Origin of the sequence: Mitsuokella apri (assembly GCF_047974105.1) — a bacterium.
GTDB lineage: Bacteria > Bacillota > Negativicutes > Selenomonadales > Selenomonadaceae > Mitsuokella.
The window spans coordinates 56,092-113,762 of the sequence record NZ_JBHYRS010000006.1 but is presented as its reverse complement, the minus strand read 5'-3'; the positions used below and the strand labels follow the sequence as shown (position 1 = coordinate 113,762).

The window sequence follows — 57,671 nt, the reverse complement described above, 5'->3', positions numbered from 1 at the left end:
GCTGTCACTCTTGAAGGAGGAAGTTTTCATGTTAAATGATGAAGTCAAAAAACTTTTGAATAGTTCTCTCTGGGACCTCGCTACGGTCAGCCCCGAAGGCGAGCCAAATGTTGTACCGGTTGCCTTTAAAGACATCACGGATGAAGGCCATCTGCTCATCGGCGACGTTTTCCTCGAGACGACGCTGAAGAACATCAAGGCCAACGGCCGCATCGCCGTCTCCGCTTTTGACGGTCCACATCTCACGGGTTATCAGATCAAGGGCCATGCCAAATACATCGAGAGCGGTGCTGTCGTAGACAACTTCAAGAAAGTCGTCGAAGAGATGTTCAAAGGCGCGGTTACGGCCAAAGGTGCTGTTGAGATCATTCCGGAAAAAGTCATCGTCACGACGCCGGGTCCGGACAACAAGAAGGAACTCTGATTCCCCTTCTCTCTCCTGAATATCCTGTCTAAGATACATCCTCATGATTATGCTGTCCAATGCATTCTGGGCAGCATTTTTTGTTGCTCAAAATATAATTAAAAAGGCCGCGAAACAGGATGCCCCTGTCCCGCGGCCTTTTGGCCGATTATAAATCATACGTCAGAATTGCCGGGAAGCACGTTTTATTGCGGCGGCTGCAGCCGGTGCAGTTGCGGGCGATATTTGGCGAACTATCCCAATCCTCAAGATGCCAACCGATTTTCTCGTAGTACTTCGGCACCTTGCCGCTGCACCAGAGCTTTTTGACGCCATGGCGGCGCGCCTCGTCAAAGACAATCTGCTGCAGGCGGCGTCCGTAGCCCGAACGGCGATGGTCCTCACGCACGCCGAGGTCACCGAGCGTATAAACGCCGTCGCGAATCTCCAAGGTTGCGGCAGCCAGAAGATTGCCCTCTTCATCATCCACGCGCCACATCCTGACCATCTGGATATCCGCGGGCACTTCGGCACTCGGCTCGACCTCCATGCCGCAGTCATGGAAAAACTTCGTCAGGGTCAAATAATCCTTCGTCTCGTAAACTCTCTCTGTCATAAAGCAGCCTTCTTTCCTTTGCTCAAATCCATGTAACGTCTATCATGATAAGAGAAAAACTGCGGAATATCAATTTACTAATAAATTATTGAGTAACTAATTCTTTCCAATTTAATTGGAAAAATCACTCCATAGAAATCGAAAAAGTCCAGTACTGGACTTTTTGCCATATTCACGACACAAAAAGGCGGCTGCATGAGAAAAAACTCATACAGCCGCCTTTTTAACGGGATGCTTCGGCCTGTCCAGTGAGGACTGCGAAGCCTATATTTTACGGATTACTGATTATCCTTCGGTGCTTCTTTCAGCGTGACGTCGACGGTCTTTTCGCGGCCGTTGCGTTCAATCGTCAGGGTCGTGGTGTCGCCGACTTTATGCTCGGCAATCTTGGCGCGCATGTCGTTGACGCTGTTGACTTCAGCGCCGTCGACTTTGAGGACGACATCGCCCTTCTGCAGGCCGGCTTTGTCAGCTGGGCTGCCTGCAACGACCTGGAAGATATAGATGCCCTGTTTGATATTGAGCTGATAGCCGTAGCGGGCTGCCGTCTGCTGGTCGAAGATCGAAACGCCGAGGTACGGACGGGCGACATAGCCTTTGGCCATAATGGCATCGACGATGTTCTGGACCGTATTCGACGGGATGGCGAAGCCGATGCCCTCGACGCCGTTCGCAACGATTTTCGCGCTGTTGATGCCGATGACCTTGCCGTCCATGTTGACGAGCGCGCCGCCGGAGTTGCCCGGGTTGATGGCGGCATCCGTCTGCAGGAGCTTGACGCGTTCATCGCCATCGCCGAGCGTGCGGTTCTGGGCACTGATGACGCCGTGCGTTACCGTGCCCTGGAACTCAAGGCCCATCGGGTTGCCGATGGCAATGACGGACTCACCGACGACAATCTGGTCCGAATCGCCAAAGTCAGCCGTCGTCAGATTGCCGTCGTCGACGCTGACGACCGCGAGGTCCGTGAGTTCATCCGTGCCGACGAGCGTGCCCTTGAGGCTGCGGCCGTCGGCGAGCGAGACGATGAGCTCGCTGGCGCCCTTGACGACATGGTTGTTCGTCACGATGTAGCTCTTGCCGCCGTCATTCTTGAAGATGACGCCCGAGCCGACGCCCTCGCTCTGTACCGGATTGTTGAACCAGTCGCGCGCCACGGCCTTATTCGTGATGCCGACGACAGCCGGACCGACGGCCTTTGCGGCGCGGACAGTCGGCGTGTTGCGGGCATCCGAGAGATTATCATAATTGGCTGCCTGCTGCTGTGCGGCGGACGAACTGCCCGAGGAACTGCTGCTTGAGCTTGAAGACGAGCCTAAAGAGCAGCCCGCAAATGTCGCGGCCGACAGGGCCACGGCCAGTGCTACAGCCAATTTTTTATTTTTTTTGCTTTGGAGCAAATTAAAGAACGATTTCATAAAGAACCCCTCCATCCATTTTCATCAGTCTCTTCATCCTGCCCTGCCGGCAGCCGAAGAAGGGGCTGTTTTCTGCCACATGTATAGTATAGCTTATTTTGACTGTGATTTCTGTCATCATGGTGACAAAAATAGAATTGACATTCCCTTAAAGAAAAGGATACGATTTCTTTAGGGAAACAAAATGAAAAAGGGTGAATTTTGCATGGAAGAAACGAAGATTATCAAAAAATACGAGAAAGTTCTCGCGGCCTGCCCGCTGCTCATGGGGATTCCGGCCAGCCAGTACGAAGAAGCCCTGACTTTTCTGCACGCCAAAGCCGTGCATCTAAAAAAGCACGAAATTCTGCAGCAACTCGACGAGCCGTTCCGCTATGCCGGCATCGTCCTTTCCGGCAGCATCGAGGGCTCCTTCATCAACGAAAACGACGCGAAAATCAGCATCAACCGCTTTGACGCAGGCAAACTCTACGGCGAGGCCCTTGGCTGCGTGCAGCCGCCGCACAGCCCGATTCAGCTCGAAGCCCTGCGTGACAGCATCGTCCTACTCGTCGACCTTTCGGCCATGCATCAGGAAAAAGCAGCACTCACGGGCATCCAGTACCACCTCGCAATGAACCTCATCCACGGCCTCGCCCGTCAGAATATCTACCAGAATTACAAGGTCCGCATCCTGAGCCAGAAAAAGCTGCGCGACCGCATCGGCATCTTCCTCGGCGGTCTGCCGCACGCAAAAGACGGCTCCGTCCTCGTCAAGCTCACGACGACGGCCATGGCCGAATTCCTCGGCGTCAACCGCAGCGCCCTGTCGCGCGAACTCGGCCTCATGCAGGATGAAGGCCTGCTGCGCATCGAGGGACGGCGCTTCTTCCTGAAACACGATTAACCAGAAGAGATAAAAAAGGCGGGAACCGCTTGGGGATTGCGGTTCCCGCCTTTCTATTGGAGAGAGAGAAAATTGAGGGAAGTTTATTATGGAATCAAATGGCTATTAGCCATTGATTGCAATGGTATGACCAGCTGGGCGCGTCTCGGTCAGCTTCGGCATATGGACGGTCAGAACACCGTCTTTGTAGTCGGCCGTGCATTTCGTCTCATCAATATCATCGATGTAGAACGAACGGCTCATGCTGCTCTGGCTGCGCTCGCGGCGGACATAATTGCCCTTTTCATCTTTTTCATCATCGGACTGCTCATTCTTCGTGGCAATCGTCAGGTAGTTATTATCATAAGTCAGGGAGATATTTTCCTTCTTCAGGCCCGGCAGCTCAGCCATGAGGTCGTAGCTGTCCTTATTATCCTTGACATCGACTTTGAAATCCGGCGTATGGAAATCCTGCATGAACGGCTCATCAAAGGCATTCATGAGGCGGTCAAATACATTGTCCTCTTTCTGAAGATCGTTATTGGAAACAAATGGAACCAAACCAAACATAATCAAAAACCCCTTTCAGCGTCTCGATGCTGCCTGAGCGTTTGCTCAGGGGTGAATCAAAACCATTTGTTCATCGTGCTGAGGACTTTGGACCTTGCTTTTTCTTTTCTCAGGCCCTTCATCCTCGCTACAATTCTTATTATACTCATATTGGTCAAAAAGTCAATAAGTCAAAAAGAAAAAATAAAAAAGAGAAGCCGCCGCGGACTTCTCTTTTTTTATCTGGTATGCTATTTTCTTGCCCTTACGACTTGCGCGGATGTTTCTTGTCCTTATACATCTCGCCATCGGCTTCCGTGATGATGGTATCGACATTCTGGACTGGCGTAGTCTGGACAGCCGCGCCAAAAGCCATGCTGAGATGACAATTCTTAAACCGGTTCTTCATATGACGGATGAGTTCTTCAGCCTGTTCTTTGTCCATATCGCTGATGACCATGAGAAATTCATCCCCACCCATGCGGAAAACATTGCCCGTGCCGACCATTTCCTTCATGAGATTGGCCGCCATGCGGATGGCTTTATCCCCGGCCTTATGGCCATAGTGGTCGTTGATGTACTTGAGTCCGTTCATGTCGCCGAAAATAAAGGCCGTCTGCCTGCCGGCAGGCAGGTTCATCGCGTATTTCAAGAAGCCTCTGCGGTTCTGTGTGCCCGTCATAACGTCAACGTAGCTCATCTGACTCAGGCGATGTACGTTGTCGCGGTTGCGGATCAGGATGGACAGGAAGCGTGTCAGCGTCGCCAGCAGCGGACTTGCTTCCTTCAGGATTTTCTCGGAAGGATTGACGATTTCCGTATAGCCGATGGACTGACCGGCAAAAATCAAATGACCGGAAATGAAACTCTTGAGTCCTTTCATATGCGGTTTTGCCCTGCCGTATTTATGAAGAAACTTATCCACGTCTTCAATGATGGCGATTTGGTCCGTGTTGAAATTGTCATAAATGAACTGTACATCCTCACGCGGGATATGCTGCAGCTCCGCTTTCGTTGAAGGAATGCCTTCACGGCACCATTCATACGTATTGCTGACGGTGTCATCCGGCATTTCCTCAATAATATCGGCTTTTTCACATTCGAGGATTTCGCCGACACGGGCCAGCATATTCTGGATGCCAAGCGAAGGATCTTCCTCGCGCAGGCCGATTTCAATGGCATCGTTGACGGCCATTTCCTTGAAGAGAATCTCGTTCTTCTCAATTTCATTTTTCATATACTGATGGAGATTCGTCGCCATTTCAAGATGACAGTTCCTGCCGCGCCACGGAACGAGGATGTGCTGGATGAGATAGTCTCTCCCGAGTTTCCGATTATGATATGTGCGCGTATAGAAGCGGTCGCGTCGCAGCATGGACTGCGGGCAGTCCGGGCAGGGATAATCAAGGCCGCAGAGTAGTTTATGGCAGGTCATGCCGCGATAGTCAAAGTCTTCCGGCAGGCCAAGGTCACGCAGACCTGCTTTGTTGACATAAAGCAATTCATTATTGTCAAGACGGCTCATCATGACATTCTGGTCGCTCGTATCAAAGGCTTCACGGTCAAAGGCAATGCGGTCGCCCACGTAAATGGACTGACCGTACCGCTGCTGTTCTGCCTCGTCCAGACGTTCATAAAGGAGCTGCAGGAGTCCATTGAGATTGCCCGCTTCCGAGCCATAAGCCGCAGACCACTGCAAATACAGCGTGATGGAATGCCCACGGACTTCACGGATACCATGAATCTTATTCGCCAGGCGCAGCAGACGGTCATCAAGCCTTGCTTCTTTTTTATACTTCATGAACAGCAGGTATTTCCCATTGCCAAGATAACCGATGACATCGTCAAGCGTGCAAAGCCGCTCCATCATGCGGCTGATCCTGGCCAGCAGGGCTTCATATGTCTCATGACCGTAAATCTGCGCGGTTTCATTGAGTTTCGGAACATGAAACAAAATACAGATAAAGTCTTCCTGCTTCCGTTCGTAATTGCCATAATACTCTAAGCCAGCCAAAATTATGCCGCGGAAACCGGCAAGACCTGTTTCCCGATTAATCAAACCGAGCTTCATGTCATTTTCGTAGGCACGTTCCTCCTGATCGAGGTCCTCGAAATAGCCCATGAGGCCAATGATCCGATTGCCTCGATAAAGTGGTACCTTTGTCGCGCGAATGGTATGCAGACGGCCGCGGATGATGCATCTGCCCAAGGCCCCATAGGAAGAAATGCCATTCTGCAGGACTTTTTCTTCGATGTTTTTATAGGGTTCAATATCCACGTGCCAGCCAATGTCTTCATCCGTCTTGCCCAGGATAGACGCCTCATCGTGAATATCGTAATAATCGAGAAAGGCGCGGCTGGCCCCCACAAATCTCCTTTCAGTGTCCTTCCAAAAGAACTTGATCTCCCGTGAATTCTTAATAGTATGAAAGACCGTAGACGGGTCAATTCTACTGCCGCCTGCGACAGGAAGTGCTGCTGCAATGCCAAAGCTCTTGAGAAAATGGGGCAGCACGTTTTCCCGATCCTTAATGCGTTCCATAGGCGCATCCTTGATGCAAAACAGGATATTCCCTTCGGCAGTCTGGCCAAGAGCCAGTGCATCAAATTCCTGCCAGTAATAATTCCCATCATCGCGGCGGACGCGGAACATGCCGACGGCAAGAGAGCGGCCCGACTTTTGTGCCTGCCTGTAGAGAATCCGCGGCGCGACCCAGGAGAGGAACCGCTGTCTGTCATCCGGATGGATGTACTCCTCAAGCGTCATCCACTGCCGGCGGGAAATCCTTTTTCCCGTCAAGCCGACAGCATGAAGCGAGCTGATGACCTCAACTTCATCCTTGCTGCCGCGGTACAAATAAAAGCCGTCATAGACCTGCAGCAGATAATGAGAGATTTTATCGAGCCTGTGTGTATTGCGGAACGAGCTGTCAAATGTAATATTATAGAGCTCCGCCTTGCCCGTATGCATGCCGGGACCGCCGGCAAGCATCTGCACCTTGATTTTCATGTACTGGCCGTTATACACATACGTCAGGACTTCTTCTTTCCCCGTTTGGATGGACGTATCCAGAAGCTCTTTGAACTGACGCAGGACCGGTGTTTTGGTGAGCTCCATGACCCGCCTGTTCCCATGGATCTTTAAGTTTACCGTAGAATACAGAACTTTTCTGAAGGCGCGGTTTTCCCAAAGGCTTTGTGCCTTATCTTTGCCATCGTACCAGAATACAGCGACCGGAAGATCGGTCATCACATTGATAAGACCGGCCTTTTCCATGACCATTGCTTCCGTCGGTTTTTCTGAAATCAATTTCTGTTCATAGCAGAAACGGTGGCAGGCTTCATAAGGCAGCGGTTTGGCATAGTAATACCCCTGAATCTTCTCGCAGCCAATCGAAGCGAGGAAGTCTGCCTGCTCCTTCGTCTCCACACCCTCAGCCAGCGTATGGATGCCGAGATTTTTGGCCATGAGCACGAGCGAACGAAGGATTTTTCTGCTTTCCTCATTGAAGTGCTTCTGAAAAGACATATCGAGCTTGATTTCGTCAAACTGAAAATGCTGCAGCACATTGAGTGAGGAATAACCGCTGCCAAAATCATCGAGCCAGCATTCATAGCCAGCCTTGCGGAAGCGCTGGATTTCCATCCGGAGCTTTTTCCCGTTCATGGCCAATGTCGTTTCTGTAATCTCGATGCGCAGAAGGCTGCGCGGCAGCTGGTAGCGCTCGACGATTTTCTCGACTTCAGCCACGGGGTCAAGGCTGTCAAAATCCACGCGCGACAGATTGACCGAGATGGGCAGGAGCGGGCGCTGATTCTCAATCTGGAAACGGATTAGTTTCGCTACCTGCTCGATGACATAGAAGTCAAGCTTTGGTATCAGACGGGATTTTTCGAGCACAGGGATGAACTGTCCGGGACTCAGAAGCCCTTTCTCAGGGTCTACCCAACGGGCCAGAGCCTCCACGCTGCAGAGCCTTCCCGTCAGCGTACGCACGACGGGCTGGTAAAAGACCTTGATATAGCCTTTTTGCAAGGCCTGCTCAAAATTACGCAGAATGTAAGCGGCTTCAGCAAGATGCTGCCCCATATCCTCCGTGTAGATGGCATAGACGCGGCTGGCATCCTGCTTGATGGAATCGGCCGCAATCTTGGCCGCATCAAAGCTCTGACGCGGATTGACCTGTTTTTTCAGCGCCAGATTTTCATACAAAGTAATTCCTGCTTTAAGAGCAACCGAAGGATCATCATTTTGGGCACGAAAATCATCAGACAGTGCCAATAATTTCTCTTCAAGATCTGCCCGTTCCGCCAGCATGGCAAAATTATCCGCCGAAAGATGCGCCATGAGCGTCTCAGGAAATTGCTTCCGCAGGCATTTGGCCAGCTTGCGCAGGAGCTCGTCGCCTGCCTCCAGACCATGATTGGCATTATACAGTTTAAAATTCGTCAGATTGATATAAACCGGTACATGACGTCCGAGTATCCCTTTTTCCTTATCCACGGCTGCAACGGCCAAAGCCCTCTTGTAAAAAGCATACCGTCCGATCAGGCCTGTGATATGGTCCGTTTCCAAGGCCTCTTCGCGTATGCGGTTTGGCATGATATGCAGCGACCACACCGGGCCATACTGCGGATCCTCGATTGGGGATAACAGCACTTCGAGCCGGCGGAAATGACCTTCCTTGGACCGCACTAAAAAATGATACAGTTTCGGGTCGTCCTCAACATCTTTGGCCCGCCTTGCGTACATTTCTGCCAGCGGCACGTATGCATCCGCTTTCATCATACCGCGGTAAGTCCCGCCAGTCAGGGCAAGGAACTCCTCTTTTGATGCACACTGGTACATAGTACAGACTTTGTCATTTACGGCTAATATCTTTTCTTCTGCATCCTTGGAGATCAAAACCACGCCGCCGGGGAAAAGATTCATGACCTCTTCTCTCGATGCCTCGTTCTTCCTGTTCATGCCAACCAACCATCCTATTGTCAAAACACCATCGTGATCATCTTTCTTACGTCTATCTGCCTTGCTTATTTGACAGTTTCAGTTTATTACAATTTGTTTTGCTTGTAAACGGTCAATAGCGGCAGCTGCCAAACACCACAAACTGAAAAAGTCCAGCGCTGGACTTTTTCATCTTTTTACATCGGTCAGTCCTTCTCATTCTGTACGGTTTCAAGGAATTTCTGCAGGGATTTCGTGTCACTGTGCAGCATCTTTTCCGTCAGCCGCTGCAGCGATTCAAACTCCCCGCGCTTGAGTTTCGTTTCGACAAGTGTTTCGGTCATGGCCGCGAGGTAGCGCGTGACGATGCCCTTTTGCTTACATTTCTTGAGTGACTCCTCATATTCGTGCATGAGGATATCGTAGTCGTGGCTCGTCACATGGCGGTATTCATACGTGGCCGACTGCTTCGAGTCCTCAGCGATGGTATTCATGGCCTTAATCGCGTTGTTGAAGTCCTTGTTGTAAAGCTTTTGGCTCAGGCTGTCAACGCGCTGGTTGAAGGCCTTCATGGCATCTTCAAAATGGCGTACATTATAATTGAATTTGCTGATGACACGCGATTCCGAGAAAATTCCGCGCTCGCCGTCGCGCAGGCTTTCTGTGAGCTCTTTGACTTTCTCCGCATTCTCCTGTAATTCTGCCAGAGACTGGCCGTACGCGGCAAACTTTCCCGCAGCATCCGTCTCCTTGAGCTCCTTATCAAGATTTGCGACATACTCATTGAGACGGCCGATGTATTTTTCGATTTCCTCGAGCCCCTTCTGGTAGTTGATGACCGACTCGCAGACATGGGCGAGGTCTTCTTTTGTATCAAATGACATAGTGCTTTCCTACTTTCTTCTATCTTCTGTGCTTGCATGAATTCCTGCATGGATTGATGCATATATTTGTGCTTTTTTGCGCTCTTGTCTAATTGTCAGGTCAGCGGCCATAAGTCAGCGGCTGCCGCGATGGCTTCGCCGGCCTTTTCGATGGCGGCTTCTTTCTGCCACGTCCATTTGGCAAAGGCTCTTGTAAGGAACGGATAATTTTGCAACGCTTCATACAAAGCTGTATAGAAATGACTGCTCCTCACTTCGCCGTATTTGTACTGCCAGGCTTTCTTCGCCTGAAGGACAAAATCCTGCATGCCCCTGCCCGTCAGGCAGAAGGCCGCCAAAAACTCGGGGCCTTCTACATCCGGCCGCGTCAGCATGGTCTCGGCAGCATTTTGGCGCGTGCGGCCGCGGTTCGACCAGTCGGGGGCGAGGCCCGCATACGACTGCAGGGCCGCCTTGTAGTCGCCGTGACTTTCTTTGACGCGTCCGCGGCAGTAGGCAATCATATTCTCGTCCTTGCCTTCGGCCGCGTAAATGCTCAGGGCCAGCTCGTACTGGCCAAAGTTCAGGGCATTTTCGGCCGTCTCCATGCGATTTTCATCGGTATTTTCATGGATGCTCTGATAAAGATAGCCGAGCCACGTCATCTCGCCGTAGTCGGCCTTGCCTAAAAGGTCGTCCGTATAATCGATTAGGCCTTCAATCGCGGCATCTTCGAGGAATTCATAGAGCTTCGTGCCCGGCTTTGCTGCCTCTTCGTAGATGATCAGACAGGCATTGCCGCGCGTCGCGCCGACGTAAAAATACTTCCACGCGAGAGCCGGATTGTCGCGCGTCTCCGATAGGATGTTGTAGAGCAGCACCGAAGGATACTCCATGCCCTTGCAGTGAATGATGTCCGTCACGGCATCCTCGGCTGTCAGCGGGAAGTCCTGTTTCGACGGCGAGCCGGCAAAGGCAAAAATCGTCTGCAAGTCACTCGCGGGCACTTTGCGCCAAAGGTCATGAATGAGGTGTTCGCGGTTTTTGTCACTCGCCATGACCCAGACAGGCTTCATGCCGCTCGCCGTCATTGGCGGCACGGCAATTTCCTTCAGCTCATCCTGACGCAGCGTCAAAAGGCCCCCTCTGCGGAAATACTGCACGAGATAATTCTGAAACTCGATGATGCTGCGGCTCGAACGGTAATTGTAATGAAGGAAGCGCGGCCTCAGGCCCATCTCTTCAATTTTGCGGCCCTGTGCGCGGTCGTAGTCGTTCGACGCCGTGCGCATCCAGCCCTCATCGAAGTACGTCGGCTGCACCATCTGGCAGCGGTCCGAGGCCATGCGCTTGCGGCGCGTGCCGTCGAGCAGATGAAAAATCGCCAAAAGCTCCATCTGCGTGAGGTCCTGACATTCGTCGACAAAGACTGCACCGTATTTCTTGACATGTCTGCGCTTTTTCCGCAGCAGCAGCCTTGCCATATCATTGTCATCAAAAAGCCCGTGACGGTGCAGATAAGCCTGATACTTCTCATAAACGCGGTAAAGCGTCGTCTCCCAGAGCACCGTACTGCGGCTGGCCTTCTTTTCCTGCTGCAGCCGCTTCTGATACTCGTTCTCCGAAAGATTCGGCCGAATTTTATCAAGTCGGTGATAATCGACATCCTCGGGCACGGCTCCCTTGATAATGCCGTGAATCTCGCGCCAGGCCGAAAGCCGCGTCATTTCCTCCGTCTGGCTCGCAAAGGCCTTGTCCTTATGATTCCAGAACTGCGTCCAGTCGACCTCGGCCTGCCAGAAATTGACGAATTCAGCAAAGCTCTGCGCGGCGTTTAAAAGCTTCTGTTCCGGAATCTGCGGATAGGCTTCCTTGACTTCTGCGCGTAAAAAGTCAAATGTCGTGCGGATTTCGGCTTTTGAGGGCAGGGAACTGCCCTGCTCCATCTGCTCTTTGTCAAAGGTGAAGGCAAGCGTATAGGCGAGGTTTTCCGACATTGTCAGATAGAGGGCATCGTGATGCGGCTCTTTGAGTTCCTCGCGCAGCCATTTGAGGCCGACGACCGACTTTCCCGCACCGGCATTGCCGATAACCGAGAGATTCTCGGCTTTCTCCGTGCTCTCGATGATGGCCTTCTGGTCCTCATCAAAGACAAAATGCGTCGGCGTCGCGAGGTAATCGCCGAGCGAAATATGCTTGCGTTCGCCCTTTTCCTGCCACGCATCGAGCTGATGCAGAAAGTCAGCCGTATCGTAGTAGACATAGCCAATGCTCTTGCCGCGGATTTTGCGAATATCGGCCATCTGCCGGTCGTGGCTGCTGAGTGCCAAAAGCGTCAAAATGCCGTCCTTGTAGACCATGCTCAGGCGGTGATCGCCGATGCGCCGTTTAAACACGCGTTTTCCATGTGCGCCTGCGACCATCTTGAAGTCGTTGCCCGCAGCCCTGTGCTCGCCATTGAAAATGGACTGCATCTTTTCAAGACGCTTGGCAAACGTCCGCCGAAACCGCTCCTGATACGCGGCCGGCACATGACGGAAAATATGCTTGTCAAACTGAATGCCGCGGAACAGCTCGACATGTTCCTTATGCTTTTTCGGCACGCGCAGTTTGCCCGCTGACTTTTCGGCCGTTTTTGCAGATGCTGATTTTTCCCTGGGTTCTGAACTTTCTTTCCTGCTTTTCCCTATGTCACTTGCCTCAGAAAAAGCGGCCTCTTCTGCCTCTTTTCCATTTTGCAGACCCTGTTTTTCTTCCTGCTCGCCCTTTTCTTCTGCTTTTTCTGCGGCAGAGCCGGTCCTTGCCGCAAGACTGTCCTGCTCGTCTTGAGAAACTTCGTGACTTTCGTCGGACTTGTCGGACTCTGTCGGCTGTTCCTTCGTTTCGGACTCTTCTGCAGGGCCGAGCTCTGCTGCTTCCTCACCGCGGAAAACCTTCATCGCATATTCCTGCCACTTCGGCTCTGTCAGAATCCTGCTGGCATCTTCCTGGACGGCATACTCCGCCTCATAGCGGACGCGCTTGAAGATATGGAACATAAAGGAGCGGATTTCACCGCGCACATTCTTCCTGCATTTCACAGGGAACAGTGCGTAGTACTTTTCAAACAGCGCCTTCATGTAGACAGCCGAACCGTCCTCCATGAGAAAGTCATAGATTTCTTCATAAAGGGTCTTTTGCGGGTCGATAAAGCCCGTCAGATGAAGAATCGCCTCGGGCACAACGCCATGATACGCCGCGATTTCCGACTCGCGTTCCTGACTCACGGGCACGGCTTTATACATGCGGTTCTTGTATTGATGAAAGAGAGCCGCAATCTGCTCCGCCATTTCCTGCGTGCGGGCCGTGGCCAGCAGAAAATGCATTTTTTTGCTGACATCGTAGACACCGTAAGCCGGCCATGTCTCATTGAAAGCAGCCAGCGTCTTCTCTGGTACATTCTCTCTGTCCAAAATGACAAACGGCCGGTCCGGAAAAGCACGCTGCAGAAAAGCGCGGATGATTGCCGCTTCTTCGGGATTGCGGAAACGCGCGCACTCTTTCCCTGCGGCCTCTTCCTTTAAAAGATAAGCAAGCGGCCTGTTCGCGCGGACCTCGGCCTCAAGGTCCGGCCCCCAGTGATAGACAACGCCCTCTTCGGTCATGGAGGCCTGTCCCCGCTCCATAGCGTCTGCCAGCCGTTTCAGGTCCGCTTCGATTTTTTCCGTCACTTCGGCCTGTCCGCATTCACGCTGACAATGAAGTGCCCGTTGCCAAGCGACAAACGGCTCTTTACAGGCATCGACCTCATCATCCTGACGCAAAAGAGTCACAAGCGGCGAAGCCGCAGCCTCCGGTGGGGCCTCGCCAATCTGAAACCGCAGTCCGTAAACCACGAGATAAAAGAAATCCTTCGCGTAGGTGCAGATATTGGGATTGGCCTCAATGACTTTCGCCTGCTTCAGACGGCCGAGCGGCTGCGACAGATATGCAGGAGAAACCTGCTGCTGCTGACGGCTGTACGCAAAGAGCAGAGCTGCCGAAGCCGCAAAAAGATACGCATCCGCAGGAGTCTGCAGGGGGCAGTGAATCAGCGCCGTATAAGCCTGCATGGCCTCAGGCTCCGTCAAAGGCAGTTCTTTCTTCCTGCCTTCTGCATGGTCACCGGCAAAATACGCACGCTCCCCGGCCAGTACCTCCTCAAACAGCTGACTTTTATCGACAGCAGTAGCATCCTGACTGTCTGGCTGCGATGCTGACAAATCCGACTTTTCCTTGCCGCTTTCGTTTACCTCCTGCTTATTTTTGCCGCCGTTTGCCTGATTGATATAATTGAGACGTTTGAGGTAATGGCTGTTCTTGGCCTTCGGTTCGGATTTTTTAGGCATATGCGCAAAAATATCGTGCAGCAGCAGCTTGTAGCTCGAAGGAATCATCTCCTGATGAAGCAGGGCATTCGTCAGCTGCTTATGCGTACGAATTTTTTTGCTCTGCTGCTCCGTAAAGAACTGCAGACGGCTGATGATATCGACTTTCTGCGCATTCGCATACGCGAGAAAGTCAGCCGTCTCCCTGCGCACGCCGGCAAGTTTTGCCTCTGTAAAATTCTCCGCTGCCTGCTTTTCCTGACTGAGCTGACTTCCAAGCGGCATGCCCTTTAAAATCTGCAGCAGATAAGCGCGGCTGTCCTTAATGAGACTTTCCGGACGTGCGGCATGATTTCCCTGAACGGATTTTTCCGTGCTGTCTGCCTTTTTTGCCGGCACGGCCGCTTTTACCAGCTTCTTAAGTTCCGCCATATCATCCTTGATATGAAAGTCACTCTTATCCTTTTTGTCCGCCGCCTTTTTCTTCTGTTCCGCTTCTTCCCTCTGTTTGCGCAGCCATTTTTTCGCGGCCGCCTGACGGGCTCCTTCTTTCAGCTCGACACCGCCATGAATATCCATATGAAAATAATCTTCCAGCATGCCTTGCAGATTGGAACTGCGCAGATGATTGACCGCAATCTCCTGCTTCTTCATTTCCCTGCAAACGACATAGCGCTTCCAGATCATCGCGGCGACTTTGGCCAGATTTGATGACAGCTTCATTTCTTCCACATGATAAGCAAAGGCGTTCTCAAGGTCAGAAGGATTTTGATAATGATTCCGATAGCGGTTGAGCCAACGCGATAAAGAATCATAGAGTTCGTTTTCTTTTTCATCCTGCCCCTTGGCCGGCAAAATGTGTTTTACGAGTTCCTTCTCTGCGTCCGATGAATTGACGCCCTTGCAGTCAAGCCAGCAAAAATCGTGCTCCGGCAGTTCTGCGCGCACAGCCTGTTCCACGAGAAGATGCGTCTCCTCATCGTAGCAGCGGCAGATACGCAGACACTTCCCCTCCGTCAAATCATAAAAATCCTGCATGAACTCCTTGGCAATGACGTCAGGATTCATCCGGCTGCAGATATAACGATACGTCGTCAGCACGAGCTCCTCAAAATACGGCCAGACCCTCTTCGGAAAAAACGGCTGATAGCGTTTGACGACTTCATCCTCATCCTGCAGCCCGCCGGCCGCAATCCATTTTTCCAGATTATCGCGCACAGAACGGCTCCAGCCGGCATGTCTCGCCAGCTGCTCCCGTTGAAAAAATGTTTTTGCCCCCTCGCTTAAACCGCGCAGAGAAAGGTCATTCGTCACATCAAGCGACTTGCCGATTTCCGCCTCAATTCCCTGCTCCAACAGTTTCCGTTTAATGACTTCGGCATAGTGAGGATTCACGACCTTCGCGACCATCTTGACGCCGTCCGTCGGAAATCGAAAAACCTCCATCTGCAATTTTGCCAGCCACATAAACCCACTTCCCCTCATATTCTTGTTCGCCGTTTTTTCCAGAGGCGGCACCTCTTTTGCGCATCTTCCTGCAGGACCATTTACTTGTTTCGTCCGCACGTTTATCCTCCTGCAAGAAGACACACTAATTTCTTTTTTAAGTCTTATAAAACAATTTCGACTCAAGATACCGTTTTCCCTGCCAACACAAAAAAGCCCCGCAAAAATGCGGAGCTGTAAGGATATAAATAAGTTTCGTCAAGCAATCCAACTCAGAACGCCAGACCATTATCCTTGGCCAATTCATTTACTTTTATCTTCCGGCAGGTACTTCTCTCGGAACGCCGAGAGCGTCAGCTGATGCATCTGCAGGAGTTTTTCTGCTTTCTCATCCATGCCATCCGACAAATATTTTTTCACCTGCAGAATCGTGTATGTGCCCAGCTCATTCGATTCTTTGACGGCGTTGTCGAGGATCTCGTATGTCGTTTCCACGCGTTTCGCGGCTTCATCCGGCTCCGCAAAAATGCCATGCTTGAGATCCGCTGCTTCCGCTGCTTTCTCATGCTGCCGCTTTTCCTCCGCCTTCTTCGCCGCGACGCGCGCCTGCTCCCTTCCGGCCTCATCGTTGCGGATGCAGGAAATCAGCCATCCGCCTAAGGACGTTTTGTTCTTGCGGTACTTATAAGCATAGCGAAGATTCGCGTCCAGCAAAGAAAGCGGATAATCCTTGATGAGCTGCCGCGCCATCTTCTCCGTGACATTCCAGCGGTCAGGATTCATCAAACGAGCCAGCATCTTCTGCGCTTCGTCATCAAGTTCCTCAGACTGAGCAGGACGTTCTGAAATAGGCACTGCCTTTTGCTTCGACTTTTCATAGAAGGTAAAGTCAACACCGACATGAGCCCGCCCCCCTTGCTTGTAATAAGCATATTCTACCGTGATGTCTGCTTTCTCATTGATTTCCTCAACAGCGACTTTGATGACCCGACTTTTCAGATCCGTCGTCTTCTTCTGATAAGACTGTGGCAGCTCCAGTATCTTACATAACTCCTGAAATGTAAATCGTGCATGTCCTATCTTGATCCGATTTTTGAAAATCATATAGAAGCGAGTACTATAGACATGCGAAAATGCGATTAAGCTTTTTAAGTCGGACTTTAAGAATCGTTCCCGAAGCTGCAGAAAATGAGGACAAAGCCGTTCATCGAGTTTAAACTCGACATAGGCACAGTCGCTATCTCCATCTTTTCCCGTGACATACTCACACGACTGAACCCAATGGGAGCCATACCACCCCGAGCCATCGCGATGCTGCAGGATAATAGAACGCGTCAAAAGCTTCTTTATGACATCCTGCAATTGCCAATATCCGGACTTGGCATTGAAGCCGCACGCATCTGACAGGGACTTTGCATTGATACGGTTCACCGTAAAATTTTCTCTTGTGGTATCGATTTGGGCAATAAAATTCAGGATTACCTTTTGTTCTGCCAATGTGAGCTTGTAATTTGCTTCGACTAGCTCATTTGATTGACGAACTAAGGCACGTTCGTCAACTTTCTTAATCACTGTATCAGCCATCGCTTTCACCTCTTAAAGATATTCTACCTGAAGCTATGAAACTTTTCAAGGCTTTCATAGTTTCATGGCAATATCCTGAAGATCTTTATCTGCGACACTGATACCGCAAATTTTTCATAGGTTCAAAGAGGCACCGAATATTTTTTATGGGCTGACGCATTTTTTTCATAGGTTATCACATCTTTTTTTTTATTTCACAGTCGGACAATAGTCAGATAATAGTCGGATTATCTTAGATTTCAAAGCTCATCCGGACAACCGCAAATTTTTCATAGCTTCGAGGATAGAACCGCAAATCTTTCATAGGTTCGACCGCAATTTTTTCATAACTTTACCGCAAATTTTTCATAGGATGACCGCAATTTTTTCATAAGTTAGGTCCTGAAACCCGCGCCATTACTAGCTTCCAGCGCTCCGACATATATATACATATGTTACATATAATAACAACAACAGGGGAGAGCCCCCTCGCTTCGCTTCCCCCTGTTATTGTTCAATCTTCAATTTCTCTTATTTTTGAGTCCGACTAGTCATCACCCTCCGAAACATCATGCGAAGAGTCGCTAAGCTGGCACATCTTTTTTAGACGGCAGCAACCTGAAGTTTCAAGTTAATTGCCTGCATGAGCTTGACGAGCGTATCCAGCTTTGGCGTCGTCTTAAGGGTCTCAATGCGGGCAACCGACGACTGCGGCAGTCCGCAGCGTTCAGCCAGCATGCGCTGACTGATGCCGAGCTCTTGACGCCGGCGAATGATAGAAGAGACGATATCGGCTACTTCTTCAATTTCTTCCATATTACGGCGTTCTTCCTCGCTGACTGATTTGACATGCGTTTTATAATCATCCCACGTTCTCATGGTTGTGCCTCCTACAAACTACAAAGATAGCAGTTCAAAATAGAAAAATAGCCAGCTCCATGGTATACTATTGTATGCCGGCGGAGCTGGCTGCCCTTTCTCTGCGAAAGGGGGCGTGCGTATGAGCCTTTACGAAGAACTATCCCTGCTGATAGCTTTCGCAACGCTGATCGTAACGATCCTTAAGTAAGAGTCAAGTACAGTCACCTAGAGAAAAGTCGTGTCCTCAACTCAAAATTGAAGGGACACCGGCGATTCCACCCGCCGGTTTTCCTATGTCTATATTTTAGCACAGGCCAAAATTGCCTGCAATAGCAATAATTCGGTTCAGCGAGTACTCTTTTTTAGCTTTTCGCAGGATGCCGCTTTGTTATAATGAAGACTATAAACTACGCTGCATAGGAAAGCGAGGTGACGTTGACGGGACGTTGGCTGTCCCGCCTGCATCCAGATGAAATATCCTTCTTTTCTTCCTTTAGGGCTTTTTGCGGCAGGGCTGGTGCTCTGCCTGTTTTTTCATGTTTCGGTCCTGTACGCTCTGGCCTTTGGCTATGTGGTCTTTTTCTCGTATGGACGATATCGCCGTTTGTCGGTCAGGGAACTTCTGTCCTTGTCGTGGCAGGGGATCCGTACAATCCGCATGGTGCTCATCGGCATTCTCGCGAGATTTCAGCAGGATTTCGTCCTCACTTGGCCTGTTCTGCTGCCGGCTTTGGCCGTCATCGTCATGTCCGTGCTGCGCATTGCCGTCTGGAAAACAATGCTCGTCAGCATTGCGGCGGCCATCGGGCTCTGCCTTTTCGTACAGGGCATGGACATGATGACGCTGCTGCCCATGCTGCTCACGGGCTACGAAACCACGGACCCCGAGCTCGCGGCGATGCTCAACGGCGGCGGCCTGCTCTCCATGGCACAGCCTGCCGTGCTCGTCGCGCTTTCGTGCTCTTACGCAGGAATTTTCGAAAAAACGGACCTGCTCGACGGCGTCAAATCTGGCATCCACCGTCTTGCCCGCCTGCTCACGACGTTTGGCTGCACGATTGCCGTCTCGCTTGCATCCGTCGCCATTGCCTGCAACCAGACGCTTTCGTCCATCATGGTGCATGAGCTCTGCCGCGACCTTTACGATAACGAACAGGAAATGGCCTTGGCCCTTGAAGATACGACCATCGTACTCGCAGCCCTGCTGCCTTGGAGCGTGGCTTCCGCCGTACCGTTAGCAGCCCTCGGCGCCTCATCATGGGGCATCGCTGCTGCCGTCTACCTCTACCTGCAGCCCCTTTGGAGCTGGCTGTACACGCAGATAAAAACAAAACATGCCCAATAAAAAAACTATCATCTCATCAATTCATGAGGTGATCGTTTTTTGCCGTCAAGCATCAGCATTGCCCGTAAGAAGTTTTTATAGTATACTTTAAAAACTTCTATTTTTGTATAGTTTTTAAAGTGTACTATAAAAACTCATTCCCATTACACGACAAAAAGGCATGTACATCGTCGCTCGATGCACATGCCTTTCGTTCTCTAAAAATCAAACTTCGTCGAAGTAGCTGCTGTCCATATGACAGAGCGGGCACTCGGCCGGCGGTTCTACGCCTTCGCATTCGTAACCGCAGACACGACACTTCCATTTCTTAATTTCGTCGAAGTAGCTGCTGTCCTTGTGGCAGAGCGGGCATTCTGCTGGCGGCTCTTCGCCTTCAAAGATGTAGCCGCAGACGCGGCATTTCCATTTCCGGACTTTTGCCCCAGGCTTAGTCACTTCTTCGTAGTCGCTGGCTGCGGCTTTTTCCCTTGGCTTCTGGTATTTGGCCACGGGTTCGCCAAGTGTTTCGCTGCGGTCGGTATATTTCGTATGCAGGATTTCTTCGGCGAGCGGGCTCAGCGGTTTGCCGTAGAACTCCCTGTACAAAGTCAAAAGTTCCTGATTCTCGTGGCTGTTGCGGTTCGGCAGGGACGCATCGCGCTTATAAAGGCCCTCAATGCGTTTGGCGAGCAGGGCTTTGCCCTTCTGCTGCGTGCCTTTTGGCTGTCCGCCGCCGCCGATGCAGCCGCCGGGGCAGGTCATGACTTCGATGAAGGTGTATTCTTTCATCTTATCCGCATGGTTTGTCAGGAACTCCCTGACATGCTCCGTTCCAAACAAAACAGCGACTTTGAGCGAAAGGTTCCCCATCTGTACCGTGGCTTCCCTGAGGCCGTCGAGGCCGCGCACTGGCTCCAACTCGTAAAAATCTTTCGGTGCATTGTGGCCCGTGACGAGGTAATACGCCGTGCGCAGGGCCGCTTCCATGACGCCGCCTGTATTGCCGAAAATGACGCCGGCGCCGGAAGCCTCACCCATCAGGGAGTCGTAGGGCTGGTCCTCAAGGGCCGACAAATCAAGACCGGCCGACTTTGCCCAAGCGGCGACTTCCCTCGTCGTGATAACGTGGTCCATGTCCCGAAGCTCCGGAATGCCCAGATACTTGCCGGCCGCCGCCATTTCCGTCCGGCGAATCTCAAACTTCTTGGCCGTGCACGGCGTAAACGCCACATTGACGATTTTGCGCGGGTCAAGGCCCATTTTTTTCGCAAAGTACGTCTTGACCGTCGGCCCCTGCATGCCGATCGGGCTCTTCGCCGAAGAAATGTGCGGCAGCATCTCCGGATAATACGTCTCCGCGAACTTCACCCACGCAGGGCAGCAGGACGTGAACTGTGGCAGCGGCCCCGTCTTTTTGGTGACGCGCTCCACGAGCTCGCTGGCCTCTTCCATGATCGTCATATCGGCCGCAAAGTTCGTGTCGAGCACGTAGTCCACGCCCAGGGCCTTCAGCAGCGCGACCATCTTCCCCTGCACGAAACTGCCGTCCGGCAGGCCGAATTCTTCGCCCAAAGAAACGCGCACGGATGGCGAGGTATTGACCACGACGATTTTATCAGGGTCAGCCACGGCCTGCCGCACCGCCTCCCACTCCGGCGTCTCGATGATGGAATCCACGGGGCAGACGTTCGCGCACTGCCCGCAGTGGATGCAGATGGGGACATCCCCCGTCTTCTCCAAATCATAATAACCGAGCACGCCGATCTGGTCCCGGCAGGCGTCGCGGCACTGCCCGCAGCGGATGCAGAGATCCTCCCTGCGCAGGATCGCCGGGTTCCCCGGCTCAATCGGCACACGGATTTCTGGTGATAAATGTTTGCTCATGACACTCTCCTCCATGGCTTCCGTTAGATAAATATTTTCCGAAAAGACTGATAGCTTATATTTACCGTATTCTGCAAGGAAAAGCGTTTTCCTGCCGTTTTATAGCACATAGACAGAATTTGCCTGCACGTCAGCGATTCCTATGACTCATTAACCAGTTTGCCAGTCATCCTGTCTATGGTCATCACGAGCATGTTTACCCGGCTTCCAGCAGCAGCGATTTCATGCTCAATGGATTCCTCCGTAGGGTAAAACTTTCTGGCCAGTTTCCGACACTGTTCAAGTATCTTGTCGTGATCTTCCAGAATTTCAATTCTGCCAAAGCACAGAACACTTCGTATGTTAAGAGCCCAATCTCCCTCTTTGACAAAGCCTTTATCCATGATGGCGAAGCATACTTTCGGATTCTTCGCAATGAGATCCAGCTTCAATCCCTGCTTAGCGCAGTGAAAATACAACTTTCCGTCATCCTCATCATAGAACTGATCCAGCGGGATCGCATAAGGATAGTCCTGCTCTCCCTGCATGGACAAAATACCACGCGGTTCAGTTTTAAGAATCTCAATGCACTCTTCTGGATTGAGCTGCTGTTTGAACCTTCTCATCGTACGAAATTCATCCATATGAATCAATACCTCCCTTAATCCGTATTACCTGTTTGTCCGCCTGTGTAGGCATTATCGGCATGGTTGGGAAAATCATGTTTTTCCAGCCACGCTTGATTGTGTTCTTTGTTATTTCTCCCGCAGCGGCCGGATTTTTTTGATGAGGTCGATGACGGCCTCTTTGGCGCGGCGTTTGTATTTGAGTTTGCTGACGCCCTCGTGATTTTTCTTGTAGTCGTCGTAGTCCATGCTCATGGTGACGGTGTCGCCGTCGTGATAGGTGTGCAGGATGGCGATGATGTCGTTGACTTTCGTGGACCATTCGCGTGCGAAGTCCTCAATGCGCTTTTTGATGATGGACTCGATCTGCGTCTCGATGACGGTCATGGCGTCCTGCCCGCGGTATTTGGCCGGCTGGGCCTTCATGTCGGACCAGAAATTCCCAATGACGCCGGCGAGCTGCGGATTCGTCCGACTAAGTGCCTCGATGTGTTCGTCAATGCGCTGATCCTCGACCGGCGCAGCCACGAGCACATCGTCGTCGGGCACGTATTTCTGAATCAGCGCAACGATGTAGCGGTAGTCGATGGTCACGCTCGTAACCGTCTCAAGCTCGTATTCGACATCGACGTCGATGTCCTCCGTCTCCGTCTTGTGGCGCAATTCCTCAAGGACATTCTGGTATTTTCCCGTATAGTCGTTGAGTTCATTTTCCGAAATGCCGTAGTCGGACAGGTCCTTTTCCTCAAATTCGTCGTAAACCTGAATCTCGCCGCGCAGTTTGTCGACTTTCTGGAAGGCCTTGGCAAATTTTTTCTTGAGCTCAATGTCGCCAAGGGTATCGACTTTCTGCGGCTCGGCTGCGATTTTGCGCAGCTTCGCGAGGGCCTCCTTGAAAGCCTTTTCAATCACGGCAAACGGCGGCGCGCTGACGTCGCTCGTGCCGCCGTTGGAATAAAGCAGCAGGGCATCGTCGACAGCCTTGCGGTACTCAGCAGCACGCTGGAAAATGACGATCATGCCAAAGCGTTTGCTCTTGTCGTAGATGCGGTTCGTGCGCGAAAAGGCCTGAATGAGGTTCTGCGGTGCCATTGGCGGCCGATCAACAAAGAGCAGCGCACACGGCGGTGCATCAAAGCCCGTCAGCAGTCTGTCCACAACGATGACAAGGTCGAGCTGCTCTTTCCGGAGCTTGTACTGCCCTTTCTTGCGTGCGAGCCGGTCATTGAGGTTCGCATTGTAGGCACTGAGGTCATCAATGTGGAAATTCGTTCCAAACATCGCGTTGTAGTCGCGCAGCGATTCCTTCATGGCCTGCTGACTCTCGATGGAGCCCTCGTCATTTTCCGTCACGGTGTAGGTGATGGCCACGCGCGGAAAGTCGACGGCCTTGGCCTTGATTTTGTCGGACACATGCCCCTCTTTGACAAAATCCTTGATGAGCCTATAATATCTCTGCGCAATCGGGATCGACGGCACGGTCAAAATGGCCTCGTAGGCATCGCCCTTCGAAGCGGCCTGCAGCCGGAATTTGCCGGCGGCCTTGTTGACAATATAGTTGATCACGCCAAGCCTGTGCTCGTCCGTATCGTAAATATCCTCGCTCTTGACCTTGTAATACGCCCCGAGCACCTTTTCCTCGGCCACGATGAAATCCTTGCCAGCAAGTTCATCCGTCGTGCCGACATGGAGCTGTGCGCCAATATCAAAAATCTGGTCGTGGGAAAGAGAATCTTTATACTCGATCTGGAAGCCCAGCACGGCATGATTCGCGAGGGCTTCTTTAATCGTGTAATTGTGCAGGCACGGCCCGAAAAGTCCCTCGGTCGTGCGCGCGAGGTCGCCCTTGCGGGCGCGTTTGTTCTCTTCAAAAATCGGCGTGCCCGTGAAGCCGTACCAGAGCGACTTGGCAAAAAACTTCTTGAGATCGCGCTGTGTCTCGGGCGTGACGGTCCTGTGACATTCGTCGACGACGAACGCGAGACGCAGGCTCCGGAGCTTTTTGGCTTTGGGACTGTCCTTCTTGGCCTCATTCGTATAGCGTTTTCGGACAATCTCCATTTTCTGGATGGTCGTGACGATGACGATTCTATCGTTGCTGTAGAGCTTCTTGACGAGCTCGCCGGCGTTCGCCGTGTCGTCGACGTCGATGATGTCGTTTTCGGCATAGGCCTTGAAGGAAAGCGAAGTCTGCTGGTCGAGGTCGCGGCGGTCGATGAGAAAAATCGTCTTGTCGATGCCAGGAATGAGCAGCAGATTTTTTGCGACGGTGTAGGAAGTCAGCGTCTTGCCGCTGCCCGTCGTATGCCAGACAAAGCCCGACTGCCCCTGCGCCGACGCCGCCTTGACGGCCTCGATGGCATGGACCTGATATGGCCGCAGCAAAATGACTTTGCGGCGTTCGGCGTCGAGCACGGCGTACTGTCCGACCATCTGATGAGCCATCGGGATGCGCAGGACCTCGCGCGCAAAGTCAAGGTAGTGTTCGACGGGCTCATTTTTCGCATTGACCCAAGGCGTCAAAAACGTCTCGTTGAGCTTTTCGCCCTGCGCGGCCGCAATATAGCGCGTGTCAGAGCCATTCGTCACGACGTACATCTGCACCATGCCGAAAAGTCCGCAGTACTTGTCCTCGATGCTGTATTTTTTGATCTGACGAAACGCATCCATATAAGGATGGTCCTGATTCTTGAGCTCAATCTGGATCATCGGGATGCCGTTAATTAAGAGCGTCACGTCAAAACGGCGCTTGCGGTCCTCTGCGTCCGACTTGTTCGCGATAAATTGGTTGATGACTTCATAGCTCGACCTCGCCCCCGCGATTTCGCGCGAGCTCACGGCCATCAGGTGTACGGAGCCTAAAGAAGCATCCTCACGTTCGAGGGGAATCACGGCCTCGCCATTTTCGCCAGCCAGCCAAAGTGCCGCACGGTACGGCGTCTGCGCCTGATCAAGCACGAACTGCTGCACGCGGCCAAACTCGACATCCGTCAGCTTCGCGCCGTCGAGCACGGCCATATTATTCGCATCGAGCTTCGCGCGGAAATTCGCCCAAAGCTCCTCCTCCGTATGAATGTCGGGCCGATACACCCACTGCGAGACATCCTGCGTGAGCTGCCGGATCAGGGCTTCTTCCATCGCCGCTTCTTTTTCTGCCATTAGTCGTCCCCACCAAATCCAAAGTCAAAATCGTCCTCGATATCCTTATCCTCAGGGTCCGTCAGCGTAAACATATAACTCTCGACCAAAGCCGGCACTTCGCCCATCTCTCTGAGGTCAAATACACGCTTCTGGCCGTCAGCATAACGAAGAGTCACGGCAATGCCAAACAGCCCTTCGACAACATTTTCTTCCTCAACCTCGAACATCAAGCTGAACGTATTGACCGGCATGCCATCGGTATTGTTCATCTCGTCAAGGCTGCTGTCCGGATACAGTTCAAAATACCCCATTTCCGAAAGCAAATGATTCGCCGTAACCGGTCTCTTTCTGGCATCTTCCAACGTGCGTTGTGCATCGCAAATATCCGCTAATCTCATTTTTATGCCCCCTCATATTTGGTCAAACGAACATCTTCTGCAAAAAGCCCTTTTTCATCTGCTGCAGGGAAGAAAGCTTCTCCTGCTCGGCGGTGATTAAGGCATCTAAATGCGTGAAATAGTCGGCAATCTTTTTCTGTTCGGGTAAAGAAGGACATGAAAATTTAAATGACTTATATTCTTTACTGTTAATCCCCGGTTGTCCTGTACGCATTGATGTAATCTTTACCCAGTGAAAATAGCTTTCTGATACGGTCTGCAAGAATATAAAATATGGACTATATTCTTTTTTTACTGATCCTCTAATCAAAAATCCTGCAAAGTAAAGTTCGCCATCATTCTTGTCATAAATATACGATTTTCCGACGCTTGCTCCAGTTCTCGCAAAAAGAATATCTCCTTCTTTAACTGCATAATGTTCCTGAATTTCGCCGCTTGGTGATACCGGTGCATCATCAATATATTTATGCGTAGCATCATCTATATCTGTAATTCGTATATATTTATGTTTTCCATCATAATCAACGGCCGATGCATTCATTCCGTATTCCATAGAATCGAATACATCACCAAAAGTCTTCTCTTCCCAGTCTGGAAAGTCTTGGCCATTGTCGCCTTTGAAGCGGAGTTCCTGCGAGAAAATCTTCTGCAGCATGCCTTTCTTGAGTTCTTTTAGAAGATTTTCCTTACGTTGATAATGAGTCATGAACTTGTCAAAGAGCGAAAAAAACATACCAATTTTATAAGATTCATCTTCAGACACAGGCATCCAAATATTAAAATATTTAATTTCAGACTCCGTGAGTGTTGGGACTGCCCCACCAATTTTGACTGCAGTAATCTGCCTTTGTACGTTATCCGAAATTAGCTCATAAGCCAAAAAACTTCTAAATTTTTGTGAAGTTCGCATAACTACAACCTGAGGATTTATTGATGCAGGTTCTGAAATCCCTGTCACTAAAGCACTTTTTCCTAAAGTCGATCCCGTTTTAACGAACAAAATATCACCATTTGAAATTTTTATTTCTGGAGATTCTTCATATTTTTCGCATGTAATGTAAGTGTTTCGGACATTCAAATTAATTTTGTTGTTAACAATATTGGTTGGACTAAAAGCTAATATTCCACCTTCTTCCTTAGTGATTATATCTTTCGCAGTGTAACCTCGAAATCCAATTCGACCGTTTAATTTAACAATATCCCCCAGTTTACACTGTTCCCAAGCACTGGTAAACTCCGGAAACCGCAGCTCCGGCACGTTTTTCTTTTCTTTCATCGCTCTGCCCTCACAATCTCCATTTAAGGCCCAGCTCGGCAAAGGTGTCGTTGAGCTTTTGATTGAGGTCGGCTTCTTTTTTGTCGAGGTCCGCGAGTTCCTTGAATACGGTGTCAAGGTCGACCGGCGGCTCGGGCTCGAAGGTGTCGACGTAGCGCGGGATGTTGAGGTTGTAGTCGTTTTCTTTGATTTCGTCGAAGCTCGCGAGGTGGGCGAATTTGTCGATGTCCTGACGTTTGTCGTAGGCCTGCACGATTTTGTCGATGTGCTCGGGGTCCATGAAGTTGCGGGCTTTATCCTTGCGGAATTCCTTGCTCGCGTCGATAAAGAGCACGTCGCGGTCCTCGCGTTCTTTTTTGAGGATGATGACGCAGGTCGGGATGCCCGTGTTGAAGAAAATGCCGGCCGGCAGGCCGATGACGGCGTAGATGCTGCCGTCTTCCAAAAGGTGCTGGCGGATCGTGCCCTCGGCAGCCCCGCGGAACAGGACGCCGTGAGGCAGGACGATGCCCATCGTGCCGTCCGTGCGCAGATGGTAAAAGCCATGCAGCAGAAAGGCAAAGTCGGCGGCCGACTTCGGCGCGAGTCGCTCATAGTGCTGGAAGCGCGGGTCCGTCAGGAAGCCCTTGTCGGCGCTCCATTTTTGGCTGTACGGCGGATTCATGCAGACGGCGTCATAATTCGTGAGTTCCTCAGTCGGCCAGTCGGGGCCGAGTGTGTCGCCGTTGCGGAAGTGTTGATACTGGAACGGCACATTGTGCAGGATCATGTTCATGCGCGCGAGGTTGTAGGTCGTATGCGAAAGCTCCTGCCCGAAAAACTGGATATTTTTGCGCACGTCCTCGTCCATGAAATTGCGGGCCTGCAGCAAAAGCGACCCCGACCCCATGCAGGGATCGTAGATGGAAAAGGCGGGCTTGCTGCGGCGGCCTTCGGTGACGATGCGCGTGATCAGCGTCGAAACGGCCTGCGGCGTGTAAAATTCGCCGGCTTTCTTGCCCGAACCTGCGGCAAACTGGCCAATGAGATACTCGTAAGCATCGCCGAGAGCATCGGAGCCGTATTTCGTAAAGTCGAGATGCGCAAGCTCCTTCATGACGCTTGAGAGCATGTCGTTGCGCTTCGCCGGCGTCGTGCCAAGGCTCTTGCTGTCGATGTCAAAGTCCTCAAAGAGATCCTCGTAAGGCTTGTGCCCGTTGATGGCCTCGCCCCCCTGCTCGATGTCGCGCATGGCCTGACGCAGATGGTCCGTCGTAAAGGCATGGTCGTTGATCTCGCGGTAAAGTGCCGTGAACGTATACTCCGGCGCAATCGCAAAGCCATAGCTCTCCGTCAGCTCCCCGACAAGATCCTCCCAGTCCTCGCCGCTTTTAGCAGCTGCGTAGATATCCTGCGCTTCGTCAAGGCTCGCGGGCTTCCGATCCTCGAGATTGTCGACCACAGCATAAAGCTGCCGGTCCGACAGATACTTGTAAAAGACCAGCCCCAATAGATAGTTCTTGTATTCATCCGCACTCATGCTGCCGCGCATCACGTCCGCCGCGTTCCACAGTGCCTGATTCAGTTCCTGTGATGCCATGCCATTTCCCCCTGCTTCGTATTATTATAGCCTTATTATACCATGTAAAAGGAGGGAGCGGGCGAGTCAGGGAGATCACGTGAGGGAAACAACCGGACTAAGCAAGTTCCTTCGTGGAGCTTCTCTTTTTGCTTCGCCTGCTGAAGAAGCGGAGCAGAGCTCGCCCCAAGGGGCACGTATAGACGGAATGAATGAAGCAGGCAGTTTGCGGGCCGACTGCAGGAGCGTTGAAGCCGTCTCTTTTTCAAGTTCCTCTTCCCTGAGATTGACGGCTTCGCGGACAGCGGCGGCGGCTTCTGCGGCAATCTGCTGCCATTTTTCGTGCACGTATTTGGCGACGGTGTTGCGGCCCATGCGAAGTTTGCGTGCGATGCCGGCAATCGAGGCCTGCGGGTCGGACTGCAGGTACTGCCAAACGCGGCTGCGGCTGATGGCCGTGCGGACTTCGGCAACCCATGCTAGGTGCTCCTGACGCGTGCGGCCGTTGCGTTTTTTCGCGCGCGCGAATTTCCAGCCGAGCCATGATTCAAGCGTCACGGCCCGCACCGTGAGGGCTTTCTTTTCGTCGCAGGCTTCAAGGGCGTGTTCGGCCTCGTAAAGCGGCAGATGCAGGCGGTTTGCTAAGTACAGGACATCCTGACGGACTTTTTTCATGGAGACGTGGCACTTGTAGCCGGCACAGGTCAGCGCGAAAAGCGACGTGTAGCGATGCCCCTCGACGGTCTTTTCCTCGATGCCGCGCAGCATGCAGTCGTACAGGGCATGGGGATTTTGACGGCACCGTGCCGATTCCTGATTTTGCTGACTTTTGCGGACCGCATTTTTTTCATAGGTTTGCTCGCTTTTATAATAGGAAGGATTCGTATCGTTCCAGACCATGCCAACGGACGCAGCCAAGTCGGCAATATCATGCGTACCGCCGATGCGGTAGGCTGTACAGCGCTGACCGAGCTTCGTTTTGCTGCTGACGACGCGGTAGGCATGCGAAAGCCCCGTGTTCATGTCGGCCTTGAATCTGTGTTTGGCGAAAGCCTGCAGGAGCTTTCTGTGAATCGTGCTGAGCTGCTCCTTCGTCTCGCGGCAGGTCGTCAGGGAATCGGACAAAACGTAGACGAGGTGTACGCCGTTGCCGGAGTTGACGAGAAAAGTTGGACGATGGCCGTAGAAATCATGTTCGCAGAGCCGGCGCAGACTGGCAGCCGTGACGTAGTCGAGGTCGAGATAGAGACAGCGGAGCGAATGCAGCAGAATTTCCTTCGGATACGAATTGAGGTAAAACGCCGGATAGACGTAGGCATCATCGCGGCCGTACGAGTCGGCCAGCATGTCGATGATGTCGCAGTATTTTTTCAGGCGCTGCCCTGCAGGGGCCTTGGCGTTCATCGTGCAGAGCGAAAATTCGTCGGAAACATCGGCAAAGCCCAGCGACACGTAAAAAGTCAGGGGCGAGACCCCGATATAATGATTGCTTAGATAGTCCGACTTTTGCTGCCAGTCCCTAAGCTGACGGTCCCGCGTGTTCATCTTTCTGGCCTTCGAACGGCGTACTTTGGTGAAATTCATATATTTCCCTCCGCTTCGTGTTTTTTGACTTCGTGCATCAAAAAAGCCTGTCCTCATCGGACAGGCTCCACTTGGCGGATAAGAATCTGCAGGCCGTGACATCTGACTTTTCGCGGACCTGCTAAAAACAGCTGGTCCGGACGAGGGATGCTTTTTGGCATCCTCTGGTCACGAGCTCTTCCCCTGCTGCAAAAGCCTTCCTGGCGTATCGAATCGCGTCAAATCGTGTCTTTTCGTAGCTTTTTGCAGCATTTTTTGGGATTTCACACCTCAGCCGACTTGTTATTTTAGTCGGCTTTTGCTAAAATAGAGGCATGAAAGTTGCAGTCATCTTATCGGAACCCTTTCTTCCGATGAGAGCGTCGCACCGAGATTGGTAGTCAAGATGCGAGCTGTGCTCATAGAAGGGCGCCCCGACATTGGTAGTGAAGGGGTGCCCTTTTCTATGGCACGGACATGACGTTGTGTCTGCTATTAATATAACATTTTGACGTGTTGTCAGTCAAGGTCGAAACAAAAACGACATATAACGAAATGAGGACGGATTGTGACCAGATCCACCCGCAAAAGGTGGAAATGGCCGCCAATCACGTCCTCATTTCTTGGTAAAACAAGCGATTTTCAGCAAAATCGCCGGTGCATGCCCCTATTTTTCATGAGAAAAGAAAAAGTTTGATCACAATCCGTCCCTATAAACTTCTGCTTGCCAAAATACTTTATTTGCCTTATCATAAAACTATAAGGCTGTGGGATATCCCACGAAAAGGAGGAATCACTATGGACGCTTCTGTTGTTGTCGATTACACTGCTCATCTTGACGCCAAGCATCGTTTAACGCTTCGCAAAGCTAAGTACGAGTATTATCAGGTGAAAGAATATGAAAACGGCTGCATTGTTTTAGAACCTCGTGAACTGGTAGTTCCCAAGGAAATCTCCAAAAAATCTCTTGCCATGATGGATGAGTCCATCCGGAATTACAAGGCAGGCAGCGTTTCTGCACCGATTGATCTGACGGAGTTCTAATGTATGCATTTTGCTATTCGTTTCCTATCTTGAAAATAAAACGAACCGCGCCATGCGTATGTACTGGGTGTACGGACCAGATAAGCAAGATACAAACAATGCCCAACGCACATGATCATGCGTTGGGCATTGTTTGCTTACTGTAATAGGGCTCAATCGTTTAGGTCCCTCATTACCTCATCTGCTGAATCATAAGTCCGACTGAGATTTTTTCCATGCAGGACGTCCTGCATGGCCTGCAGCGTCTCCTTATTGGGAAGCTCTGTTAGATTTTGTCCGGTTCGAGCATCTACCAGTGCCCGGATAAAATTCATCTCTGGTTCAATGTCTCTATATGCTTTCGCAAATTCTGGATCCTTCATCTGTTCCTTTTTAAAGTTCTTTAAACTTTTCATGATAGCCCTCCCATTCTGCGAAGGATATAAAATTTTTAGGCATGGCCATCAGACCGTCAATTCAATCTGATTCCCTTCAATGCCGAGGACGCAACTTTCGTAGTAGCCGTCGCCTGTGGTGCGCGGGCCGCTGATGACTTCGTAGCCGTCGTTGGCTCTGCCCCCGAGGTAGTCGACGAAGAACTTCTTCGCGGCTTCGAGGTCTTTTACATACATGGCTGCGTGTTCGATTTTCATGATAAGCACCTTCCCCTGCGATGAATGTTTCATATTCATACAAATTTTACTAAAATATTTTTCTCTTGTACAGCGCCAATACGCAAGCATTTCATACTAAGGAAAGTCAAATTGCGTTCTTGTTGGCTGTATGTCATTTTTATATAATATACCTGTAAGGTAAGTATTAACGAATTTGACATACACGAGGAGGAATTCCCATGAAAATCGCAGTTGTTGCCGCTAATGGCCGTGTAGCCCGCAAGATCATCGCCGAGGCCGTGAACCACGGCATCGAAGTCACGGCGTTTGGCCGCCATGATGAAAATAATACCGAAGCCAAGGATTACCGCAAGAAAGGCATCCTTGAGCTGACGAAGGAAGACCTGCAGAGCTTTGACGCTGTGGTCGATGCGTTTGGCACGTGGGCACCGGAATCGATGGGCCTGCATACGACGACGTCGCAGCATCTTGCCGACCTCCTCACAGGCACTAATACGCGCCTGCTCATCGTCGGCGGTGCCGGCTCCCTTTATCTCGACAAAGAGCACAAAGTCCAGCTCGTCGATGCGCCGGATTTCCCGGATGCCTATAAGCCCGTCGCCAACGGCATGGCCGCAGCCCTTGCCGAGCTGCGCAAGCGCACGGATGTCAAATGGACGTATGTGAGCCCCGCTGCTGACTTTCAGGCAGATGGCGCACGCACGGGCAAATACATCCTCGGCGGCGAGGAGTTCCATACGAACGGCAAGGGCGAATCCGTCATCTCCTATGCCGACTACGCCATCGCCATGATCGATGAGATCGAAAAAGGCAGCCATGTCCAAGAGCGCATTTCCGTCGTGGCCGAGTAAGTCGGTTTCGGCATTTTGAGTTTGTTACGGATACGATTTAGCAGGAGGAATCACCATGAATAAGACAAAACGAATTTTAGCAACCATGCTCGTAGCCCTTTCCTTCAGCAGCATCTGCGCGGCAGCCGATGTCAGCGCCACGAATGCGGAGCCGTCGGCCAAGCAGGTCAATGCTACTCAGGCTGCCATCGAGCAAAGCAAGATCGCGGCCGCTGCCGAAGCCGAAAAGCAGAAACAGGATTTCTTCAAGCGCGTGGATGGCAAGACCGTGGCCGTACATTACGACAGCGGCTTCCAGTTCAACATCGACTATCCGGAAGTCGGCGTCCTGCAGTGGACCCCGACAAGCAGCCTGACGCTTGCCAAGTCCGACAAAGAGCATTATGAAGTCCAGAAAGTCGGCACGGACATTTACAGCATCAACTGGGTTGAGAGCAAGGGCATCGTCGTCTCGCAGATCCTGAACTTCAAGACGCATAAGGCCTATGCCTACATGACCTGGAACAAAGAGGGCGAGCGCGGCAATCGTGCGAGCATCTTCCATAAGGGCAGCTTCAAACTCGTCGATAAAAAATAATACATCTTCCTCTATATTTCTGCCGACGGGCAGACAAAAAGGACACATCTGCGTGGCTTATCAAGCTAAATATGTAATTTTTTCTTTAGTATAAGCCAACATATTGACAATCATCTATGTGAGTGTTATGCTCCTTATATAGACGATCATCTATATAAGGAGCATTTTTTATGGATACAATGATGATTATAAATATATGCAAAGCACTGGGAAGTCCTATTCGTCTGGAGATTCTCCAGCAGCTGGTGAATGGTGAGAAGTGTGCCTGCCATTTACTGGAATGTTTTGCGATTACACAGCCTACCTTATCTCATCACATGCGCATTCTTTGTGCATGCGGGTTGGTTCAAGATCGTAAGGATGGGAAATGGCATTATTATTCGCTGAATAAGAATAACCTTCGCCTATTTGGCAATTTTTTTGTTGGCCTTGGTATAACGTCAGACAATCCATGTGACTGTTGTGAATCTGGAGGAAAAGAACATGAATGAAATCGTTGAAAACGTCAAAAAATATTATGGGAAAGTACTGGATGGAACGAAAGACCTGAAAACCAAGGCCTGCTGCTGCGGGAGCGCACTGCCAAAGCAGGTGAAGGAAGCATTGGCCTTAGTAGACGATGAAATCGTCACCCACTACTATGGCTGTGGTTCTCCGATTCCCGACCTGCTGGACGGGATGACAGTTCTGGATTTGGGCTGCGGCACTGGCCGTGACGTATACGTCGCTTCCAAACTGGTAGGCGAAAATGGCCATGTCATTGGCGTGGATATGACGCAGGAGCAGCTGGATATAGCTCTTCGCCACAAAGAAGACCAGTACAAACGATTTGGCTACCAGAAGTCGAATGTGGTATTCAAGAAGGGTTACATCGAGGACTTGAAGAGCCTCGGCATAGAAGATAATTCTGTGGATATCGTGATCTCTAACTGCGTCATTAACCTTTCTCCCTACAAAGAAGAAGTATTTAAGGAAATCTGGCGCGTGCTTAAACCAGGCGGAGAGCTTTATTTCTCGGACGTATTCACGGACCGGCGCATTCCTGCAAAGCTTTATGCTGACCCTGTCCTGCATGGAGAATGCATCAGCGGTGCCATGTATTATGAAGATTTTCGCCGCCTGCTGCGAAAAGCCGGGTTCATGGATTTCGTGTATATGAACATTCGTGATTTTGCCCTTGGCAATGAAGAAATTGAGCAGAAAGTCGGCTTTGCCCATTTCTCTGAGCGTACCGTACGGGCCTTTAAGCTTTCCAGCCTTGAAGATGCCTGTGAGGATTATGGTCAGGTAGCTGTCTATAACGGCACCATACCGAATCACCCGCATGCTTATGATTTCGACATGTACAACCATTTCGTTACTGGAAAGCCTATGCTGGTCAGCGGCAATCTGGCTTCGATGCTCGAAGAAACTCGTTTCAGCTCTGCCTTTACCATCCACGGAGACCGCTCTGTACATTTCGGAGCATTCGACGCTTCGGCTGCTGAAACATCCAACAGCAATGATGGCGGATGCTGCTAATATGCTGGCGGAAAAATGCTGTATCTTCTTATATATTCCTGACAACGAACAGGCGAAAAGGGCGCATCTTTTGAAGGTGCGCCCTTTTTGTCCGTTGCGATTTGCTTTTACTGTACTGCTGCTGCTTCATTTTTCGCATCAAGATTTTTTTGCTTCTTGACCAGCATATAAAAATGAGTTCGTTTGAGGCCCATGCGTTCCATGGCGAGTTTGGCGGTGATTTCTTTGCGGCGCCACTCGCCGTAGACTTCATGCCAATTGTCCGGCAGCGGCAGGGCCGGCCGGCCGAGGTGCTTGCCGCGGGCCTTGGCGGCCTCGATGCCCTCGCGCTGCCGTTTTTTCTTGATGGTCAGCTCCTGCTCGGCCAGCGTGCCGAGGACTTCAATCAGGATGTTGTTGACCATGTCCATGATGGAACGCTGCAGGGTGCCGTACTGCGAAAAGTCGACGAGCGTCGTCGGCACGTCGAGCACGCGGACGATGATGCCGCTCTGACGGTAATGCTCAAGTTCGTCCTTGATGGCCTTTTTGTTGCGGCCGAGACGGTCAAGGTCTTCGACGTAGAGCGTATCGCCCGCGCGAAGCATCGTGTCGCGCAGTGCGCGGTACGCCGGACGGTCAAAATTTTTGCCCGTCCGCTTTTCTGTAATGATATTGCGCTCATCCGGCACATAACGCTTCAGCACATCGACCTGACGGTCCAAATTCTGATTCAGCGTCGACACGCGCGCGTAGCCGTAAATCCTCGATTCTGCCAAAGAAAGCACCTCACAATTCCTGCCATGGATTCAAAAATATAAACGAAAGCGTATATGTTCATAAAATCGTGTCATAATGTTTATGGATATTATACCGCAAAAAAAACAGACCTTCAAGGAAGCCCGCGAGCCTTGTCCAGCGGGGGCTGAGCATTTATTTTTTTGCTATACTGCTTCATTTCTTATAGCAAAGTCAAAAACGTTTCGTTATAATAGAATACAAGTATAAAAAGACCGTCTATGTCGGGGAGGACGGTTGATGCAAGAGCATCCTTAGGGGAAATTATATCATGAAGATACACATACATATCGGGCCGAAGAAGGTGATCGTCCGAAACTCTCTGCTGACGGCTCTCATCGCGGCACTGGTTATCGGAGGATTCAATTTCTATCTGGTCAGCATCCGCAAGGCGAATGTCTCATACCGCATCACCTCGGTGGCGAATTATCAGCTCAAGAGCGTATTCGACCGCTACATCAGCATCACCGATGACTGGATGACTCTGGTCATGGCGGATAACGGCGAGATTGACCCCAAAAAGTACGACCGGATCTCGGAGAAACTGCTCGCACAGTACAATGACCCGGCCATCGCCTTCATCGAGCTGGCACCGCAGGGTGTCATTCGCTATCTTTATCCGCTGCAGGGCGCTGAGAGCCTGCTCAATCGCGATCTTTATATCAAATATAAGGCAGATGTGGACTATACAAAAGAGGTTGGCCAGCCGACCATATACGGTCCGTATGAAATGTCCATCGGCATCCGTGCCTGTGTTATCTCGAAGCCAATCTATTTGTATGATGAACAGGGCACGAAAAAATTCTGGGGATATGCCAACATCATCCTCCGTTATCCAGAAGTTCTGAACGTCATCGATATGGATGCGGAAAGCCGCCTTTATGACTATAAGCTCAGCCATGAGAGCAATGTAACGGGTAAACAGGAAGTCATTCTGGAATCTTCTTCGCAGGCACTTTTCCAGCCTGTCTCTGCTGACTTTGCCTTTGCAAACGGCAGATGGCGCTTGTCCGCAGAATGGAAAGGCGGCTGGATTACCAGAAACGAACTGCTCATGGAACTTCTGCTGATGCTGCTGCTCGCAGGTCTGGCCGGCTTTTACACAAATGCTTATTACAAGCAGCGCGGCGATGAGATTGCCCTGCATCATGTCATCAATGACAGTGATGAAGCGCTTTCCGTCGTTGCGAAGGACAGCTCCGAGGTTTTCATGTGCAACAAGGCCTTCCGCAGGCTTTTGGGCATCTCCGGTGCGTTCCGTTCCGGTCTCAGTTATCAGGAGTTTTTCAAACATCCAGCCATCAGCCTGCCTGAGCTGCTCGAAAATCGAAGTACTGTCATCACGAATCAGGCTGCGAACAATAAACTCGTCATCCGCGCCGCCAAAATCGACTGGAACGGCACGCCGGCAGCGCTGCTTCGCGGCAGGGAATACGACCTCGAATTTTTTGACAGCCTGACGCTGCTGCCGAATCAATTTCATTTCCAAAAACTGGCCGATAAAGTCATCGAGAAGCTGCAGAAAAGCGGCAGACAGCCAATCTGCGTCTTCTACAATATTGTCGGCATGAAATTCTTCAATGCGGAAAATGGCTATGCAGCGGGTGATATGCTGCTGAAGGAAACGGCCAAAGTCCTGCAGGATGTTTACGATGATGCTTTGGTGGCCCGCTTCAGCAACGACAACTTCTGCCTGCTGACCCGCGCCGATGGCCTGCAGGAAAAGCTCAAGGCGGCCAACCGCAGGATTTCGCTGCTCGGCAGAGCTGCACGCATCGACGTCAAAGCCGGCATTTACGGCATTCGCAAAGACAGCAACAGGTCCATTGCCGAAATCACCGATGCAGCCAAGATGGCCGCCGACAGCATCCATGATGACGTTGACCGCCATATCCGCTATTATGACGACGAACTTCGCCAGCAGCTTCTCGACCAGCGTTTTATCCGCGAGCACCTCGACAAAGCCCTGCAGGAAAAGGAATTCGAGGTCTATTATCAGCCCGTCATCCGCGCTCTGACGGGCGAGCTTGCAGGCTATGAGGCCCTCGTCCGCTGGCACAGCAAAGAACTTGGCTTTTTGCCGCCGTTCCGCTTCATCCCGATTCTCGAGCAGAGCCACCAGATCACGGCTGTCGATACGTATGTCATCCGCGAAATCTGCCGGCAGTATCGGGAAGATGTCGATGCCGGCCGTCCCGTCGTGCCAATCTCCTTCAATCTGTCGCGAATTGACATCATGCAGGCCGATATGTGCGAAATCATCACCGAAGCGGCAGCCAATTACCAGGTGCCGCATGCGATGCTGCACATTGAAATCACTGAGAGCATCCTGACCGGCAACGAAGAAAAGATGCATAAGGAAATCAAGCGGTTCCACGACGCCGGCCTCCAGGTCTGGATGGACGATTTTGGCAGCGGCTATTCCAATTTGAATTCGCTCAAGGACTTTGACTTCGATGTCATCAAGCTCGATATGAAGTTCCTTTCGTCCATGTCTGAAAAAGCCAAGAGCATCCTGTATTCCACCGTGGCCATGGCCAAACAGATCGGCATCGAGACACTGGCCGAAGGCTGCGAGACGCAGGAACATTACGATTTCCTGCGGGCGATTGGCTGCGAGAAAATACAGGGCTGGTATTTCGGCAAGCCCCTGCCGCTTGCTGAAGCCAGAAAAAATCTTGCCGCTAAAGAGATTACGACGGAATGCAGCGAAGATGCCGCATTTTACCATGCTGCAGGCCAACTGCTCTATCCTCTGAAAGACCCGTTTGCCATTCTGGAAGAAAAGAAAGGCCAGTGCCGTTTCCTCTATTGGAACAAGGCTTATGAGCAGCTGACCTTCGCTACGACGCAGCTGTCCATGGCTGCTTTGGAACAGCTCTTGAGCAGAACGGACTCCCCGCAAAGAAAATTTTTAGAGCGTCAGCTGCAAAAATTATCTGTCGGCGAAAGTCAAAAATTCGCCTATCCGTACAAGGGAAATTTCATCATCCTGACAACAAAATTGCTCAATCGGCAGGAAAAACACCTTCTCCTGTGGCTGTCACAGGAAAACAGCCGCGCCAATATTTGACAGCAGTGCATCTTATCCTATGAAATAGAACGGCCGTGAAAAAGTCCAGCACTGGACTTTTTCACGGCCGTTTTGACTTTTGGAGCGTTTTCAGGAAATCCGGAGTCAGGCGAGTCAGTCAAAATCTTCCATAAAGCTGTGTTCTTCGCCGTGCAGTTTGTACTGCAGCACGGTGTCGAGGTTGACATTTTCCATGGCGTGGAAGATGTTGCCGGGAACCTGCGGATTCGTCTCGGCGAGCTTCGCGATGAGTTTTTTGACTTCAAGGCGCTTCGAGTCGGTCGTGCCGTCCGTATGGCAGGTCGAGCAGGTCTCGGTGAATTTGCAGGCGCACTGGATGAAGTAGAGGCCGTTGTCGTCGCGCCAGCTCTTGATGTCTGCTTCGCGGATGCGGTAGAGCGGACGGATGAGCTCCATGCCGGGGCAGCTCGTGCTCTTGACGCGCGGCATCATCGTGCGGATGGCGCCCGAATAGAGCATGCTCATGAGATTTGTCTCGATGACATCGTCAAAATGATGGCCGAGGGCAATCTTATTGCAGCCGAGCTCCCTTGCCTTGCGGTAAAGGTAGCCGCGGCGCATTTTCGCGCAGAGATAACACGGCGATTCCTCGACATGGAAGACCGACTCAAAGATATCCGTTGAGAAGAACGTCAGGGGAACCTGCAGCAGCTTGGCGTTTTCCTCGATGATGTGTCGGTTCATCTCGTTATAGCCCGGGTCCATGCAGAGAAAGACGAGTTCAAACGGGATTTTGTTGTGACGCTTGAGCTCCTGAAAGAGCTTGGCCATGAGCATCGAGTCCTTGCCCCCCGAGATGCAGACGGCGATCTTGTCGCCTTCTTCGACGAGCTTGTAGTCGCAGATGGTCTCGACGAACTTGCCCGAAATCTTGCGCTTGTACTTCTTGCGCAGGGAATTTTCGATGTGCTTCAGGCGCTTGTCGTCGACAGCCGCTGCAGCTGTTTCCTTTTCGAGCTTCTTCTGCAGCCAAAGGGCATAGCCTCCCTGCAGCGAGACGGCCGTATAACCCTGCTCGCGCAGATTATTCGCTAAACCGAGGCTGATTTTGCCCCACATGCAGACGCAGACGATGAGCTTGTCCTCAGGCAGGTCATAGCCCCCCTGCTGCAGCTCTAAAGGATTCAGATTCGCGGCCCCCGACACCGAGCCGCGCTCAAACGCCGCCTCGTCGCGGATATCGACAAGATACAGCTCCTGCGAGTCAATGGCCGCGAGCTCATCGACCGTGATTTCACTTTTATCTTCCCAAGCTTTCAAAAAAGCAGTCATTTATTCTTGTACTTCCTTTGCGTAAATTTGCTGGTTTCTATTTTACCATGGATTACCGGATTATCCTAGCAGGGAAAGCTTGCTCAGGAAAACAGGCCTGCTGCACAGTTGACGAATTTCCGCAGGGAAGAGGTCTTGTCCTGATAAGTCTGCGCATCGGCGTAAATCCCGAGTGCCGCTGAAGGGGATTCCTGCCAAGTCAGGAACTTCAGCTTTTTATCGGGTATCAGCATATATTCCGGCAGCAGGCAGTATCCCAAGCCCGCCAGAACGAGCGCATAGGCCTCGGAACTGTTTGTCACGAGGATATTCTGCAGCGTGTCATTGACGGGGATGAGCTTGTGACCTCTGGAAAAGGCGTTTTTCAGGAGGTACGGGGGAATGTTGATGATTTGGCGGTATGGCAAAAGTTCCTCCGAAGATACTGTTTTGCGGCGCTTCCTGCTGCAGGCTTCGGCCAGCGGATGGTCTTTCCGCAGGACGCAGACGAACTGTTCTCTGCGAAGCGGCGTGAACACAATCTTTTCATTTTTAAACTTCGCGTCCCTGATGCCAAAGACCAGATCCAGTTCGCCGGAGACGAGCCGCTGCAGATTGGCGTCCGTCTGGTCAAGCGTAAACGCCGGATACAAATTCTGCGCATCCGGCAAAATGAGCGCCAGCACTTTGCGAAGAAAAACGAGCGCATGTGGGTCGTTGTAGCCAATCTTCAGGGTCTGCGGCGCATTTTGATGAAAAGCAGCGATCCATTCGCGGGAACGATAGTATATGCCCAGCATCTGCTGGGCTTCCGGCAGAAACTCCGCGCCGACCTGCGTCAGGGAGACCGAACGCGTCGTACGATGGAAAAGTCTTGCGCCAAGCTCCTGCTCCAAAGACTGAATCTGCCTCGATACCCCCGGCTGCGTCATGTTCAGCTCTTCTGCCGTGCGGACGTAGTTCAACGTACTGGCCAGCGTGGTAAAACATTCCAGCTGTGTCATATTCATAGAAAAACACCTCTCTGCATCCTGCCTTATTTATACACTTTGCTCATTAATTATAGCATATAATCATTTCTCTTTCCCATGCCCCTATGGTATTATGCTCTTGTAAGCAAAAGAACAACAGCAAAGCAGTGAAGAGCTTACGGTGGCAGGCAGGGACCTGCAGAAAGGAAGGCATATCATGTTAGCAAATCTTTTTGGATGGACGAAAATGGCAGAAGTTACTGAGGCACAGGGTGCATGTGGAACGGCATGCGGCGCCGGCAAGAAAGAAGAGCCGTCGAGCGCATGCGGTGCTGCTAAGCCGGAAGAACCGTCGAGCGCATGCGGTGCTGCCAAGCCGGAAGAGCCGTCGAGTGCCTGCGGTGCTGCTAAACCGGAAGAGCCGTCAAGTGCATGCGGCGCTGCCAAATAAGCCGCTAAAAGAATTGTAATCAGCAGATGCCAGTAAAAACCGGAAATGGAGGAACAGGATCATGGCAAAGTATTTCGCTTTCCAGTGGCATATCACGGAAGAATGCGATCAGAGATGCAAGCATTGCTACATTTTTGCAGAAAATGCCTGCAAAACGCTCAAAAGCATGAAATGGGAGGATATGCAAAAGGTGGTGGCGAATGCGGAAGATTTTTGCCGGATATTCGGAAGACTCCCGTATTTCTACATCACCGGCGGTGACCCGATTCTCCATCCGGATTTTTGGCAGCTGATGGAACTCCTGAAGAGCAAACATATCCCCTTCACGATTCTTGGCAATCCATTTCACCTGACCAAAGAGAATTTGAAGCGCCTGAAGGAATGCGGCTGTGATAAATACCAGCTTTCTATCGATGGCATGGAAAAGACACATGACTGGTTCCGAAAACCGGGTTCTTTCCGGGAAACGCTTGAGAAAATTCCGATGATCAATGAAGCGGGCATTACCTCCGTCGTGATGACGACGGTCTCTTCTGTCAACATGAAAGAAGTACCGGCTATCATTGATGAAGTTGTCAAATACAAGACTGCGGTATACGCATTCGCAAGATACGTGCCGACCGCTCCGGATCCCGCCAAAGTGCCTGCCCTTTACGCAGAAGCAGAACGGGCAGAACACGGCAAAAAGATGACGGGCATCACGCCGGCAGAATACCGTAAATTCCTCGGCATTGTCGATCAGAAGTACAAACAGTACGAAAAAGATCCGTCCTGTGAGACCTATTTCAATCGCAAGGACCATCTTTGGACTCTTTACCGTTATGAGCAAGGCGAGTTCAAACTTCCGGACTGGGCAAAAAAAGGCATGATTTACGGTGGCTGCAATTGCGGCAACTGCCATTTGACGATTCTGCCGACTGGTGAAGTATATGCCTGCCGGCGTGTCGCAGAAAGCGGCCTTGGCAATGCCCTGAAAGACAGACTCGCAGACCTCTGGCTTCATCAGGCAGAGCAGTATCGCGATTACCAGAAATTCAGTAAGTGCTCAAGATGCAAGCTTCTGGCATGGTGCCGCGGCTGCCCTGCCGTAGCCAAAGGAACTTACGGCAGCTTCTATGCGGAAGACCCGCAGTGCTGGACCGATGTTGATGGTGTGATGAAGGTGGAGGGATGAAACGATGGAATTAATGGAAGCAATGAAGGGAAGACGCTCTGTCCGCAGATTTCAAGACAAATTGGTACCAAAAGAAATGATCCGGAAAATCCTGAAGGCCATTGACTACAGTCCCAATGCCGGCAACCGCAATTCCATCCGGGCTGTCGTTCTGACCGACCGCATGGAAATTGACTACATCGGCAAGGCACATACCACCGTGATCGAAAACTTCAACAAAGGCATTGTCACCTTGCCGACGGAAAAAGCGATCGAAGCATCCCGCAGCGCCTTTCACAACGCGCCGATGGTCGTGGCCCTGTTTGGCCCGAAAAACTTCTATTTTTCCCCAGCCGATGCCTACATCATCGCCCAGAATATCGTGCTGGCAGCCTATGAACAGGGCGTATCCACCTGCATCGTCGGCGAGGTCCTGAATTCCATGGGCACCGCCAAGGGACAGGAACTGCAGGCAAAATTTGGCATCCCCCAGAATTTTGCCCCGCAGGTCTACATTACGATGGGTTACTGCGCAGGCGATTATCCAAAGGCGCCAAAACGCCATTATGCAGAAGTACTTTACCGTTGATGTCGATAAGGAGGGTCAGCTGATGTTTGGACCGCAGGGCACGGATTTCATGGCCCTTTCAAAGCAGCGCCACACCGTGCGAAAATATTCCCAGAAGCCGGTGGAGCAGGAAAAAGTCAAAAAAATCTTGGAGGCCGGGCGCTGGGCCCCGACGGCCGTCAATGCACAGCCGCAGAGAATCCTGGTGCTCAACACACCGGAAGAGCTGCAGAAAGTCAAGGATTTCTGTACATTTGGCTGGAAGAAGAAATATGTGGATTTGGCTGAGGAAAGCGATACAGTGGACCATAAGCATATCGTCATCTATTATGGAGCACCTCTTGTGCTAATGGTCTGTTACGACAAAAAGGCCTGCTGGAAACACCCCGAAAGCGGGACAGAGAGCGGCCAGACCGATGCCGTCATCGTAGCGACCCACATAATGCTCGAAGCTGTGAGCTTGGGCCTCGGAACCGCTTGGATCAGCTATTTCGACGAGCAGAAAGCAAGGAAAAGCCTGCATCTGCCTGATGACTGGCAGCCCGTCTGCATGCTCTACATCGGCTATCCGGCAGATGATTACCAACCAAATCAAAAGCTGTCTATACGCCGCAAACCGCTAACGGAAACCTGTTTCTTCGATAAGGTCGGCTGAAGACAGCGAAAATGAATATCGGCAGATAGGCGCAAACGGCCCTGAAAAAGTCCAGTACTGGACTTTTTCAGGGCCGTTGCTTATCGGTCAAAAGTAAAATAAACCTCTTTATCGTGTATCAACCGGCAGTTTGCCTCGTCCGTAAAGCTAAGCCTATTAGCTGGTCGGTCTTATCTGCCAAAAACAGCGGTATGTTCAGCAGATTATCATCCAGTCGCAAATTATTCATAGAAAAGCGAACGCGCAGTTTTGTCTCGTCCGGATAAGTATCTGCATACTTTTGCAGACTGCGGCTCTTGATATTGGTGTCTGCTTTGACCTCAATTGGGATGATATCGTTTTGTCGCTGAATAACGAAATCGACTTCATAAGGCGGATTAATACGAGACCAGTAACGCGGACAAAGTTCAAATTGTGGTATCAACGATTGCAGCACAAAATTCTCTGTCAACGCGCCTTTGAATTCTGTAAACAGACGACTGCCTTCGCGAAAAGCGGACGGATCGAGATGTGACAGCCGCCGCAGTACGCCAACATCCATGAGATAAATCTTAAAAGCGCCCAAATCATCATACGCCGATAAAGGCAAGCCAGGGGCCTTGATGCGGAATATTTTATAGACCAGTGCTGCGTTGACCAGCCATTGCAAAGCATCTTCGTATTCGCGCGCCCGTGCCCCAGGTTTGACGACATTATACAAAAACTTTTTGTTCTCGCGTGCAAGTTGTGACGGCAGAGATTGCCAGATCAGGGAAATCTTCGGATATTCCCGTGGTTCCGGATGTTTGGCAAAATCGCGTTCGTAAGCAGTCAGAATATTGAACAGCGTCATCTGTACCTGCTCCGTATCTCCGGTTTCTATCCAGCGCTTCACGACTTCCGGCATACCTCCCGTGACATAATACATTTTCAGCTTTTCTGCCAGCGGATTAAAAAAAGGTGCCGGGATTGGTTCGATCGAATCCAGATGCTGCAAATAACGGACCAAGTTCTCGCTTCCGGTTGCCATAAGAAATTCTAGAAAGTTCATCGGATAAACAGAGAGAAAATCTACCTGCCCTACCGGAAAAGAGGACGGCTTCGCTAAAGTAATGCCCAATAAGGACCCTGCACAGGCAATGTGGTATTCTGGCGTATTTTCATGAAAATACTTGAGAGAATTGAGCACTTCCGGTGAATCCTGGATCTCATCGAAGACAATTAAGGTCGTTTTCGGATTAATCGGTTGGCCGATGGCCATGGACAGGTTCGGCAGCAGACGACGTACATCTTTGGTGCTAGTGAAAAAGTCACGGTATTCCGGATTTTCGTCAAAGTTGAAATAGGCCATATTCTCATAATAACGATGGCCAAACTCCTTCAAAAGCCACGTCTTGCCAGACTGACGCACCCCCTTGAGAATCAGCGGCTTGCGGTAGGGCGATTCTTTCCACGCCACCAGGTCTTCCATAACGAATCGTTCCATACAAATCACTTCCTGAAATCAATAATAATGTGATAGGTTACACATTATTATATATAATTATGTGATTTTTTGCCAGTTTTTATTAAATGCCGTGTATTTTGCGGTCAATTATAAAATGCCCTAAGAATCTATGTAAGATAGGGGAGGCAGATGATATAGCTGCCAACTTTGACTAGCTTTGCAAAAATCCGTGGGGATTTCCGACTGATAGTGCTAGGGATTTTACGGTGAAGCATGATGCCCGTAAAACTAGACAGGACAAAGGAATCCCAGATGTATCGACTACCCTTTTTGACTAAACAGCTAGCAATTTTGGCTAACATGACTGCAGATTTTGGCTAACGATCCTGTTCCATTAAAAAGTAATAGAAAGCTAGTGATCATAAGGATTTTAGGCTTTTTTGCACTATTAATCCCCACCTATTTTTGCTTGTAACATCAGTTCATGCAACGTGAACAGCTAGCAATTTTGGCTAACATAACTACAGATTTTGACTAACTGTCCCGTTCCATCTAAAAATGCTAGAAAGCTAGTGATTATGCGGGCTCTAAGCTTTTTTATACCATTAATCCCCACCTATTTTTGCTCGTAATATTGGTTCATGCAACGTAAACAGCTAGCAATTTTGGCTGGATTAGTGACATCTTGCTAGGGATTTTACGGTCATAGCGGGGCGGCGGGGTGTCCCCGCGAGGCTTTAGGATGGCGTAAGCCAAAAAGTCATGAAATCTGGAAAGAGGGCGCAGCCCTCGCGCGCACACGCGCACGTGACTATTCTATACTTTTTAAATTATTCTATACTATTCTATACTATTGTTGGCTGCGGCGAACAGCGTTCTATCCATTATGTGACAAGGGTTTCGAGACTTTTTTGGGAACATATAATCCCCACCTATTTTTGCTTTATTCCCCACTTATTTTTGCAAAGTACCCACCTATTTTTGCTTTATTTCCCACTTATTTTTGCTTAAATCCCCACCTATTTTTGTAAAGCACCCACCTGACTTTTAGCCATTGTGGGGAATAAAGATGGCAAATTTGCCCTTAATCCCCACCTATTTTTGCTTTATTCCCCACTTTTCTATTGTACCAGGTGGGGATTAAATGATATACTGATAGTATCAAGAAAGAGGGGCAGGGGAGCGATATGAACATCTTAGGCAGGAAGGTTTATCAGGCAAATCCGCTCATAGAAGCACGCAAGCATATGAACCTATCAGAATTGCGGCTGTTTGTCCTGGGACTGCAGGGCATCCGGCCGCACATCAAAGATGCGATTCCTCATGATCTGGACTTCAAGGAAACATGGATCACGCCATCGGAGCTGGCGGAGCTGTTCGGGGGGAAATACGGCATCCATCACCAATCTGAAAAGGCATATAGACAATGCCTTTCGGGGATACATCGAGATAGACGATGAGGAAGGCTTCACTCTGTACCACATTTATCGCAAGATGCGGTATCAGAAAGACAAGGGGCTGCTGATTCAATTCGATGATGAAATTAAACCATATCTGTTGGAGCTGATGGGGAAGCGGTATACCAGTTACGAGATCAAGACGGTATTCCCCTTGTCGTCGGAGTATGCATGGCGGCTCATGGAACTGATGCTGGAGATGCAGGGATATCTGGAAAAAGGGAAAAAGCAGATATACCGCAAGCTATCGCTGCAGGAAGTCCGTTTTAAGCTTGATGTTCCGGATGACAAGTATGTTGGCAGGATTGACCATTTCCAGCTAAAGGTCTTAAATAAGCCTATCTCGGAAATTAACGAGAAAACCATCTACCATGTCTGGTATGAGCCGTATCGGGAGGGAAGGAAAATTGCCGGCTTTACCTTCTGGATGGAGTACAAAGCGGGGTATGGTCCGCTTCCTGAAGCGAAGGAAACCATCGATGTGGAGCCCATCTCGCCGGATCCGGCAGCACTGCCAGCAGCCAGGAGGTCGCCGAAAGATGCAAAGGCCATTCTCAAAGACCAAATGATGAACGGCGAGGGCTTTACTCTGATACAATTCAATTCTGTTGTAAAAAAATGGGGCGTCGAGGTGGTTGCCAAGAACTTTGCGCTTGGCGTCACGGAGGCCGATGCCAAACATCTGACGGGAAGCAGCAGGAAGAAGTACATCAAGGCTTTTGTCGAGAACGACTATGCCAGCGAACGCGAGACGATGGAAGAAATCAAGGACCATGAAGCGGCGCTTGCTGTCGAGAAGAAGCAAAAGCAGGATGAGATGTCAGAGGCATTCGCGGCGCAGGGCATCACTTCGTCGGGCAAGCCGGCGCAGCCAAAGAAGCCGCGAAAACTGACCGAAGAAGACCTTGACAATCTGCTTTCCATCGTCGCTTACTCGCTCACACATGGCGGGATCATCAAGCCCATCGTCAAGACGATTCAGGCCTATGGCTTTAGGGATGAAAAGGAGTTTATCAAGAAATACGCTGAGCGGCTGAAGAAGTATTAAGCTATGTGAATATCGACCAGAATAACAACAACGGCCTTGAAAAAGTCCAGTACTAGACTTTTTCAAGGCCGTTCATTTTTGTCTGATATAAATCTGATTTTACTTCGTCAGTAAGAGTTTGCAGACGGAGCAGCCCATGAGCTTCAAAGAATAGCCAAGGGCGCGTTCGTCAAAGTCAAAATGCGAGTCGTGGTGACCGGCGGCGAGGTCGGCACCGACCATCATGTAGGCAGCCTGACCGCTGTGCGACTGGACGCGCTCCATGAAGTAGGAGAAGTCCTCGCTGGCACCGAAGGGGCATTCGCCGACGACTTTGTCGAAAATGCCGAGGCTGTTGGCTTCTTTTTCGAGGAAGGCTGCGAGTTCCGGCGAGTTGCTGCCGCCAGCAGCGCCGCCGACTTTTTCGATGTCGACTTTGACGTCGTACATCATGGCTGCGGCCTTGATGATGCGTTCAGCCTCTGTTTCCATGAAATGGTTGATTTCGCTCGTCGCACCGCGCGTTTCCATGCAGAGCAGGGCCTTGTCGCCAATGACATTGCGGCCGCTGCCGGCATCGAGTCGGCCGACATTGATGCGCGAAGCACCGGCCGAATGGCGTGAAATGGCATGGAGGTTCAGGGCTGCGCAGGCCGAAGCGAGCAGGGCGTTTTTGCCCTGCTCCGGTGCGGCACCGGCATGGGCCGGCACGCCCTTGAAGCGCGCATCGTATTTGCTCGTCGCGAGGAAGCCCGTGACATTGCAGGCAACCGTGCCAGTTTTTCTCATCTTAAAGCCAAAATGCGCACCGAGCATGTAGTCGACATCGTCGACAATGCCGCTTTCGACCATGGCATGTGCACCGCGCACGCCTTCTTCTGCCGGCTGGAAGCAAAGCTTAATCGTGCCGCGCAGCTGGTCTTTAAGACTGGCCAGGAGCTTGGCAAGGGCCAGTCCGACCGTCGTATGGCCGTCATGGCCGCAGGCATGCATTGCACCTGTGTGGCACGAAGCAAAGCCCTCTTTGTTTGCGCGGTGCTCCGGCTCTGCCGTCTCCGTCACATCGTTGGAATCCATATCAAAGCGGACACCGACGACAGGACCGTCATCTGAGAAATGCATGATGCCGAGCACGCCCGTACGGCCGCCGGTCATTTTTTCAACCCAGGCTGGGTCAGCGCCTTCTGCAATCGCGCGTTTCTGTTCCTTTGCAAGCTTTTCCGCTGAAGGAACGCCCATCATAGCTTCCTGCTTGATGGTATCGGCGCCTGTCTTAACTTCATAGCCAAGGTCCGACAGCGTTTTGGCCACTTTCGCAGCCGTGCGGAACTCCGTCCAGCCCGGTTCCGGATGTTCATGAAGGTCACGGCGGCATTTGACCATCGCAGCCTGCTCTTCATCGGCAAATTTCAGGATTGTTTCTTTTAAGTCCATCAAAAATCACCTTCCATACAATCAATTATATAACGGCAAGAAAAAAGGTGCTGACGAGCAGCACCCATAAATCAAATCAGAACAGCAGGATCAGCATGCCGACCGTCAGAGCGCAGAGCATCGGAATCGCATTGCGCTTCGTGATCTCCATCGGGTTGATGCCGGCGATGCCAGCACAGATAATCGTTGCACCGGCAATCGGCGACATCGTACGGCCCAGCGTACCGCCGAGCGTCGCCATACTGCCCATCTGGACCTGCGTCATGCCAAAGTCCGGAGCATACGGCGTGATAGCTTCATTGAAGGCGAACGTCGCTGCATCGCCGGAACCCGTGAGCAGGCCGAGCAGGAACGGACCGAAAGCTGCGCAAATCTTGACGATGGCCGGATTGTTGAGCATGGCGTCGATAAACCATTTGACAAGGCCGATGGACGTAAGACCTGCAACGAAGACGCCGGCAGAAATGATGATGCCGATAATCTTGCCATAGGCTTTGCCCATGCCGTCGAAGAAAGCATCACTGAGATCCTTTGGCTTCGTGCGCGTGACGACAAGTGTTAGGATTGCACCAATAATCATGGCCTGCGGAACACCCATTTTGAAAATCGGCACGAGTTTCGTCGAACCGAGCAGCAGGATGACGATAGGAACGACCGGCATCAAAGCGTAGAGATAATTGACTTTGAAGTTTTTGTCAATCTGGAGGTGTTCAGGAACATGGCCTTTATCTTCCTTAAGGACATGTGCGATGACCGTGATGCAGATGGTGGCAACAATCAGGGAAGCAATATTGGCCTTATAATGGAAGGCAATGACATCCATGACATCGACACCGGCAATTTTGGCGACAAATGGGTTGTGCGCGAGGCCTGGGTTCAGCATACTGCCGTATGTACCGCATTTTACAGCGGCAGCGGCCAGAGCAGGACCGACGCCAGCAGCCATGAGCAGCGGAATGAAGATAGCACCAGCCGCAGCGGCCGTGCCAGCAGCACTCGGCAGGGCAATGTTGACGAGATACGTGCAGATGACAACGCCCGGAATCAGGAAGAAGCGTACACGCGAAATGACGGACGCCATGGCGTTAATCAGGTGCTTATCACAGCCCGTGAAACGCACGGCCATTGCAAAACCCATAACCGAGCAGACTGCCTGAATCAGGCCGCTGTTGGTCATGCTCTTAGCAAAGGCGTCAAGTGCTGCCATTGGCACGCCGCCAATCGCAGCCATGAGGATACCAGAACCAATCAGCGTGATGCGCGCATCGGCTCCCTTGACAAGTGCGACGACTACGGCACAGACGATGACTGTACCCGCAATCAGCATGAGAGTTACCATGTAGTAACTACCACCTTTCCTTTTCGCTATAGAATTATAATTGCAATGCATGATAGCATTCTGTTTCATTATAAATTTCATAGTTACGCGTGTCAATATATTGAAAGTGTTTCTCGTTAAGTATACAATAAAAGAAAAATGATCAGAATATGCAGATTGGGGGCAATATCACTATGATTTCCCAAAAACGACTTGAAGAACAGTTTGCCACGTTAAAAAACATCACGGCCGCGGGCAGGGGCATTAACCGGCTGGCTTTTTCGGATGCGGACTGGCAGGGGCGCGATTATTTGATGCAGCTCATGCGGGATGCGGGGCTGACGCTGCGCGTGGATGCGTTTGGCAATGTCATTGGGCATTATGCGGGCAGGGATGAGTCGCTGCCCGCTGTCATGTGCGGCTCGCACGGGGACAGTGTGCCGGAAGGCGGCAATTACGACGGCATTTTCGGCATTTTGTCGGCCATCGAGACCGTCCGCAGCATGCATGAGGAAGGTTTTGTTCCCGACCATCCCATCGAAGTCGTGCTCTTTATGTGCGAGGAATCGAGCCGCTTTGGTGCGGCGACGCTCGGCAGCCGTGCCATGCGCGGCGAGCTCTCGCAGGAAGACCTCGACCGTCTGCAGGACAAGCAGGGCCACAGTCTGCGCGAAGTTTTGAAAGCGCGCGGACTCGACCCCGACCATATCGAGCGTGCCATCTACAAGAAGCCGCTCAAAGCTTTCCTTGAAACGCATATCGAACAGGGCAAAGTCCTGGAGCATCGGCAGGTGCAGATTGGCGCCGTGACGGGCATCGCCGCACCGACGCGCTTCCGCGTTTATCTGCATGGCAGTGCCGACCACAGCGGGGCCACGCCGATGAATCTGCGCCATGACGGCCTCTGCGCAGCGGCTAAAATCATCACGAAGCTTGAGGAACTCGCTGCCAGCGAGACGAGTGCGCCTGTTGTCGGCACGGTCGGCATCTGCGACGTGACGCCGGATGTCATGAACGTCATTCCGGGCGAGGTTGACCTTGGCATTGACATCCGCAGCATCTCGGCCGCGGCAAAGAAAAAAGTCGCCGATGAGCTCAAAGCTTACATCAAACAGGTGACAGACGAACGCGATATCCCCTGCGACATCAAGCCCGTCAGTGACGAAAAACCTGCAGTCATGAACAGACATATCGTCAAGCTCGTCTCGGATACAGCTGCAAAACTCGGCTTCACGCATATTGAAATGCCGAGCGGCGCCGGCCACGACAGCATGCATTGGGCTGAATACGCCCCAACCGGCATGATTTTCATCCCGTGTCGCGACGGCATCAGCCACAATCCGGCCGAATATGCCTCGCCCGAAGACATCGCTGCCGGTGCCAGCGTCTTCAGCGAAGTTATCCGCACACTTGCCAAGAAAGATTTTTCTTTGTAACGGTACCTCAAGAAAAAAGGGGCTGTGCCTTCGTGAGGAAATCACGTACACACAGTCCCTTTTGTGGTATTATAAACAGCATCCCTAAGAAAAATTCGAGGGATGCTGCGAGATAAAGAGGAAATGTTGATACATTTGCAGAAGAATAATGACTAGTTGCTCCATACAACAATGAAGCAACACAAACAGATGGAAGAAGGTATAATGATGAGTGATCTGTCCGAAAAAGATGTAAAAGCTTTAAACGATAAAAATGCAAAAATCGAGGCCATCCTCAATAAAAAGGCCGATGAGCTTGCCAGCGATGATGAGATTGACTCCATGATGAATAAAGTCGCCGATAAGATTGTCGCCAAAGTCGATCTCGGCGACATGGTCCGCCAGATTGTCGGTGTGGCAGCAGATGAAGAAGAGCAGCATCAAAAAGAAGTCACGAAAGAGGGCAATCCGGCCAAGCCGACCGGCTCGGCCGGCGAGGAAATGCTCGCGCGCATGAATGAGAGCCATGCGGCCCTGACGATGTGGGGCCTTTCACACTTTGACTGGCGCGGCGACGAAAACGTCCTCGACATCGGCTGCGGCGGCGGCGCCAACCTCAAGCACATGAGTGCGCGCATCAAAACGGGCCATCTGACAGGCGTGGATTATTCCAAAGTATCCGTGCAGGAATCGCGCAAGCTCAATGCCGACGACATCGAAGACGGCAAAATGGACATCCTCGAGGGCTCTGTTGAGAAACTCCCCTTTGAGGACGACAGCTTCGACAAGATTACGACGGTCGAGAGCTTCTACTTCTGGCCAGACCCGCCGGAAAATCTCAAGGAAGTTTACCGCGTGCTTAAACCAGGCGGAACATTCCTGCTCATCGCCGAGATTTACGGCCGTCCGGACCTCAGTGATGCCGTACAGGAAAATATCATCCGCTACCACCTCTACAACCAGACTCCTGAGGTATTTGGCCGCATTTTCCGCGAGGCCGGCTTTACGAACGTCGAGATCCATATCGAATCGACCGAAGGCTGGATCTGTGTCGAAGGTAAAAAGGAATAAACGGACAGCATAATAGCCTAGGCGGCTCTGACATCTGCAGGCTTTAGCGACTTCATCAAAAAACAGGCATGCCATGAAATTTTCTTCATGAGATGCCTGTTTTTGTATTGTTCCCCGACTATACTGCTTTTCAGTCCATCGTGGTCTGCCAGTCGGGCGTGTGATAGGCGGCAAAACAGCGTTTGATTTGTTCGGGACTGTTTTTCTCGAGCGCAAGGTTTTGCGGGAGCTCCCCTTCCGCAAAATACTTCGCTTCGGTCGTCTCGATATTGGGCTCAAAAGAGCCGCCAAGGACCCTGCAGAGCGAGAAAATCTTGATGACGCCATAGGGATGATTGCGTTTATTGTGCTTACGCCAGTCGTCAATGGCAATGACGCGGGTGATGGCGACGTCGAGGCCCGCTTCTTCCTTGACCTCTTTTATGGTGTTGTCCGCGACCGACTGGTCAACGTCGCACCAGCCGCCGGGCAGCGACCACTTGCCCGTGCCTTCATGGACGAGCAGGATTTTGCCATCCTGAAAGACAGCGGCGCGTGTATCGATCTTCGGCGTCTGATAGCCTGTCTCATTGCAGAAAAGGTCCTTGACCTTAGCAAGCGGCAGATCGGCCTCAGCCGCCATCATCTCTGCCGCGATGTCGCGCAGCTCCTGATAGCGCTCAAGCTCAAAACGGTCATGGCTGTAATACAGCCCCGCCTGCGCAATACTCTGGATTTTCGCAATCCAGTCAAGCCACTGCTGTTTAGAAGATATATTTTGCTCTGTCATGGTGATAGACCTCTTTTTCTGTTTGCTATGTGCATTCTCGCCTTGCTGTATGCACGTTACGTCATTTTGCTCCGCCTTGCCACAATTTTATCAAGGATTCTTTTCGTTGAGCTCTTCGACAAGACTCGTCGGCAAAATGATGCTCGTCATGCCGTAAACAAAGGCCGCCAGCTGATACGGCTGATAAATCAGGCCAATCTGACCGTGACCGGCCAGGAAGAAATTGCCGCTTAAAGGCGTATCGGCATATTCGCTGAAAAGATCGTACTTTGGAATGAGCTTGCCGCTGATGCTGAAGACAGGCAGATTATAAATGCGGTCGGCATCATCCGAGCTGATCTTCACGAAATCGCGGATCGAAGCGCGTTCGCCGTTTTCCTTGTCGTACGTCACGCCCCGATAGTGCGGCATGCCGTGAGCAGCGCCATGATTGTACGTCCAGACACAGAGAATCAGCGAGACATAGCGCTGACCTTCGTACTTGCACTGATATGACGTGCTTATTTGGTCATAATGATAGCCCAAGCCGTACCTCATATCGTCGAGCTGGCTGCGGATATCCGCATTGATCTTCACTTCGATGGCAGCATCATCCTTCAGATGCACATACGGATACTTCATGTCCGCATTTCCTGCCGTCATAGTCTCAACGCTGGCTTCCGCCGACGGCACGGCGGCCGGCAGCGACGACATCCCCATCATCATCGCAGTCAATGCTGCGGCCAGAAAAAATTTCTTCTTTCGCAAGAAACTCCCCTCCCCACAATTAAGGATACTTTCATTTCTTAACGAAAGAATTCGCCAAAGAGCGGCATCTTCCTGCCAACTGACTATACTTGACGTGCATTTTCGGTTGGAGTTTTTGTGAACTGCCTGCTCAGTTTCAAGTTTTTGCGTACCAAGAGAAGAAATTTTCTGTATTCTTATCGCATCCATATGACTTCTTCCTCGAAAAAAGACCGTTTTCAGCAAGAAAATCAGCATTTTCCCTGCTGAATCGGCGTCAATTGGCCGGTTCAGTTCGCAAAAACTCCAAACTGAGTTCGTCAAAGCTCCAAGCCGTACGCAGAAACTCCAAACTGACGATAGAGAAAGGTGTCGCAATCGGTTGTAGACCAACCGGATAAAGCCCCCCAATTTCTGTGGATAACTCTGTTGATAATCTGTGCATAACATGTTGATAAATATCACTTCCTGTGCATATTTCAACCTTTTTAGACACCTTTTGACAACCAAACGCGACACCTTCCAAAATTTGACAACCGATCGCGACACCTTTTTCGCTTTGTATTTTGGCCCTTTTCAGAGCAAAAACCTGGACACAGCAAGGCTTTGCGGGTTTGCAATTTTTCATTTTGGGCTTCACGTTTTTCGGTCACAACCGGACGCGACACCTTTAAATGCAGCGTTTTTGGGCAAGAATCCAGTAATAGCAAGGCTTTGCGGGCATTTTGGTGCCACAACCTTTTTAGACACCTTTCAACCAAACGCGACACCTTTCCTTCACAACCGAACGCGACACTTTTTTAAAACATAGAGATCATGCGGGTTTGCGGCCACAACCGAACGCGACACTTTTCACCCTACTATACTATACTTAATACTATAAGTACTAGTACAGAGAAAAAAGAAAAGTGTCTAAAAAGGTTGTGAGCATCCCTTCTGTTTCATTTCTATCTCATGTATAATAAATAGCAACAACTACTGAGAGACGAAAGGAGAGACAGTCATGCCAAGCGAAGACAATATGACGTTATCGCATCGTTCTGTCTTTCTCATCCCCAGAGATACCGGACAGATGTCAATTGCCAAAGAGTTTGCTACAGCTAAGTACTCTTTGAGCAAGAATCAGCTTAAGGCGTGGTACCTCTTTATCGCTTCTATGGATGAACATCATGTACCAGAGCAGGGGACGATGTACTCCTTTGATGCTTTACGTTTTGCCGATAAGCTTAATATCGATTCACGCAAGGCCAGAGGTATGATCGTAGCAGAACTCTTCACAAAATTATCACAGAATTATATCGACCTTCGGTCAAGAGAAGACAGCAATGGCGAACAAGACATCTACCATGCTAATTTTATCTCAGAACTCTCCTATAATCGTCGGACCCATATCCTTAACGTCAGCATCCCTCCGAGATTAAATCAATATCTATTCAATCTTAAAGAGGGTACCTATATTACGATGGATATTGAAGATATACTGGCACTCGACACCATCGTCTCCATGCGTATCTTCATTTACCTGCGCAATCTTGACCGCATGGACATTCATGAAATCCCCATCGACCAGTTTCGTCAGGAGATTGACTTATATCCAGAATCCTCCTATAAAGAATTCAAGAGGAAGGTCATCAACTCTTCCATTGAAGAAATTCACCGCCATACCAGCTACAAAGATTTCTTCATCGAAGACGATGGCAGCCGCGGACGCAAGGCTACTACGATCGTCTTTGGCTTCAGCAAAGAGGCGAATGCCGATACCTATTTCCCGCAGCTCGCTCCTGCACTCGTCAAAACCCTGCAGGCTAAGTTCAGCAAACGCGTACTGGTCCTGTTCAGCATTGCCTGTGATAAAGGCTTTGATCCCAAGTATATTCGGGATAACTTCGATGGCATGTCCGATGATCGCATCGTCAGCAATTTTCATATGGTTTTTGATCGGATCCGCAATGACAGACAGGCTGGCAAAGAAAAAGACCCGGATACGTATGGCAGATATTTCATCACAGCTGTCAAGCAGGACTGGGCTGCAGCTGCGAATTGCCAAAACAAGGCTTTGGAACATGGCAATGCACGGATTCAGAACCGTGAACTTCAGGAACGCATGAAGAACATTCAGGAAGAAGAGGATGAACAGCATCGCATCGCCGCTTATCAGCAGCAGGCAAAAGATTATGTCAGCAATCTGACTTTGTCGGACCTCTTGACTTTCATCAAGAAAAACATATCCCAGCTTGAGTATCTGGCCGGACGCAAGGGCTTCAATAAGGAGCATGCTTGCTCGCGCAAAAAAACATACCGCGAATACAGGCTCTTAACGCAGGTGGTTTTAGGCAAGATGATGGCGGGAGAGATTAAGGCGGTCAGAAGTACATCTTTGTTTGAGTAAAGGAACTCTGAAAAAGTCCAGTACTGGACTTTTTCAGGGCAAGTGCAGAATATTTTCCGCACAGTCTTTTGTATATGGATAATATGCATAGTTCATTTTGCTGAAAATAGTCTATCTGTACATTGTCAGACCGGTTTTTAGAAATTATAATAAAATTGTTCTTGAGAACAGGACATTGCAATGGTGCAAGTAAGTCGTGCCGAGTGGCGCGGGACTTGCACCATTTTTATTTTACTCGGGAGGGAGCATTATGAGGAAGCACGTCAGTCTAACGACTTCGATTTTTATTATGATGATATTAGGCATGGCCGCGGGCTATGTGGCCAGCGACCTGATGGTCCAGTTAAAATTTGTCGGGGATATTTTCCTCAGACTCATTCAGATGTCGATTGTCCTGCTCGTCATGGGGTCTGTGGTTGAGGCCATTGCCTCGCTGGACCTGCATTCGCTCGGACGTCTTGGCACGAAGGCATTTTTCGGCTTCAGCATCACGACGGTGGCCGCGGCTACGATTGGCCTGATTCTCGCCAACATTCTGACGCCGGGCGCGGGCATCTCGTATGGACAGGACCTCACGACGAATGTCAAGGGTTCCGATGCGACGCTTGCTTCGATCATCACGAATTTCTTTCCTAAGAATATCGTGCAGTCTATCGCCGATGGCAACACGATTCAGGTCATCGTCTTTGCCCTGTTCCTCGGCGTGGCCATCAACATTGTCATGGAACGCACGCAGAGCAAGGAACTCCTGCATCTCGTGCGTGTGGGCAATGAATGCCTGCTGACGATTGTCCGCCTTGTCATGAAACTCGCTCCTGTCGGCATCTTCTCGCTGCTCGGCTGGGCGATCGGCAAGTACGGCTTTGCCGTCATTCTGCCGCTGTTTAAATTCCTCGGTGCCATGGCAATTGGTGCCGCTGCCATCCTGACGGCCGGCATTACGATGGCTTCGCTCTATGCTCGCGTTTCCCCATTTGCTTTAGCACATAAGGTGCTCAACATGGGCATTGTCGCTTTTACGACGACGTCTTCGGCCGTCACGCTGCCTGTAAAGATGGCCGACTCTGAGAACAAGATTGGCATCAGCCGCAGGGTGTCGCGCCTCATCAATCCCCTTGGCATGACGCTTAACAGCGACGGCCTTGCCCTTTACCTCGCTTTGGCCTGCATCACGGTCGCCCAGTTCTTTGGCATTGAGCTCAGCATTGGCCAGCAGGTCACGATCGTTGTCATGGCTACCTTAGCTACGCTTGGTACGGTTGTCGTCCCTGGCGGCGGTCTTGTCGCCCTGGCCATCGTCCTGCCGGCCGTCGGACTCCCGATTGAAGGTGTCGCCCTGCTCGCCGGCATCGATTGGTTCTCGGGCATGTTCCGCACCGTCCTCAACGTCATCGATGATGTCATGGTTGCCCTTATCATCGCGGTCAGCGAGGGCGAGTTCCACCGTGAGATCTTTGACCATGAAATGGTTCCTGCAGCTTCTGC

The 57,671-nt window shown here is 51.0% G+C and carries 45 protein-coding genes and 1 pseudogene (1 of these 46 running past the window's edge); 20 read left to right on the top strand and 26 right to left on the bottom strand.

The features are described 5' to 3' along the window. Positions 1 to 28: 28 nt before the first annotated feature. The gene (locus tag ACE419_RS09030; RefSeq protein ID WP_435721782.1) at positions 29 to 424 is read left to right on the top strand and encodes a pyridoxamine 5'-phosphate oxidase family protein; all 396 of its coding nucleotides are present in this window, start codon (positions 29 to 31) and stop codon (positions 422 to 424) included. A gap of 148 nt (positions 425 to 572) precedes the next feature. On the opposite strand, the gene ACE419_RS09025 is transcribed toward ACE419_RS09030, so the two are convergent. Both ACE419_RS09025 and ACE419_RS09020 read right to left on the bottom strand, forming a co-directional pair. Beyond that, entirely contained in the window at positions 573 to 1,019 is a 447-nt protein-coding gene (locus tag ACE419_RS09025) for a GNAT family N-acetyltransferase (RefSeq protein ID WP_435721781.1), read from the bottom strand. A gap of 278 nt (positions 1,020 to 1,297) precedes the next feature. Next, positions 1,298 to 2,437, bottom strand: a complete 1,140-nt coding sequence (locus tag ACE419_RS09020; RefSeq protein ID WP_435721780.1) for a S1C family serine protease — start codon at positions 2,435 to 2,437, stop codon at positions 1,298 to 1,300. Positions 2,438 to 2,642: 205 nt separating this feature from the next. On the opposite strand from ACE419_RS09020, the gene ACE419_RS09015 reads away from it, so the two are divergent. Next, positions 2,643 to 3,323 carry a Crp/Fnr family transcriptional regulator gene (locus ACE419_RS09015; protein WP_435721779.1) on the top strand — a complete coding sequence of 227 codons (681 nt, stop codon included), beginning with the start codon at positions 2,643 to 2,645 and terminating at the stop codon, positions 3,321 to 3,323. A gap of 105 nt (positions 3,324 to 3,428) precedes the next feature. On the opposite strand, the gene ACE419_RS09010 is transcribed toward ACE419_RS09015, so the two are convergent. The 6 genes from ACE419_RS09010 to ACE419_RS08985 form a co-directional block, all read right to left on the bottom strand. Beyond that, complete coding sequence (locus tag ACE419_RS09010; RefSeq protein WP_432646945.1) at positions 3,429 to 3,872, bottom strand: Hsp20/alpha crystallin family protein; 444 nt, start codon at positions 3,870 to 3,872, stop codon at positions 3,429 to 3,431. A 244-nt stretch (positions 3,873 to 4,116) separates the two neighbouring features. Further along, positions 4,117 to 8,820, bottom strand: a complete 4,704-nt coding sequence (locus ACE419_RS09005) for an EAL domain-containing protein (RefSeq protein ID WP_435721778.1) — start codon at positions 8,818 to 8,820, stop codon at positions 4,117 to 4,119. A gap of 185 nt (positions 8,821 to 9,005) precedes the next feature. Beyond that, positions 9,006 to 9,683, bottom strand: a complete 678-nt coding sequence (locus tag ACE419_RS09000; RefSeq protein ID WP_435721777.1) for a hypothetical protein — start codon at positions 9,681 to 9,683, stop codon at positions 9,006 to 9,008. A 95-nt stretch (positions 9,684 to 9,778) separates the two neighbouring features. Beyond that, positions 9,779 to 15,475: a UvrD-helicase domain-containing protein gene (locus ACE419_RS08995; RefSeq protein WP_435721776.1), complete on the bottom strand. Its 5,697-nt coding sequence runs from the start codon at positions 15,473 to 15,475 to the stop codon at positions 9,779 to 9,781. Positions 15,476 to 15,757: 282 nt separating this feature from the next. After that, positions 15,758 to 17,038, bottom strand: coding sequence for a replication initiation protein (locus tag ACE419_RS08990; RefSeq protein WP_435721775.1), 1,281 nt, complete (start codon positions 17,036 to 17,038; stop codon positions 15,758 to 15,760). 582 nt (positions 17,039 to 17,620) lie between these two features. After that, the gene (locus ACE419_RS08985; RefSeq protein ID WP_435721774.1) at positions 17,621 to 17,896 is read right to left on the bottom strand and encodes a helix-turn-helix domain-containing protein; all 276 of its coding nucleotides are present in this window, start codon (positions 17,894 to 17,896) and stop codon (positions 17,621 to 17,623) included. A gap of 121 nt (positions 17,897 to 18,017) precedes the next feature. On the opposite strand from ACE419_RS08985, the gene ACE419_RS08980 reads away from it, so the two are divergent. Both ACE419_RS08980 and ACE419_RS08975 read left to right on the top strand, forming a co-directional pair. Further along, the gene (locus ACE419_RS08980; protein ID WP_435721808.1) at positions 18,018 to 18,086 is read left to right on the top strand and encodes a putative holin-like toxin; all 69 of its coding nucleotides are present in this window, start codon (positions 18,018 to 18,020) and stop codon (positions 18,084 to 18,086) included. Between the two features lie 261 nt (positions 18,087 to 18,347). After that, positions 18,348 to 19,223 (top strand): Na+/H+ antiporter NhaC family protein, encoded by an 876-nt coding sequence (locus ACE419_RS08975; RefSeq protein ID WP_435721773.1) that lies wholly within the window; start codon positions 18,348 to 18,350, stop codon positions 19,221 to 19,223. A 204-nt stretch (positions 19,224 to 19,427) separates the two neighbouring features. Here the strand turns inward: ACE419_RS08975 and ACE419_RS08970 are convergent, their stop codons facing one another. From ACE419_RS08970 to ACE419_RS08940, 7 genes are all read right to left on the bottom strand, one after another. Beyond that, complete coding sequence (locus tag ACE419_RS08970) at positions 19,428 to 21,086, bottom strand: [FeFe] hydrogenase, group A (protein WP_435721772.1); 1,659 nt, start codon at positions 21,084 to 21,086, stop codon at positions 19,428 to 19,430. A gap of 140 nt (positions 21,087 to 21,226) precedes the next feature. Beyond that, the gene (locus ACE419_RS08965) at positions 21,227 to 21,709 is read right to left on the bottom strand and encodes a pyridoxamine 5'-phosphate oxidase family protein (RefSeq protein ID WP_432647916.1); all 483 of its coding nucleotides are present in this window, start codon (positions 21,707 to 21,709) and stop codon (positions 21,227 to 21,229) included. Positions 21,710 to 21,820: 111 nt separating this feature from the next. Then, a complete protein-coding gene (locus ACE419_RS08960) occupies positions 21,821 to 24,850 on the bottom strand; it encodes a type I restriction endonuclease subunit R, EcoR124 family (protein WP_435721771.1) in 3,030 nt (1,009 codons plus the stop codon). Continuing rightward, the gene (locus tag ACE419_RS08955) at positions 24,850 to 25,230 is read right to left on the bottom strand and encodes a hypothetical protein (protein WP_435721770.1); all 381 of its coding nucleotides are present in this window, start codon (positions 25,228 to 25,230) and stop codon (positions 24,850 to 24,852) included. Before ACE419_RS08955 ends, ACE419_RS08960 begins: the two co-directional genes overlap by 1 nt. 22 nt (positions 25,231 to 25,252) lie before the next feature. Next, positions 25,253 to 26,506 carry a restriction endonuclease subunit S gene (locus ACE419_RS08950; RefSeq protein ID WP_435721769.1) on the bottom strand — a complete coding sequence of 418 codons (1,254 nt, stop codon included), beginning with the start codon at positions 26,504 to 26,506 and terminating at the stop codon, positions 25,253 to 25,255. A gap of 10 nt (positions 26,507 to 26,516) precedes the next feature. Continuing rightward, positions 26,517 to 28,085, bottom strand: coding sequence for a type I restriction-modification system subunit M (locus tag ACE419_RS08945; protein ID WP_435721768.1), 1,569 nt, complete (start codon positions 28,083 to 28,085; stop codon positions 26,517 to 26,519). A 75-nt stretch (positions 28,086 to 28,160) separates the two neighbouring features. Continuing rightward, positions 28,161 to 29,648, bottom strand: coding sequence for a hypothetical protein (locus tag ACE419_RS08940; RefSeq protein WP_435721767.1), 1,488 nt, complete (start codon positions 29,646 to 29,648; stop codon positions 28,161 to 28,163). Positions 29,649 to 30,425: 777 nt separating this feature from the next. On the opposite strand from ACE419_RS08940, the gene ACE419_RS08935 reads away from it, so the two are divergent. After that, positions 30,426 to 30,671 (top strand): hypothetical protein, encoded by a 246-nt coding sequence (locus ACE419_RS08935; RefSeq protein WP_432646995.1) that lies wholly within the window; start codon positions 30,426 to 30,428, stop codon positions 30,669 to 30,671. 152 nt (positions 30,672 to 30,823) lie between these two features. On the opposite strand, the gene ACE419_RS08930 is transcribed toward ACE419_RS08935, so the two are convergent. Further along, the gene (locus ACE419_RS08930; protein WP_435721766.1) at positions 30,824 to 31,066 is read right to left on the bottom strand and encodes a hypothetical protein; all 243 of its coding nucleotides are present in this window, start codon (positions 31,064 to 31,066) and stop codon (positions 30,824 to 30,826) included. 48 nt (positions 31,067 to 31,114) lie between these two features. Then, complete coding sequence (locus ACE419_RS08925) at positions 31,115 to 31,303, bottom strand: VOC family protein (RefSeq protein WP_435721765.1); 189 nt, start codon at positions 31,301 to 31,303, stop codon at positions 31,115 to 31,117. A gap of 200 nt (positions 31,304 to 31,503) precedes the next feature. Between ACE419_RS08925 and ACE419_RS08920 the strand changes: the two genes are divergently transcribed. The 4 genes from ACE419_RS08920 to ACE419_RS08905 all read left to right on the top strand — a co-directional run bounded on the left by ACE419_RS08920 (position 31,504) and on the right by ACE419_RS08905 (position 34,234). Next, on the top strand, positions 31,504 to 32,136 hold the full coding sequence (locus ACE419_RS08920; RefSeq protein WP_435721764.1) for an NAD(P)-dependent oxidoreductase: 633 nt from the start codon (positions 31,504 to 31,506) through the stop codon (positions 32,134 to 32,136). A 55-nt stretch (positions 32,137 to 32,191) separates the two neighbouring features. Then, the gene (locus tag ACE419_RS08915) at positions 32,192 to 32,713 is read left to right on the top strand and encodes a MoaF-related domain-containing protein (RefSeq protein WP_435721763.1); all 522 of its coding nucleotides are present in this window, start codon (positions 32,192 to 32,194) and stop codon (positions 32,711 to 32,713) included. A gap of 170 nt (positions 32,714 to 32,883) precedes the next feature. Continuing rightward, positions 32,884 to 33,204 carry an ArsR/SmtB family transcription factor gene (locus ACE419_RS08910; RefSeq protein WP_435721762.1) on the top strand — a complete coding sequence of 107 codons (321 nt, stop codon included), beginning with the start codon at positions 32,884 to 32,886 and terminating at the stop codon, positions 33,202 to 33,204. After that, entirely contained in the window at positions 33,197 to 34,234 is a 1,038-nt protein-coding gene (locus ACE419_RS08905) for a methyltransferase domain-containing protein (RefSeq protein WP_435721761.1), read from the top strand. Before ACE419_RS08910 ends, ACE419_RS08905 begins: the two co-directional genes overlap by 8 nt. A gap of 107 nt (positions 34,235 to 34,341) precedes the next feature. Here ACE419_RS08905 and ACE419_RS08900 read toward each other — a convergent pair whose 3' ends face one another. Continuing rightward, positions 34,342 to 34,992, bottom strand: coding sequence for a recombinase family protein (locus ACE419_RS08900; RefSeq protein WP_435721760.1), 651 nt, complete (start codon positions 34,990 to 34,992; stop codon positions 34,342 to 34,344). A gap of 290 nt (positions 34,993 to 35,282) precedes the next feature. Here ACE419_RS08900 and ACE419_RS08895 point away from each other — a divergent pair, with 290 nt between their 5' ends. After that, positions 35,283 to 38,084, top strand: a complete 2,802-nt coding sequence (locus tag ACE419_RS08895) for a putative bifunctional diguanylate cyclase/phosphodiesterase (protein WP_435721759.1) — start codon at positions 35,283 to 35,285, stop codon at positions 38,082 to 38,084. Positions 38,085 to 38,198: 114 nt separating this feature from the next. On the opposite strand, the gene ACE419_RS08890 is transcribed toward ACE419_RS08895, so the two are convergent. Both ACE419_RS08890 and ACE419_RS08885 read right to left on the bottom strand, forming a co-directional pair. Then, entirely contained in the window at positions 38,199 to 39,377 is a 1,179-nt protein-coding gene (locus tag ACE419_RS08890; protein ID WP_435721758.1) for a PP-loop family protein, read from the bottom strand. Positions 39,378 to 39,460: 83 nt separating this feature from the next. Then, complete coding sequence (locus ACE419_RS08885) at positions 39,461 to 40,366, bottom strand: LysR family transcriptional regulator (protein WP_432647009.1); 906 nt, start codon at positions 40,364 to 40,366, stop codon at positions 39,461 to 39,463. A gap of 178 nt (positions 40,367 to 40,544) precedes the next feature. Here ACE419_RS08885 and acgA point away from each other — a divergent pair, with 178 nt between their 5' ends. From acgA to ACE419_RS08865, 4 genes are all read left to right on the top strand, one after another. Next, positions 40,545 to 40,778, top strand: a complete 234-nt coding sequence (gene acgA / locus ACE419_RS08880; RefSeq protein ID WP_435721757.1) for an ACGX-repeat peptide — start codon at positions 40,545 to 40,547, stop codon at positions 40,776 to 40,778. A 61-nt stretch (positions 40,779 to 40,839) separates the two neighbouring features. Beyond that, complete coding sequence (acgM, locus tag ACE419_RS08875; RefSeq protein WP_435721756.1) at positions 40,840 to 41,952, top strand: radical SAM/SPASM domain protein, ACGX system; 1,113 nt, start codon at positions 40,840 to 40,842, stop codon at positions 41,950 to 41,952. Positions 41,953 to 41,956: 4 nt separating this feature from the next. Continuing rightward, positions 41,957 to 42,520, top strand: a complete 564-nt coding sequence (locus ACE419_RS08870) for a nitroreductase family protein (protein WP_435721755.1) — start codon at positions 41,957 to 41,959, stop codon at positions 42,518 to 42,520. Between the two features lie 22 nt (positions 42,521 to 42,542). Continuing rightward, positions 42,543 to 43,154, top strand: coding sequence for a nitroreductase family protein (locus ACE419_RS08865; RefSeq protein ID WP_435721754.1), 612 nt, complete (start codon positions 42,543 to 42,545; stop codon positions 43,152 to 43,154). A gap of 118 nt (positions 43,155 to 43,272) precedes the next feature. Here the strand turns inward: ACE419_RS08865 and ACE419_RS08860 are convergent, their stop codons facing one another. Further along, the gene (locus ACE419_RS08860; protein ID WP_435721753.1) at positions 43,273 to 44,619 is read right to left on the bottom strand and encodes an ATP-binding protein; all 1,347 of its coding nucleotides are present in this window, start codon (positions 44,617 to 44,619) and stop codon (positions 43,273 to 43,275) included. Positions 44,620 to 45,767: 1,148 nt separating this feature from the next. On the opposite strand from ACE419_RS08860, the pseudogene ACE419_RS08855 reads away from it, so the two are divergent. Continuing rightward, a pseudogene (locus tag ACE419_RS08855) lies at positions 45,768 to 46,170 on the top strand (replication initiation protein); the annotation flags it as partial. Then, positions 46,147 to 47,085 (top strand): hypothetical protein, encoded by a 939-nt coding sequence (locus ACE419_RS08850; protein ID WP_435721807.1) that lies wholly within the window; start codon positions 46,147 to 46,149, stop codon positions 47,083 to 47,085. The pseudogene ACE419_RS08855 and the gene ACE419_RS08850, both read left to right, overlap by 24 nt. Before the next feature lie 99 nt (positions 47,086 to 47,184). Here ACE419_RS08850 and ACE419_RS08845 read toward each other — a convergent pair whose 3' ends face one another. Further along, entirely contained in the window at positions 47,185 to 48,498 is a 1,314-nt protein-coding gene (locus ACE419_RS08845; protein ID WP_435721752.1) for an amidohydrolase, read from the bottom strand. Positions 48,499 to 48,574: 76 nt separating this feature from the next. Then, positions 48,575 to 49,825, bottom strand: coding sequence for a C4-dicarboxylate transporter DcuC (dcuC, locus tag ACE419_RS08840; protein WP_435721806.1), 1,251 nt, complete (start codon positions 49,823 to 49,825; stop codon positions 48,575 to 48,577). Positions 49,826 to 50,010: 185 nt separating this feature from the next. On the opposite strand from dcuC, the gene ACE419_RS08835 reads away from it, so the two are divergent. Beyond that, positions 50,011 to 51,252 carry a M20 family metallo-hydrolase gene (locus ACE419_RS08835; RefSeq protein WP_435721751.1) on the top strand — a complete coding sequence of 414 codons (1,242 nt, stop codon included), beginning with the start codon at positions 50,011 to 50,013 and terminating at the stop codon, positions 51,250 to 51,252. Between the two features lie 207 nt (positions 51,253 to 51,459). After that, entirely contained in the window at positions 51,460 to 52,302 is an 843-nt protein-coding gene (locus ACE419_RS08830) for a class I SAM-dependent methyltransferase (RefSeq protein WP_435721750.1), read from the top strand. 130 nt (positions 52,303 to 52,432) lie between these two features. On the opposite strand, the gene ACE419_RS08825 is transcribed toward ACE419_RS08830, so the two are convergent. From ACE419_RS08825 to ACE419_RS08815, 3 genes are all read right to left on the bottom strand, one after another. Next, entirely contained in the window at positions 52,433 to 53,071 is a 639-nt protein-coding gene (locus tag ACE419_RS08825; RefSeq protein ID WP_435721749.1) for an NUDIX hydrolase N-terminal domain-containing protein, read from the bottom strand. 90 nt (positions 53,072 to 53,161) lie between these two features. Continuing rightward, a complete protein-coding gene (locus ACE419_RS08820; RefSeq protein ID WP_432646291.1) occupies positions 53,162 to 53,818 on the bottom strand; it encodes a polysaccharide deacetylase family protein in 657 nt (218 codons plus the stop codon). Positions 53,819 to 54,074: 256 nt separating this feature from the next. Beyond that, complete coding sequence (locus ACE419_RS08815; RefSeq protein WP_435721748.1) at positions 54,075 to 54,425, bottom strand: hypothetical protein; 351 nt, start codon at positions 54,423 to 54,425, stop codon at positions 54,075 to 54,077. Positions 54,426 to 54,800: 375 nt separating this feature from the next. Between ACE419_RS08815 and ACE419_RS08810 the strand changes: the two genes are divergently transcribed. Beyond that, a complete protein-coding gene (locus ACE419_RS08810) occupies positions 54,801 to 56,186 on the top strand; it encodes a replication initiation protein (RefSeq protein WP_432646292.1) in 1,386 nt (461 codons plus the stop codon). Positions 56,187 to 56,436: 250 nt separating this feature from the next. Beyond that, positions 56,437 to 57,671, top strand: the 5' portion of a protein-coding gene (locus tag ACE419_RS08805) for a dicarboxylate/amino acid:cation symporter (protein ID WP_435721747.1). The gene runs 70 nt beyond the window's last position; the window shows 1,235 of its 1,305 coding nt (coding positions 1–1,235); its start codon is at positions 56,437 to 56,439; the stop codon falls past the right edge of the window.

Bases quoted from the DNA above. Each gene is read 5' to 3' on its own strand.
- ACE419_RS08895 (WP_435721759.1), top strand. From the start codon at position 35,283: ATGAAGATACACATACATATCGGGCCGAAGAAGGTGATCGTCCGAAAC.
- ACE419_RS08995 (WP_435721776.1), bottom strand. From the start codon at position 15,475: ATGTGGCTGGCAAAATTGCAGATGGAGGTTTTTCGATTTCCGACGGAC.
- ACE419_RS08865 (WP_435721754.1), top strand. From the start codon at position 42,543: ATGTTTGGACCGCAGGGCACGGATTTCATGGCCCTTTCAAAGCAGCGC.
- ACE419_RS08960 (WP_435721771.1), bottom strand. From the start codon at position 24,850: ATGGCAGAAAAAGAAGCGGCGATGGAAGAAGCCCTGATCCGGCAGCTC.
- ACE419_RS08935 (WP_432646995.1), top strand. From the start codon at position 30,426: ATGGACGCTTCTGTTGTTGTCGATTACACTGCTCATCTTGACGCCAAG.
- ACE419_RS08925 (WP_435721765.1), bottom strand. From the start codon at position 31,303: ATGAAAATCGAACACGCAGCCATGTATGTAAAAGACCTCGAAGCCGCG.
- ACE419_RS08970 (WP_435721772.1), bottom strand. From the start codon at position 21,086: ATGAGCAAACATTTATCACCAGAAATCCGTGTGCCGATTGAGCCGGGG.
- ACE419_RS08930 (WP_435721766.1), bottom strand. From the start codon at position 31,066: ATGAAAAGTTTAAAGAACTTTAAAAAGGAACAGATGAAGGATCCAGAA.
- ACE419_RS08905 (WP_435721761.1), top strand. From the start codon at position 33,197: ATGAATGAAATCGTTGAAAACGTCAAAAAATATTATGGGAAAGTACTG.
- ACE419_RS08975 (WP_435721773.1), top strand. From the start codon at position 18,348: ATGAAATATCCTTCTTTTCTTCCTTTAGGGCTTTTTGCGGCAGGGCTG.
- acgM (WP_435721756.1), top strand. From the start codon at position 40,840: ATGGCAAAGTATTTCGCTTTCCAGTGGCATATCACGGAAGAATGCGAT.
- ACE419_RS09030 (WP_435721782.1), top strand. From the start codon at position 29: ATGTTAAATGATGAAGTCAAAAAACTTTTGAATAGTTCTCTCTGGGAC.
- ACE419_RS08910 (WP_435721762.1), top strand. From the start codon at position 32,884: ATGGATACAATGATGATTATAAATATATGCAAAGCACTGGGAAGTCCT.
- ACE419_RS08915 (WP_435721763.1), top strand. From the start codon at position 32,192: ATGAATAAGACAAAACGAATTTTAGCAACCATGCTCGTAGCCCTTTCC.
- ACE419_RS08940 (WP_435721767.1), bottom strand. From the start codon at position 29,648: ATGAATTTCACCAAAGTACGCCGTTCGAAGGCCAGAAAGATGAACACG.
- ACE419_RS09025 (WP_435721781.1), bottom strand. From the start codon at position 1,019: ATGACAGAGAGAGTTTACGAGACGAAGGATTATTTGACCCTGACGAAG.
- ACE419_RS09010 (WP_432646945.1), bottom strand. From the start codon at position 3,872: ATGTTTGGTTTGGTTCCATTTGTTTCCAATAACGATCTTCAGAAAGAG.
- ACE419_RS08890 (WP_435721758.1), bottom strand. From the start codon at position 39,377: ATGACTGCTTTTTTGAAAGCTTGGGAAGATAAAAGTGAAATCACGGTC.
- ACE419_RS08830 (WP_435721750.1), top strand. From the start codon at position 51,460: ATGAGTGATCTGTCCGAAAAAGATGTAAAAGCTTTAAACGATAAAAAT.
- ACE419_RS08950 (WP_435721769.1), bottom strand. From the start codon at position 26,506: ATGAAAGAAAAGAAAAACGTGCCGGAGCTGCGGTTTCCGGAGTTTACC.
- ACE419_RS09000 (WP_435721777.1), bottom strand. From the start codon at position 9,683: ATGTCATTTGATACAAAAGAAGACCTCGCCCATGTCTGCGAGTCGGTC.
- ACE419_RS08885 (WP_432647009.1), bottom strand. From the start codon at position 40,366: ATGAATATGACACAGCTGGAATGTTTTACCACGCTGGCCAGTACGTTG.
- ACE419_RS08955 (WP_435721770.1), bottom strand. From the start codon at position 25,230: ATGAGATTAGCGGATATTTGCGATGCACAACGCACGTTGGAAGATGCC.
- ACE419_RS08945 (WP_435721768.1), bottom strand. From the start codon at position 28,085: ATGGCATCACAGGAACTGAATCAGGCACTGTGGAACGCGGCGGACGTG.
- ACE419_RS08835 (WP_435721751.1), top strand. From the start codon at position 50,011: ATGATTTCCCAAAAACGACTTGAAGAACAGTTTGCCACGTTAAAAAAC.
- acgA (WP_435721757.1), top strand. From the start codon at position 40,545: ATGTTAGCAAATCTTTTTGGATGGACGAAAATGGCAGAAGTTACTGAG.
- ACE419_RS08825 (WP_435721749.1), bottom strand. From the start codon at position 53,071: ATGACAGAGCAAAATATATCTTCTAAACAGCAGTGGCTTGACTGGATT.
- ACE419_RS09005 (WP_435721778.1), bottom strand. From the start codon at position 8,820: ATGAACAGGAAGAACGAGGCATCGAGAGAAGAGGTCATGAATCTTTTC.
- ACE419_RS08850 (WP_435721807.1), top strand. From the start codon at position 46,147: ATGGGGAAGCGGTATACCAGTTACGAGATCAAGACGGTATTCCCCTTG.
- ACE419_RS08985 (WP_435721774.1), bottom strand. From the start codon at position 17,896: ATGAGAACGTGGGATGATTATAAAACGCATGTCAAATCAGTCAGCGAG.
- ACE419_RS08920 (WP_435721764.1), top strand. From the start codon at position 31,504: ATGAAAATCGCAGTTGTTGCCGCTAATGGCCGTGTAGCCCGCAAGATC.
- ACE419_RS08860 (WP_435721753.1), bottom strand. From the start codon at position 44,619: ATGGAACGATTCGTTATGGAAGACCTGGTGGCGTGGAAAGAATCGCCC.
- ACE419_RS09015 (WP_435721779.1), top strand. From the start codon at position 2,643: ATGGAAGAAACGAAGATTATCAAAAAATACGAGAAAGTTCTCGCGGCC.
- ACE419_RS08815 (WP_435721748.1), bottom strand. From the start codon at position 54,425: ATGAAAAATTGCAAACCCGCAAAGCCTTGCTGTGTCCAGGTTTTTGCT.
- dcuC (WP_435721806.1), bottom strand. From the start codon at position 49,825: ATGCTGATTGCGGGTACAGTCATCGTCTGTGCCGTAGTCGTCGCACTT.
- ACE419_RS08990 (WP_435721775.1), bottom strand. From the start codon at position 17,038: ATGGCTGATACAGTGATTAAGAAAGTTGACGAACGTGCCTTAGTTCGT.
- ACE419_RS08965 (WP_432647916.1), bottom strand. From the start codon at position 21,709: ATGGATGAATTTCGTACGATGAGAAGGTTCAAACAGCAGCTCAATCCA.
- ACE419_RS08870 (WP_435721755.1), top strand. From the start codon at position 41,957: ATGGAATTAATGGAAGCAATGAAGGGAAGACGCTCTGTCCGCAGATTT.
- ACE419_RS08845 (WP_435721752.1), bottom strand. From the start codon at position 48,498: ATGGACTTAAAAGAAACAATCCTGAAATTTGCCGATGAAGAGCAGGCT.
- ACE419_RS08810 (WP_432646292.1), top strand. From the start codon at position 54,801: ATGCCAAGCGAAGACAATATGACGTTATCGCATCGTTCTGTCTTTCTC.
- ACE419_RS09020 (WP_435721780.1), bottom strand. From the start codon at position 2,437: ATGAAATCGTTCTTTAATTTGCTCCAAAGCAAAAAAAATAAAAAATTG.